Annotated in this window: 31 protein-coding genes and 1 pseudogene; 12 read left to right on the plus strand and 20 right to left on the minus strand. The window is 70.3% G+C overall.

The window, feature by feature from the left end:
* From ABD207_RS29540 to ABD207_RS29580, 9 genes are all read right to left on the minus strand, one after another.
* Nucleotides 1-496: Hsp20/alpha crystallin family protein (locus tag ABD207_RS29540; RefSeq protein ID WP_344016313.1), on the minus strand; the 496-nt coding region annotated here is incomplete at its 3' end.
* A 43-nt stretch (nt 497-539) separates the two neighbouring features.
* Nucleotides 540-2318 carry an FAD-dependent oxidoreductase gene (locus ABD207_RS29545; RefSeq protein ID WP_344016314.1) on the minus strand — a complete coding sequence of 593 codons (1779 nt, stop codon included), beginning with the start codon at nt 2316-2318 and terminating at the stop codon, nt 540-542.
* Nucleotides 2319-2455: 137 nt separating this feature from the next.
* A complete protein-coding gene (trxA, locus tag ABD207_RS29550) occupies nt 2456-2914 on the minus strand; it encodes a thioredoxin (protein WP_344016315.1) in 459 nt (152 codons plus the stop codon).
* Complete coding sequence (gene clpB / locus ABD207_RS29555; RefSeq protein WP_344016316.1) at nt 2911-5550, minus strand: ATP-dependent chaperone ClpB; 2640 nt, start codon at nt 5548-5550, stop codon at nt 2911-2913. Before clpB ends, trxA begins: the two co-directional genes overlap by 4 nt.
* Entirely contained in the window at nt 5541-5909 is a 369-nt protein-coding gene (locus ABD207_RS29560; protein WP_343999315.1) for a chaperone modulator CbpM, read from the minus strand. Before ABD207_RS29560 ends, clpB begins: the two co-directional genes overlap by 10 nt.
* The gene (locus tag ABD207_RS29565; protein ID WP_344016317.1) at nt 5906-6841 is read right to left on the minus strand and encodes a DnaJ C-terminal domain-containing protein; all 936 of its coding nucleotides are present in this window, start codon (nt 6839-6841) and stop codon (nt 5906-5908) included. The genes ABD207_RS29560 and ABD207_RS29565 overlap by 4 nt, the downstream gene beginning before the upstream one ends.
* Before the next feature lie 6 nt (nt 6842-6847).
* Nucleotides 6848-7432 carry a nucleotide exchange factor GrpE gene (locus ABD207_RS29570; RefSeq protein WP_344016318.1) on the minus strand — a complete coding sequence of 195 codons (585 nt, stop codon included), beginning with the start codon at nt 7430-7432 and terminating at the stop codon, nt 6848-6850.
* A gap of 10 nt (nt 7433-7442) precedes the next feature.
* Nucleotides 7443-9344 (minus strand): molecular chaperone DnaK, encoded by a 1902-nt coding sequence (dnaK, locus tag ABD207_RS29575; RefSeq protein ID WP_344016319.1) that lies wholly within the window; start codon nt 9342-9344, stop codon nt 7443-7445.
* Between the two features lie 65 nt (nt 9345-9409).
* The gene (locus ABD207_RS29580; protein WP_344016320.1) at nt 9410-9568 is read right to left on the minus strand and encodes a hypothetical protein; all 159 of its coding nucleotides are present in this window, start codon (nt 9566-9568) and stop codon (nt 9410-9412) included.
* Nucleotides 9569-9795: 227 nt separating this feature from the next.
* Here ABD207_RS29580 and ABD207_RS29585 point away from each other — a divergent pair, with 227 nt between their 5' ends.
* Nucleotides 9796-11559 (plus strand): PucR family transcriptional regulator, encoded by a 1764-nt coding sequence (locus tag ABD207_RS29585; protein WP_344016321.1) that lies wholly within the window; start codon nt 9796-9798, stop codon nt 11557-11559.
* Between the two features lie 88 nt (nt 11560-11647).
* Here ABD207_RS29585 and drmC read toward each other — a convergent pair whose 3' ends face one another.
* From drmC to drmA, 3 genes are read right to left on the minus strand one after another with little or no spacing between them, the layout of a single operon-like run.
* Nucleotides 11648-12439 carry a DISARM system phospholipase D-like protein DrmC gene (gene drmC / locus ABD207_RS29590; RefSeq protein ID WP_344016322.1) on the minus strand — a complete coding sequence of 264 codons (792 nt, stop codon included), beginning with the start codon at nt 12437-12439 and terminating at the stop codon, nt 11648-11650.
* The gene (gene drmB, locus ABD207_RS29595; RefSeq protein ID WP_344016323.1) at nt 12436-14331 is read right to left on the minus strand and encodes a DrmB family protein; all 1896 of its coding nucleotides are present in this window, start codon (nt 14329-14331) and stop codon (nt 12436-12438) included. Before drmB ends, drmC begins: the two co-directional genes overlap by 4 nt.
* Nucleotides 14328-18158 (minus strand): DISARM system helicase DrmA, encoded by a 3831-nt coding sequence (gene drmA / locus ABD207_RS29600; RefSeq protein ID WP_344016324.1) that lies wholly within the window; start codon nt 18156-18158, stop codon nt 14328-14330. Before drmA ends, drmB begins: the two co-directional genes overlap by 4 nt.
* Before the next feature lie 183 nt (nt 18159-18341).
* Here drmA and ABD207_RS29605 point away from each other — a divergent pair, with 183 nt between their 5' ends.
* Nucleotides 18342-20513, plus strand: a complete 2172-nt coding sequence (locus ABD207_RS29605; protein ID WP_344016326.1) for a UvrD-helicase domain-containing protein — start codon at nt 18342-18344, stop codon at nt 20511-20513.
* Between the two features lie 63 nt (nt 20514-20576).
* Here ABD207_RS29605 and ABD207_RS29610 read toward each other — a convergent pair whose 3' ends face one another.
* Nucleotides 20577-26504, minus strand: a complete 5928-nt coding sequence (locus ABD207_RS29610) for an AAA domain-containing protein (protein WP_344016327.1) — start codon at nt 26502-26504, stop codon at nt 20577-20579.
* A gap of 355 nt (nt 26505-26859) precedes the next feature.
* Between ABD207_RS29610 and ABD207_RS29615 the strand changes: the two genes are divergently transcribed.
* The 4 genes from ABD207_RS29615 (at nt 26860) to ABD207_RS29630 (ending at nt 34488) form a co-directional block, all read left to right on the plus strand.
* Nucleotides 26860-27699 (plus strand): hypothetical protein, encoded by an 840-nt coding sequence (locus tag ABD207_RS29615; protein ID WP_343999297.1) that lies wholly within the window; start codon nt 26860-26862, stop codon nt 27697-27699.
* Nucleotides 27700-27741: 42 nt separating this feature from the next.
* Complete coding sequence (locus tag ABD207_RS29620; RefSeq protein ID WP_344016329.1) at nt 27742-30288, plus strand: GmrSD restriction endonuclease domain-containing protein; 2547 nt, start codon at nt 27742-27744, stop codon at nt 30286-30288.
* Nucleotides 30289-30325: 37 nt separating this feature from the next.
* Nucleotides 30326-30934, plus strand: a complete 609-nt coding sequence (locus tag ABD207_RS29625) for a hypothetical protein (protein WP_344016330.1) — start codon at nt 30326-30328, stop codon at nt 30932-30934.
* Nucleotides 30935-31185: 251 nt separating this feature from the next.
* Nucleotides 31186-34488 (plus strand): type ISP restriction/modification enzyme, encoded by a 3303-nt coding sequence (locus tag ABD207_RS29630; protein WP_344016331.1) that lies wholly within the window; start codon nt 31186-31188, stop codon nt 34486-34488.
* On the opposite strand, the gene ABD207_RS29635 is transcribed toward ABD207_RS29630, so the two are convergent.
* Both ABD207_RS29635 and ABD207_RS29640 read right to left on the minus strand, forming a co-directional pair.
* A complete protein-coding gene (locus ABD207_RS29635) occupies nt 34483-34905 on the minus strand; it encodes a hypothetical protein (protein WP_344016333.1) in 423 nt (140 codons plus the stop codon). The two genes, ABD207_RS29630 and ABD207_RS29635, sit on opposite strands and share 6 nt — an antisense overlap.
* Before the next feature lie 389 nt (nt 34906-35294).
* Nucleotides 35295-36935 (minus strand): competence protein CoiA family protein, encoded by a 1641-nt coding sequence (locus tag ABD207_RS29640; RefSeq protein ID WP_344016335.1) that lies wholly within the window; start codon nt 36933-36935, stop codon nt 35295-35297.
* A gap of 192 nt (nt 36936-37127) precedes the next feature.
* On the opposite strand from ABD207_RS29640, the gene ABD207_RS29645 reads away from it, so the two are divergent.
* Nucleotides 37128-37496 (plus strand): hypothetical protein, encoded by a 369-nt coding sequence (locus ABD207_RS29645; protein WP_344016336.1) that lies wholly within the window; start codon nt 37128-37130, stop codon nt 37494-37496.
* A gap of 9 nt (nt 37497-37505) precedes the next feature.
* Here the strand turns inward: ABD207_RS29645 and ABD207_RS29650 are convergent, their stop codons facing one another.
* Nucleotides 37506-37982 (minus strand): ATP-binding protein, encoded by a 477-nt coding sequence (locus ABD207_RS29650; RefSeq protein WP_425580866.1) that lies wholly within the window; start codon nt 37980-37982, stop codon nt 37506-37508.
* Between the two features lie 179 nt (nt 37983-38161).
* Here ABD207_RS29650 and ABD207_RS29655 point away from each other — a divergent pair, with 179 nt between their 5' ends.
* Both ABD207_RS29655 and ABD207_RS29660 read left to right on the plus strand, forming a co-directional pair.
* Complete coding sequence (locus ABD207_RS29655) at nt 38162-39061, plus strand: helix-turn-helix domain-containing protein (protein WP_344016338.1); 900 nt, start codon at nt 38162-38164, stop codon at nt 39059-39061.
* Nucleotides 39058-39264: a DUF397 domain-containing protein gene (locus ABD207_RS29660; RefSeq protein WP_344016339.1), complete on the plus strand. Its 207-nt coding sequence runs from the start codon at nt 39058-39060 to the stop codon at nt 39262-39264. Before ABD207_RS29655 ends, ABD207_RS29660 begins: the two co-directional genes overlap by 4 nt.
* Before the next feature lie 85 nt (nt 39265-39349).
* Here the strand turns inward: ABD207_RS29660 and ABD207_RS29665 are convergent, their stop codons facing one another.
* The 4 genes from ABD207_RS29665 to ABD207_RS29680 form a co-directional block, all read right to left on the minus strand.
* A complete protein-coding gene (locus ABD207_RS29665; RefSeq protein WP_344016341.1) occupies nt 39350-43669 on the minus strand; it encodes an Eco57I restriction-modification methylase domain-containing protein in 4320 nt (1439 codons plus the stop codon).
* Complete coding sequence (drmD, locus tag ABD207_RS29670) at nt 43666-46908, minus strand: DISARM system SNF2-like helicase DrmD (RefSeq protein WP_344016342.1); 3243 nt, start codon at nt 46906-46908, stop codon at nt 43666-43668. Before drmD ends, ABD207_RS29665 begins: the two co-directional genes overlap by 4 nt.
* A 136-nt stretch (nt 46909-47044) precedes the next feature.
* Nucleotides 47045-48307, minus strand: a complete 1263-nt coding sequence (locus ABD207_RS29675) for a serine/threonine-protein kinase (protein ID WP_344016343.1) — start codon at nt 48305-48307, stop codon at nt 47045-47047.
* Between the two features lie 179 nt (nt 48308-48486).
* Complete coding sequence (locus tag ABD207_RS29680) at nt 48487-49428, minus strand: serine/threonine-protein kinase (RefSeq protein ID WP_344016344.1); 942 nt, start codon at nt 49426-49428, stop codon at nt 48487-48489.
* Between the two features lie 142 nt (nt 49429-49570).
* Here ABD207_RS29680 and ABD207_RS29685 point away from each other — a divergent pair, with 142 nt between their 5' ends.
* From ABD207_RS29685 to ABD207_RS29695, 3 genes and pseudogenes are all read left to right on the plus strand, one after another.
* Nucleotides 49571-51556 (plus strand): N-6 DNA methylase, encoded by a 1986-nt coding sequence (locus ABD207_RS29685; RefSeq protein WP_344016346.1) that lies wholly within the window; start codon nt 49571-49573, stop codon nt 51554-51556.
* Between the two features lie 168 nt (nt 51557-51724).
* A complete protein-coding gene (locus ABD207_RS29690; RefSeq protein ID WP_425580867.1) occupies nt 51725-53101 on the plus strand; it encodes an MFS transporter in 1377 nt (458 codons plus the stop codon).
* Nucleotides 53102-53128: 27 nt separating this feature from the next.
* Nucleotides 53129-53743: pseudogene (locus ABD207_RS29695) on the plus strand (galactose oxidase early set domain-containing protein); the annotation flags it as partial.
* Nucleotides 53744-53927: the final 184 nt, after the last annotated feature.

Here is a 53927-nt window from a genome sequence, read left to right on the forward strand (position 1 = left end):
AGGTGCTGCTGTCCGTGCTGTCACTCGTTTCGCTGATCTCGATGTGCCGGGGCTTGGCGACCTCGGCCTTGGGGACGGTGATGGTGAGCACCCCGTCCTTCATCTGCGCTGTGATCTTCTCCGTGTCGGCCTCCACGGGCAGCCGCCACCGGTACTCGAAGGCCCCGGAGCGGCGGGTGCTCCGGCGCAGGACGCCTTTGCGTTCCCTCTCCTTGATCTCTCCGCTGACCACCAGTTCCTGACTGCTCGCCTCGACGTCGACGTCCTCCCTCTTGACGCCGGGGAGTTCGATCTCGATGTGGAAGGCGTCGTCGGACTCCGTGACGTCCGCCATGGGTGTCCAGGCGCGGGCGGGCGTCGTGCCGCCGACGGTGGATTCGAGCAGTCCGCTCATCTCGTTGAGCAGTTGGTCGAACTCCATGAGCGGATTGCGGGCCCAGCCGAGGGGCCTCTCCCGGAGCGCGCCCCCGGGGTTGCGCCGTACGGGCATCGTCATTTCTGTCGCCTCCTTGTGTGGTGATCTCGTCGCGGGCCGGGTGTCATGCGAGCCAAGCGGACTCCTTCGGACGCAGGTGCGGGGAGCTGTCGGTGCCGCCGGGCACGGCCGTGCGGTCGAGGTAGCGATGCACGAAGTGGATGCTCATCGCGCCCTCGCCGACCGCGGAGGCCACGCGTTTCACCGAGCCGCTGCGGACGTCGCCGGCGGCGAAGACACCGGGAAGGCTGGTCTCCAGGGTCAGGCAGTCGCGGCCCTGGCCCTGCCACAGTCCGGGCACGGAGCAGGCCTGTGCCTCGGCTCCGGTGAGCACATAGCCGCGTGCGTCGAGCGCGATCGCGCCGGACAGCCACTCGGTGTGGGGGTCGGCGCCGGTGAAGACGAACAGGGCCCGCACCCCGAGGTCGCGCTGCCGGCCCGTACGGTCGACCACCGTGACCGACTCGAGCGACTTCTCGCCGGACGCCTCGGTGATGCGGGTGTGCAGCAGCACGCGCACCCGCGGGTGGCGCTCGATCTGATCGATCAGGTAGCGGGACATGTGCGTCTCCAGGCTCGGCCCGCGGACCAGCAGATACACCTCCGGCGCGAACTCGGCGAGGAAGAGCACGGCCTGGCCCGCGGAGTTGCCGCCGCCCACCACCGCCACGGGGTCGGAGCGGCACTGCTGGGCTTCGTGGACCGTGGCCGAGTAGTGCACGCTCGAGCCCTCCAGCGGCTCGATGCCGGGCACATCGAGGCGGCGGTAGCGGGCGCCGGTGGCCAGGACGACGGCACGGGCCGTGATCTCGCTGCCGTCGGTGAAGCCGACGGCGAAGTGGTCGTCCCGTGCTTCGAGCCGGGCCGCCTCCGCCGGGACGCTGATCCGGGCGCCGAACTTCTCCGCCTGGAGCACAGCGCGCTCGGTGAGTTCGGCACCCGAGATGCCGGAGGGGAAGCCGAAGCAGTTGTCGATGCGGAAGGACGTGCCGGCCTGGCCGCCGGTGGCCAGCGCCTCGACCACGGTCGTGCCAAGGCCCTCCGAAGCGGCGGCCACCGCGGCGGCGAGGCCGGCCGGACCGGAACCGACGATGAGGAGATCGCCGCGTCCGTCGCCCGACGGCAGGGGCGGCAGGCCGATCAGCCGGGCCAGTTCGGCGTTGCTCGGGTTGCGCAGCAGGGTCGTGTCCCGCCAGATCACCAGCGGCGTCTGTTCCGGACCGACGGCGAAGCGGCGCAGCAGCGCCTCGGCCTCCTGGTCCGTCTCCAGATCGATCCAGCGGTACGGCAGCCGGTTGCGGGCGGCGAACTCCCGCAGCCGCCGTGTGTCGGGCGAATAGCGTGAGCCGATGATGCGGAACCCGGCGCCCTGCCCGACGAGCAGGGCACGGCGGCCCAGACAGGCGCGCAGCACCACATCGCCGAGGAGGGAGTCCCGGGTCACCAGGTCACGCAGCTGGTCGATGGACAGGGCGAGGATCTCGCCCGGGGTCCTGACCACGGCGGTGTAGAAGGCGATCCGCCCGTGCGCGAGGCCCAGTTCGCCGATGAAGCGGCCGGGGCCGTGCACCCGGAGCAGGTGTTCGTCGGGTGTGCCGTAGCCCTCGACGACGGCCACCGCGCCGCTGAGGATGACGTAGAACGTCTCGCACCGCTCCCCCTCCCGGATCAGCACGTCACCGGCGTCGACCGCGCGCCGCCGGCCGTGCTGTGCCAGGCGGGCCGTCTGCTCGTCCGACAGGCGGGGATAGGCGCCGTAGATGTCGGGCGTCTCGAGGGGGACGCTCGTGTCCGCCTCGTCCCGATCAGGCGCCGCGCCCGGCTGCGTCTCGTCGCGGGGCATCACATGAACGCCTCGTGGACGGGGCACCACCGGACCCGGGCGGAATGCGTGGCCGGACATTCCTCACAGCCCGGGGTGCGCGGAGTGACGGGGCGTACGAGAGCGCGGTGGGGGTCGGTCCGTGCGGTCATGGCCGATCATCCTTTCCCGGCCGGTTGGTGGCCGGCGATCGACTGTTCCACCCAGCGCCGCAGGGCAGGGGCAGGCGCGGCCCCCGCCTGCCGGGCGATGGTCCGCCCTTTGTCGAGGATCAGCAGTGTCGGTACCGCCTGGACCTCGAAGCGCTGTGCCAGGCGCGGGTTCTTGTCGATGTCGACCTTGACGAGCTTGATCTTTCCCGCGAGATCGGCGGCGACCTTCTCCAGCGCCGGGCTCACCATGCGGCAGGGGCCGCACCAGGTGGCCCACAGGTCGACGACGACAGGGACGGTCGCCCGCTCGGCGACCTCGGGGAAGTCGTCGTCGCCCGCTTCGGCCGTCCACGGCAGAGGCTGCTTGCAGTTGCCGCACCTGGGGCGGCCCTCGGCGGCCACGGGCACCCGGTTGGTGCGCCCGCAGTGCGGGCAGGTGACGTTGGTGGCGCGCACGGTGCTCATGCCGCCCTCGCTCCCTGCACGTCCTCCGGCTGGTCGTAGGTGACCACCAGCTCTCCGTGCTCGGCGTCGATGCGGACCTTCGCGCCGTCCTGGACGTCGCCACGCAGCAGGGCGCGCCCGACGAGTGTCTCGACCTCGTGGGAGATGTAGCGCCGCAGCGGCCGGGCCCCGTACACCGGGTCGTAGCCCTGGTGCGCGATCAGCTCGCGGGCCTTGTCCGTGAGTTCGACCGTGATGCGGCGTTCGGCGAGGCGGCGGCGCAGTTCGTCGAACTGCAGCTCCACGATCCGCTCGATCTGCGCCTCACCGAGCGGTTTGAACAGCACGATGTCGTCGACCCGGTTGAGGAACTCCGGGCGGAAGTGCCCGCGCAGCTCGCCCATCACCAGGGCGCGGGCGTCCGGCTTGATCTCCCCTTCGGCGGTGGCGCCCTCGAGGAGGTGCTCGGAGCCGATGTTGGACGTCATGATGATCACGGTGTTGCGGAAGTCGACGGTGCGGCCCTGAGCATCGGTGACGCGGCCGTCGTCGAGGATCTGCAGCAGGGTGTTGAAGACGTCGGTGTGCGCCTTCTCGATCTCGTCGAACAGCACCACGGAGTACGGCTTGCGGCGCACGGCCTCGGTGAGCTGGCCGCCCTCCTCGTAACCGACGTATCCGGGCGGCGCTCCCACGAGGCGGCTGACGGTGTGCCGCTCCTGGTACTCGCTCATGTCGAGGCGGACCATGTTCTCCTCGGCGTCGAACAGGGCCCGGGCGAGGGTCTTGGCCAGCTCCGTCTTCCCCACGCCGGTGGGCCCGAGGAAGATGAACGAGCCGATGGGACGGCGAGGGTCGCGGATGCCGGAGCGGGCGCGGATGATGGCGTCGGCGACGAGCTTGACGGCCTCGTCCTGGCCGATGACGCGCTCCCGCAGGATCTCGTCGAGGCGCAGCAGCTTCTCGCGTTCGCCCTCCTTCAGGCGGGCGACGGGGATGCCGGTCCAGGCGGCGACGATGTCGGCGATCTCCTCCTCGGTGACGACCTCCCGCAGCAGCCGGTTCTCCCCTTGTTTGGCGGCCAGTTGCTCCTCCTCGGCCGCCAGCCGGCGTTCCAGGTCCTGGAGGCGGCCGTAGCGGAGTTCGGCGGCACGGTTGAGGTCGTAGGCGCGTTCGGCCTCCTCCGCCTCGTGGCGGACCTGCTCCAGTTCCTGGCGCAGGTCCTGCACGCGGCGGATGGCCTGCCGTTCGGCCTCCCACTGGGCGTGTTTGGCGTCGGCCTCGGCGCGCAGGTCGGCGAGTTCCTTGCGCAGTTCCTCCAGGCGTGCCTTGCTGGCGGGGTCGGTCTCCTTGGACAGGGCGGCCTCCTCGATCTCCAGGCGGGTGACGCGCCGGGTGATCTCGTCGAGTTCGGCGGGCATCGAGTCGATCTCGGTGCGCAGCCGGGCGCAGGCCTCGTCGACGAGGTCGATCGCCTTGTCGGGCAGGAACCGGTCGGTGATGTAGCGGTGGGAGAGCGTCGCCGCCGCGACCAGCGCGGTGTCCTGGATCTTGACGCCGTGGAAGACCTCCAGCCGTTCCCGCAGTCCGCGCAGGATGGAGACGGTGTCCTCCACGCTGGGTTCGTCCACCAGGACCTGCTGGAAGCGGCGTTCGAGGGCGGCGTCCTTCTCGATGTGCTTGCGGTACTCGTCCAGGGTGGTCGCGCCGATCATGTGCAGTTCGCCGCGTGCCAGCATGGGCTTGAGCATGTTGCCCGCGTCCATGGCTCCTTCGGCGCCGCCCGCGCCGACGACCGTGTGCAGCTCGTCGACGAAGAGCAGGATCCGCCCCTCGGCGGCCTTGACCTCGCTCAGCACGGCCTTGAGGCGTTCCTCGAACTCGCCGCGGTATTTGGCGCCCGCCACGAGCGAACCCATGTCGAGGGCGAAAATCGTCTTGTCGCGCAGCCCTTCGGGCACGTCGCCGCGCACGATGCGCTGGGCGAGACCCTCGACGATGGCCGTCTTGCCGACGCCGGGGTCGCCGATCAGGACGGGGTTGTTCTTGCTCTTGCGGCTGAGGATCTGGGTGACGCGGCGGATCTCGGCGTCCCGGCCGATCACCGGGTCGAGCCGCCCGGTCCTGGCTTCGGCGACCAGGTCACGGCCGTACTTCTCGAGGGCCTCGTAGGCCGTCTCGGGGTTGGCCGAGGTCACGCGCTGGTTGCCGCGGACCTGGGTGAGGGCCGCGAGGAACGACTCCCGGGTCACGCCGTGCTCCTTCAGCAGGCGCCCGGCGGCGGTCGACGGGCCCTCCTCGGCCAGGGCCAGCAGCAGGTGCTCCACGGAGACGTACTCGTCCTTGAGGCGTTTCGCCTCCCGCTCGGCCGCGTCCAGCAGCCGGGCCAGACGCTGGGTGACGAAGACCTGGCCGGGCGCCGCCCCCGGGCCGGTCACCTTGGGCCGGCGGGAGAGTTCCTCGCGTACGGCGGCGCGCACCTGCTCGGGCTCGGTGCCCGCCTGCTGCAGCAGCCGCGGGATCAGGCCCTCCTCCTGTTCGAGGAGGGCGAGCAGCAGATGCTCGCCGTCGACCTCGGTGTGGCTCAGGCGGCCGGCGATGCTCTGCGCCTCCTGCAGGGCTTCCTGTGACCTCTGGGTCAGGCGGTTCATGTCCATGGCGGCAGATCACTCCTCACGCCTGCACGCCGCAGCGCGGCTTCGAGCAAGCTGATGCGGTCGAGCAGGTCGAGCACCAGACCGAGGGATGCGTAGTTCAGACACAGTCCGGTGCGCAGTCGCTGGACGCGGGCCAGGGCCGCCGGGGCGCTGGGGGGAAACACCAGCTGCCCGGAGGCGTCACGGTCGGCGTCCACCAGTCCGAGGGCGACGAACCGGCGGATCAGGTCGGGATGCAGGCCTGAGCGGCGGGCCACCGTCTCGAGGGAGAGTCTGGGCACGGGCACGATCGCGTACTGCACACCCACCTGGGCCGCGGGTGCGTAGGACGGGCGGGCCTCGGCCTGTCGGTCGCTCATCGGGTCCTCCTGGGGTCGAAGGCGGAGACCGCGGCCAGTTCCTCCATCAGCTCGCGTTCCCGGTCGCTCAGCCGGGGCGGAACCATGATCCGCAGCTCCGCGTACAGGTCCCCGTTCGCGCCACGCGGGCCCGGCATGCCCTCGCCGCGCAGTCTCAGACGCCGGCCGCTGGAGGACCCGGCGGGCACGGTCACCTTCGCCGTGGCACCGCTCGGCGTGGGCACCGGGACCGTCGCGCCCAGCGCGGCCTCCCAGGGAGTGACCTCGAGCTCCACATGGACGTCCCGGCCGTCGAGACGGAACCGGGGGTGCGGCTTGATCCGCACGCGCAGATACAGATCGCCCGCGGGAGCGCCCCCGCTGCCGCGGCCGCCCTCGCCCGCCAGCCGGATGCGCTGGCCGTCGGTGACGCCGGGCGGCACGTCCACCTCGTAGCGCCGCTGCCCGGAGGGCCCGGCGAGGGTGACGGTGCGGCGGCCTCCGCGATAGGCCTCCTCGACGGTGAGCGGCAGCTCGGCCTCCTGGTCGGCTCCGGGGACACGCATCCGTCCGGCGCCCCCGAAGAACGAGCCGAACAGGTCGTCGATGTCGATGCCCTCCGTGCCGAAGCCGCTGGTGGCGTAGCGGACCCGAGGGCCGCCGGCGGTGGACCACCGGAAGCCGCTGCCGGCTCCCGCGCCGGCGGCGACCCGTTCCTCCCAGTCCTCCGGGACCTTCCGGAAGTCCTCGCCGAAGCGGTCGTAGCGGGCTCGCTGCTTCGGATCGGACAGGACGCTGAAGGCCTCGTTGATCTCCTTGAACCGCTCCTCCGCCCCGGGGTCCTTGTTGACGTCGGGGTGGTACCTGCGGGCCAGCGTGCGGTAGGCCCGCTGGATCTCGTCCCGGTCGGCGTTGCGCGGAACGCCGAGCACCTCGTAGTAGTCGCGTGCCATGGACGGTCACTCCCGCTTGGCCACGGTCACGGCGGCGGGCCGCAGCTGCCGCTCGCCCTCCCCGTAGCCGGGACGCAGCACCTGGACCACGGTGTTGGGATCGGCGTCGGCATCCTCGACCACACCGACCACCTCGTGCCGGGCCGGGTCGAACGGCACACCCTCCTCCGCGTGGCGCGGGTAGCCCAGGCGCTCCAGGACGTGGACGGCCTGGTCACGCACGGCGCGGACGCCTTCGATGATCGCGTCGGGGTCGGCGGCCGCGTGGCTCAGAGCGAGCTCCAGGTTGTCGATGACGGGCAGGAAGGCCGCAGCCGTACGGGCGCGTTCGGCCGCGGCCTCCCGCTCCAGCTCCCTGGCGTGGCGCTTGCGCAGGTTGTCGAGGTCGGCCAGGGCGCGCCGCCAGCGGTCCTCGGCCTCGCGCAGCGCCGCCGCGTGCTCCTCGTCAGGTGCGGTGGTGCCGGTTGCGGCGTCGGGTCCCGGCTCGGCCTCCTCGCCCGGCGGTCCGGGATGCGGGAGGTCCTCGCGGGGGGGCTGCTCGGCGCCTTCCTGCGGGCGGTCGGGTTCCGGGCCCTGGGGTGGGATGGCCATGGCGGGCACCTCAGCCCTTGTCGAACTCGGCGTCGATCACGTCGTCGTCCCCGGAGCCGCCCTGCCCGGCTCCGCCGGCACCGGATCCGTCCGGTGCGCCGGTGCCCCCGCCGGCTCCCGGCTGGTGGGCCGCGAGCCCCGCGAGGATCTGCTGGAGTTCGGACGTCAGCGGCCGGGCCTTGTCCGCCCCGACCTCGTTCTTGACCGCATCGCGGGCCTCGGACACCAGCATCTCGGCACGGGCCTTCTCGTGGGCCGGCGCGGCGTCGCCGAGCTCGCCGAGGCGCTTCTCGACCTGGTAGGCGACGGCGTCGAGCTCGTTGCGGGCGTCCACCGCCTCGCGCAGGGCCTGGTCCTGGGCGCGGTTGCGCTCGGCCTCCTGGACCATCCGCTCGACCTCGCTCCGGTCGAGGTTGGAGCTCTCGCTGATGGTGATGCCCTGTTCCTTGCCGGTGTCCTTGTCCCGCGCGGTGACGTTGAGGATGCCGTTGGCGTCGATGTCGAAGGTGACCTCGATCTGCGGCTCGCCGCGTGGCGCGGGGCGTATGTCGGTGAGCTGGAAGCGGCCCAGTACCCGGTTGTCCGCGGCCCTCTCCCGCTCGCCCTGCAGGACGACGACGTCGACGGCGGGCTGGTTGTCCTCGGCGGTGGAGAAGGTCTCGGAGCGGCGCACCGGGATGGTGGTGTTCCGCTCGATGATCTTCGTCATCACGCCGCCGCGTGTCTCCACACCGAGCGACAGGGGGGTGACATCGAGCAGCAGGACGTCCTTGACCTCGCCCTTGAGGACCCCGGCCTGAATGGCGGCACCCATCGCGACGACCTCGTCGGGGTTGACGCTCATGTTGGGTTCCTTGCCGCCGGTCAGCCGCCGCACCAGGGCCTGGACGGCGGGGATGCGGGTGGAGCCGCCGACGAGGATGACCTCGTCGATGTCGTTCTCGCTGATCTTGGCGTCCTCCATGGCCTGCCGCACCGGCCCCAGGCAGCGCTCCACCAGGTCGCCGGTGATCTGCTCGAACGTGGACCGCATGATCGTCGTGGTCAGATGCTTGGGCCCGGAGGCGTCGGCCGTGATGAACGGCAGGCTGACCTGCGTCTGGGTCACGGAGCTGAGCTCCGTCTTGGCCTTCTCGGCTGCCTCGAACAGGCGTTGCAGCGCCTGTGGGTCCTGGCGCAGGTCGATGCCGTTCTCCTTCTGGAAGCCGTCGGCGAGGTGGTCGACCAGCCGGCGGTCGAAGTCGTCGCCGCCCAGATGGCTGTCGCCGGCCGTGGCCCGTACCTCCACCACGCCGTCGCCGACGTCGAGGATGCTGACGTCGAAGGTGCCGCCGCCCAGGTCGAAGACGAGCACCGTCTCGTGCTGCTTCTTGTCCATGCCGTAGGCGAGGGCGGCCGCGGTCGGCTCGTTGATGATCCGCAGCACCTCCAGGCCGGCGATCCGTCCGGCGTCCTTGGTGGCGGTGCGCTGGGCGTCGTTGAAGTAGGCGGGAACCGTGATGACGGCCTCCGTGACCCGCTCGCCCAGCTGCTTGGAGGCGTCGTCGGCGAGCTTGCGCAGCACTTGTGCGCTGATCTCCTCGGGCGCGTAGAGCTTGTCGCGCACCTTGAAACGGGCCACGCCGCCGTCCCCCTCGACCACGTCGTACGCGACGGCCTTGGCCTCCTCGGCGATCTCGTCGAAGTGCCGGCCGATGAACCTCTTGGCCGAGTAGACGGTGCCCTTGGGGTTGAGGATCGCCTGGCGGCGAGCCAGTTGCCCCACCAGGCGCTCGCCGGTGTCGGTGAAGGCCACCACGGACGGTGTGGTGCGGTTGCCCTCGCTGTTGGGCACGACCGTCGGCTCCCCGCCCTCCCAGACGGCGATCACCGAGTTCGTGGTGCCCAGGTCGATGCCTACTGCCTTGGCCATGAGGAACTCCTTCCACGACGGGCGGCCCCCGTTGAGCCTCGGAGTCGCGCCCGGTCCTCCGAGGCTCAGGTGACGGAGCGGCCGCTCCGCGGGCGGCTCTTCCGAGCCCCGCCGCCTGTGCTGGTGTCGATCCCGGTGGGCAGCCCGGCCGGCAGCCGCACCGCCTCGCCGGCGACCGCCCCGTCGGCGACGACGTCGTACCGGCTGGGCTGCACAAAGCTCACCGAGGCGAAGTACCGGCGATCCCTGACAGGCTCAGAGTCGCAAGAGTGCGGCGCGCTCCGCCTGCACCCGGCAGGTCAGAAATCGGCGCGGCTGGTCACTCCATGAGCACGAGGCCAAAGCCCGGTGAGCCGGAATACCTCGCCCAGGCTGGGTACGCGGGAGTCTCACAGGCGTGGATCCCACGATTCACCTGATCGCCTCCGATGATCGGAGAACGGAGTGATCTATGGCCTACCGCCCGACACAGAGATTGTTCGCGGACGTCTCCTACCGGGAGGTGTCCCGCGTCCCGCGGTGCACCGCGGGCGCCGGACGGCGCGCCCCCCGTCCGCTCGCGGTGGTGGACCCGCACGGGCTGCTGATGCTGTCCCGCACCCTGTTCACCTGCACGGAGCAGAGTGAGATCGTGCGTCTGGCCATGCGGCATGTCAGTGCCCTCGGTCCCTACCACGCCGAGGCCGGATACCTCGCGACGAGCGACGGGGTGTCCCGCCTCCCCGGCCAGGACGCGGCAGCGCCGACGGTCGTCGACGCACGTCTGAAGGAGCTGGGCGGGGCCGACGGCTCCGTATCCCTTCCGGAGCGGTCCTGGGCCTGGGCCTTCGGCCTGCGCGGGGCCGGCGGTCCTCTCGGCTACATCGTGGTCTCCTCCCACACCGAGCCCGGTGAACAGGGCCACTTCCTCCTCTCGACCCTCGTGGAACTCACCTCGGCGGCCCTCTCACTGGCGGCAACCCGCGCCCCGCACCACGACAACGCCGGCGAACTGAGCCGGATCCGCGCCGAACGGGACACCGCACTGCGGCAGCTGGACACGCTGCGCTCCGAGCTGCACCTGCAGAAGACCGTGGACGAGACCCTGGGCCGGGTGGCCGCCTCGGGCGGCCGCGAGGAGGCCATCACCCAGGCGCTGCACGAGCTCACCGGGCTGCCGGCGCTCATCGAGGACCGGTTCGGCAACCTCAGGTCCTGGGCCGGTCCCGGCCGGCCCGACCCCTACCCCTTGCGGTCCTCGGCCTACCAGCAGGAGATGCTGCGGCGGGTCGCGCGCGAGGAGGGTCCCGTCAGGGTCAAGGACCGGCTGATCACCCTGGTCCGGCCGCGCGGCGAGCTCCTCGGCGTGCTCGCCCTCGAGGACCCCGGGGCGACGGCCGACGAGCACACCCTGTTCGCCCTGGAGCACGCCCAGCGTTCGCTCGCCCAGGCGCTGCTGCACATGCGGGAACTCACCGAGGTGGAACTGCGGCTCCGCCGTCAGCTGATCGACGACCTGCTGGAGGGCACTGACGAGGCGAGCGCCTACGCCCGGGCCGAAGCCGTCGGCCACGACCTGCGGCGTCCCCACTATGTGGTCGTGGTCCACTGGCCGGACAGCGCCGCTGACGACTCGCTCACCCGTGCCGTCGAGAAAGCGACGGTCACCACGGCGACCCGTCCGCTGATCACCCGTCGCGGTGACCGGGTGGTCCTGCTGACCCGGGCAAGGCCCGACGGCGATGCCCTGCACGCGGTGCTGGCCCATGAGCTGGGCAGGCCGGACGGAGCGATCGGGGTGAGCACCCGCTGCGACTCCCCGGAAGGGTTCCCCCGCTGCTATCAGGAGGCGCTGCGAGCCCTGGAGGTGCGGCAGAACTCCCACCAGCGGAGCGGGGCGACCTTCTTCGACGACCTCGGGCTGTACCGGATCCTGGGTCCCGGCAACGATCTCCGGGAGCTCGAAGGCTTCGTGCGGGAGTGGCTCGGCCAGCTGATCGACTACGACACGGAGCACGACACGGATCTGGTGGAGACGCTCTCCTGCTACTTCGACTGCGGGGGCCACTACGACGATGCGGCCGCCGCACTGACGGTGCACCGCAGCACCCTGCGCTACCGGCTGCAGCGCATCCGCGAGATCAGCGGCCTCGATCTGACGGATGTGGAGACCCGGCTCAATCTGCAGGTGGCAACACGCGTCTGGAAGATCATCCTGGGCGGGCGGGGGCGCTGAGCGCCAGGACGGTGGCGAAGCAGGCCGGGCGCTCGCGGTGTCCGCAACTGACGAGGCTCCCGCGCCGTTGGGACCGTGGGCAGCTGCGTCACCGGCGAGAAGGCTGAGCTGCTCGATCGGGCCGGTACGGCTTCAATGCGCCGAGACGCTGCAGCTCCACGATGTGCTCTGCCGCGCGCCGCGGTGCTTCCCCGCCGGTCACCAGCACACCGGCCTCGATGTTGCGCCGGACCGCGGACTCGGTCAGGTTGGCGCTGCCGAGGAAGAGAGTGCGGCGGTCGGCGACCGCCAGCTTGGCGTGCTGGCGTGAGCCGGCGCGTTCGGCCGGGTTCCGGTCCCATACCCACAGCAGCAGTCCCGGCACGGAGGCGAACGCGTCGGCGGGTTCCTTTCCTGACAGCAGTCCGCCCGAGCCTGCGAGGGTCTCGACCACGACGTGCATCTCCACGCCTCTGTCCGCGGCCTCCCTCAGCGCGCGGGTCAGCGCCGGATACGGACGGGCCGCGTACGTCATGGCCAGCAGTTCGTGCTGCGCCCCGTTGATGACCTCGATGAGCACCTGAGCCGTGGCTCGCACCGGTACGGCCGGAGTCGAGGGGCCGCTCCATACCGTACGGACCCGGACCGCGTCCCGGGTCTGCCGTCGGGCGGCGACATAGCCGCGTAGATAGGCAGCCGCCTCGGCGGGCGTCACCGACTCCGACCGCATCGCGTCACAGAGCCGCGCCACGGCCTCGCCGACTCCCGGGGTCGACAGCTCGGCCAGTATGCGTTCCCTGGAACGTGCCCGGGCCAGCAAGCCGGCGAGGTCCTTGCTCCGGGAGAGTCCGAGAGCGGCGACCACGGGCCCGACGGCGGCCTCGAACGCGGGGCGGCTCACGGCAGCAGGCCCACGGGTGTCAGCACCGGCTCCTTGTCCCCGGCCAGCGGGACGAGGAAACGACGGTCCAGGAAGCGGTTGCCGCGTTCGCACGTCGTCTCGGACACGAACAGGCAGACGTGGCATGCGGCTCCGTGCAGGAAGTCGGCCGGGTCGTGCGGCAGGCGCTCGGCACACAGCGGGTCGGCCGAGCAGTGACCGGCGTCGGTCAGCGCCCGACGCACGATCCGGTCGAACTCGTGCTCCTCGGCGAGCGAGACCAGGCCGCCCAGAGTGCCCTCGGAGTCCGGTACAGCCGTGTAGATGAGGATGCCCGTCCTCGGGTTGCGTTCGTCTCCGGCGTAGATCCGTTCGGCGAGCGAGGCGGAGTTGTAGCCGCATTCCAGCGCGATGGTGCGGATCAGCAGGTGAGAGAGGGTGTGCAGGGCGATGTAGCGGGGTCCGGGCCAGCCGGAATAGGGGTCGAAGGCGCTCGTCATGCGGTCCGACTTGCGGTTGGTGCGGAACCGCGCGTACGCCTCTCTGTGTGCCTCCATCTGCGGGGACTTCTCCACGCGGGCGACCCAGTCGGCCATCAGGTCGTCCTTCACCCGCAGGAAGATGCCCTCGCCGCGCACCTCGCTCGCGGGCACCCAGGTGCGGGCCCCGCGGGACAGTTCGACGCTTTTGGCGATCTCCGGCGACTCCGGGTCCGGCGCGTCGAGCCGGGTGAAGCCGATCAGTGCCCGGGCCTCGCGCAGCCGCTCGACCTGCCTGATGTCGCCGAAGAACTCGCTGAGGGGAGCGGGCACTGGGACGGGCCGCAGCGCGAAGTCGTCGCTGGGGGGTGGGACGGGCCCCGAGAGCGCCTCCCATTCCGGTCCGAACAGGTCCGCCTGGACGTCGGGGGCGGAGGGAGCCGGACCGGCTGTTCCCTGTTTGCGCGCTTGGATCGCCGCAACCACCGCGTCGGCGTCGAACTCCTTCAGGAAGGCGAACTTGGGCATGCGCGCCATGAAGTCGAACTGCCCTCGGTCCTCGATCAGTTCGAGGTCGGGCCAGTGGTCGTCGAGGAGCTTGTCGATGTCTCCGCCCTGTGCCTTGGGCAGGGCGAGCGCACTGAGGGTGAGCGGGAACCACTGGTTGGAGGCGCCCGCCACCATCAGGACCGGCTCTTGTTTACAGCCGTTCGGCTCGTAGGTGCCGAGGTGCGGGTGTCGTCCGCGGCACGCGGGCAGGTTCCGGCGGCCTCGTTCGCCCATCGCTTCCCGGATGTTGCGTTTCACACCGCAGGCGACGCACTCGATGGTGACGTTGGCGGCCTGGTTGCCGCCGTGATCCTTCATGCGCAGCTTGGGTCGAGGCGTCTTGGCGCAGCTCTGCCCGTGGTGGACGTAGGCGGTATAGGGGAATTCGTCCAGATGGCCGGCGGTGCAGACCAAGGTGAAGCGGGCGGCCACGGCGAGCGGCTTGCCGCGCTTGCAGTCGTGTACGAACTTCGCCTCGTGCGGTGCCCGGGGGTTGGAGTTGACGAAGGAGAACTCGCCGGAGTCGATGGCGGCCAGGACGTTGCAGGCGGTGCAGCGCAGCCATTGCGGGAAGGGCGTGACGGGGACACCGATTCCCTGTGCCGCCCATCCTCTGGGGTCTGCGTCCGCACCCTCGAGCCAGGGTGCGGCTCGCAGTTGTTCGACCTGTCCGCGCCCGTAGCGCTGGAGTGAGCGGTTGACGGCGGCGCGGAGGCGGGGCTCGTCGATGTCGTAGTCGGTGAGACCGGAGTAGCTCCAGGAGTCGATGCCCCGGATGAGCACCGAGAAGTTCGGCAGGTCGACGAGGGCGCCGACGCCGGCGGTGAACATCAGGTGGCTCGGCCGTACGGCGCCGACCCTGCGGTTGCTGCCATGGGTGATCATCGCTGCGCCTTCCTGACCGTGTCGGCCGCAAGAGGCCCGTACTCGTCGCTGTCCACGGTGGTCGCCGTGTCGGGGTCTGGGTCGGAGTCGGTGGCGGGTGTGCCGAAGTGCCAGTCGGGACCGGCGCCCGAGGACTCCTCCAGGAACGCCTCGCCGCCGGGAAGCAGCAGATTGATCTCGTTCTCCGTCTCACGCATCGACATACCGACGGTGAGCTCGGTCCACCGGGATCCGTCCGCCCGCCTGAGCAACCCGTCCACGACGGTCGTCTTGTGTTTCTCCTTGCGGTAACCGAGTGTCGATGTGCTCTCGTCCCGCTTGCGGCGCCATTCGTCCTTGAGCCGGTCCAGGCGTTCGCTCAGGTACTGGCGGGATCGTTCACCCCCCACTCGTTCCGCCCTTTCCAGCAACCGCCGTTCGACGTCCCTCGCGATCGGGCCGTCGAGGTCGACGTCGTGGGCGTCGAGGTTGCGGGAGGTCTCGTGGGTCGCGTGCCGCACTGCTGCGACGTAGGTGGCGGCGACCCCCCGGTCGAGTGCGCGCCGGGTGTAGGGGGTGACGGAGAGGGCCTCCACCTGGCGGTAGAACGTGGCGTGATAGTGCTCGAAGTCCTCGTAGTGCGCGAGGTCGCGGGGGCGCGACCAGTTGTAGAGGGTCACCACCAGACCGGGGCGCTTTGCGTCGCGGCCCACCCGGGAGGACGCCTGGATGTATTCGGCGGTGTTCTTGGGCTGGCCGACGACCAGCATCAGGCCGAAGCGGGAGACGTCGACACCGACCTGCAGCATCGAGGTGGCGAGGACGACGTCCACGGCCTGGCGGACGGTCGGTGTCATGGAGGCGCGGGGTTCGCGCTTCTCCTTCATCGCGGCGGCGTACTCGCGCAGGAAGGCTCGCCGGCGTACCGAGGTGTCGCGCTCGGGGTCGAACTCGCTCTCCAGCCGTTTCAGCGCGGCGCCGATGTCCGCCGAGGAGATACGGCTGGTCAGCTCCAGGACGTTGAGCATCCCGGCCTTGCTCACGATGCGGTCCGAGAGTGTGGCCTGGCCCTTGCGGCTGCCGTTGGACCGCACGCGGGTGGTGATGTCGTCGTCCATGTACCGCCGCATGCCGGCCAGTTCGCGGGTGGCGTTGAAGTAGCCCACCAGCGTCATGTACGGGTCCGCGGGCGCGCCGTAGTCGTCGAAGAGCTGCTGTCCCGCGAGCAGCAGGATCTCGGCGACGCGGATCTCCGCGGCCTTCAGCCGGGTGCCGTGCGCGCACACGCCCAGGTAGCGCCGGCCGGGGTTCTCGCGGCTGAGCTCCACCTGCCGGGAGAAGAAGGTGTCCCCCACGTCCAGCACCTGGGGCGGGAAGACGGCGACCTTGCGGCCGAAGACGCCGCGCACCTGGTCGGCGGCCCGTTTGGTGGTCGCGGTGGACGCGACGATCTTGGGGCCGGTCTCCTGGCGCCGTCCGTCGGCGCCGGTGAAGCTCCATGTGCACAACTGGTCGACGGCGGCCTCGAAGAGGCCCACGGTGGTGCCGAGCGCGCCGGAGATCAGGTGCAGCTCGTCCTGGATGATCAGGTCCGGGGGCCGCAGGCGGGTGACCGGCTGCGCGGTGACGGCGGGCAGGTCGCCTCTGGCGTTGTGCCGTCCCCCGCACCCGGTCTTGGCGTCCAGGTCGTCGTGGCGGTAGCCGTGGCGGGGGCACAGCTCGGTGACCCTGCCGAAGAGCAGGCCCGCGTAGCCGTTCCACGGCAGCTGGGCGAACTTGTCGACGGTGGCGATCAGCATCGAGGGCGCGAGCCGGTAGATCTCCTCGTCGACCGTGAGGACGGGGATGCCCTCGCCCGGCGCCTCGCGGCGGGAGAAGGGACAGCGGTCCTCGCCCTCCGCGCGCGGGCAGTAGAGCAGGATCCGGCGCCGTCCCTCGTCGTACTCCATGTTCGAGCGGGCGGTCAGTCCGGTGCCGCACCACGGGCAGCTGAGGACCTGCAGGACGCGGGCGTGCTTGTCGCTGGCGCTCTCCTTGGCCTCCGCGATCTGGTCCTTGGCCTCCTCGAACCAGTTCGGCGAGACGGAGGTGCCCACCCAGAGGCCGATGCGGAACGGTGTGGAGCCCCACCTGCGGTCCCGGACGAACTCCTCGCGGCGCAGCACCTCGCAGGCGCTCACCAGGGCGGCCGCGCGCTGGAACTGCTGGGCGGTCAGCAGGCGGAGGGTGTAGCGCATGAGCACGCCCACGCCGGCCTCGCCGCTGCGCGCCTCCGGTCCCGAACCGATCGTCCCCTGCAGGCGCCTGAGCGCGAAGGTGTAGGCGGCGAGGCCCAGGTACGCCTCGGTCTTGCCGCCGCCGGTCGGGAAGAACAGCAGGTCGACGAGGGCTTCGCGGCCTGTGCCGCGGTGCGGGTGGCCGGGCTGGGTGAGGGAGGCGATGTTGAGCAGGACGAAGGCGAGCTGGAACGGTCGCCAGCTAGCCCCGGCCTTGCCCTTGCCGTACACCTCGTCCTTGGCGTCCCGGTAGGAGAGGGGGTCGTTCTCACGGCCGGTGCGGGCGGCGGCGATGGCGGTGTTGCGCCGCTGCAGGGCCATGGCCCGGTTGGCGAAACGAAAGGCCGCGAGGGCCGTGTCGTCGGCCACGAGCCGGTCGATGCCCAGCGTGATGCGGTCGCAGATCTCGAGCGCCTGCTCGATCGCCGCCTCGGCCGATTGGCGCAGGTCCTCGGGGAGCGAGCGGGCGGCCCGGCGCTGCTGTTCCAGCCAGGTGCCGTACCCGTCGGCCAGCGGAGCCAGGGCGGTGCTCAGTTCGCCGCGCCGGGCGGGCACGGCGAGGTCGGCCAGTTCGTCCATGCCCAACTCCAGGCCCTGGAGGAGTTCCTGCTCCTCCAGCGTCGGCGCGGTGGTGGCCCGCACGTCGTACTCGGGGAGCCAGACGGTGGTGAGGCGGTGAGCGTTGCGTTCGCCGTCGCGGACGTGCGCGTGGACGGCGACATTGCGGCCCTTGGCGTGGCTGAGGCTGTTCCGGTAGAGGAGGCGCAGACGCCGCTCCTCGGCGTCCTCCGGCACGTTGCCGTGGCCGGTGGCGTCGAGCGGGTCGTCGACGGGCAGGAAGACGGCGGCCTGGTCGTCGGGAAAGGCGGTGACGTCGATCTCGGTCTGGAAGAGCCAGTGGGCGTCGCGTGCGTCAGGACTGTCCGGCTGCCGGTTCACGAGGGCCAGCTCGACTATGCGGAGGTCCTCGGTGTTCGCGCGGCCGGTGTGCCTGCGCACCTGCACGTCCAGGACCACGGCTTCGCCACCGAGTTCCACGGCCCGGTCGGTCTCGCTGGTCACGTCGATGTCCACCAGGTGTTCGACGGGCTCACGCGTCCAGACCCTGCGGGTCGTCCCCCGGTCGGTGGCTTCCTCCGACTGCGTGTAGCGTCCCCAGCGCACGGTGGCGCTGAGTGTGCCGACGGACGCCGGGACGGTGAAGGCGAGTCCCATCGACGAGGCCCAGATGTGCCCCGCGGCCTGCGGGCTGAGCCGGTCCTGCAGGTCGCTGTCGTCACCTTCCTGCTCGTCGCCCGAGTCGCCGTCCGCGCTCTGGGCCGCCGCGCGGGCGATCCGGTCCGCGGTGACGGTCTCGGGGCGCGGACCGAGCATCCCGACGAGATAGCGGTCGCGTGGCCCGGAGGAGGCGCTCGGCAGGGTTTCCGTCTCACCGTCCCAGGGGCCCAGCAGGTCCCGGCGGATGTAGGCGACGAGCGCGTCCCGGACCTCGTAGGAGTCCCCCGCGCGGAAGGTCTGGGGAACCTCGTCGAGCGGGTGCGGGACAGCGGCCTGAGCAGGCTGGGCCGGCATGCGGTGGGTCCTTTCGGACAGATCCGTGGAAGCGCGGTGTCATGCGCCGATGGGGTGACAGCACAGAAATATAGAGCGTTGACTCAGTTCACACAATGATTATGCGCCGCTCCACCTCTCGGAGGCCCGCTCAGTCTCTAGGCTGTTGCTCGCCCACCGCCCGCCCACGACCCGAGGACGCCCATGCCCCGTCTCGCCCTCTCCGACGACTTCGTCGCGGACCTGATCTCCCTGCAGCGACCGGTCCAGAAGGAGGTCAACGACGCCATCCAGATGTTCCGCAGCCTGACCGTGCATCAGCTGCATGCCAGCAAGGGGTTGCACCTGGAGAAGCTCGAAGGGGCGCGAGACTCCCGGATCCGTACGATCCGTATCACCAGGTCCTACCGGGGGGTTCTCCTCGCCCCGGACGACGGGAGCGAGCTGTACACACTGCTGCGGGTCGCACCCCACGACGAGGCGATCAACTGGGCCTGCAAGCGCGCCTACTCGGTCAACGGTGCCACCGGTGGCCTGGAGGTCCGCAATGTCGAGGCCCTCGAACAGATGGAGACCTACTTCGAGACCAAGGCGGTCGAGACCCCGGCACGGCTCTTCGCCGGGCACTCCGACACCGTCCTGCGGGATCTGGGTATCGACGAGCAGGTCCTGCGGCTGGCACGGGTATGCGTCACGGCCGACGACCTGACGGTCATGGCGCCGCCCATGATGCCCGCCGACCAGTACGAGGTGCTGGAGTACCTGGCGGCCGGCTATTCGCCCGAGGAGGTCTGGGAGCAGCTGATCGCGCCGCGCGGGCAGACGGTGCGCACCGCCGAGGACCGGCCTGTCGTCACCCTCAGCGAGGCGATCCTCAACACGTCCGACCGCATCGTGGAGGTCACCGGTCCGGGTGAGCTGGAGCGGATCCTCACCGAGGACTTCTCCCGCTGGCGCGTCTTCCTGCATCCCGCCCAGCGCCGGTACGCCTACCACCCGGGCTTCAACGGGCCGGCCCAGGTGACGGGCGGTCCCGGCACGGGCAAGACCGTCGTCGCCCTGCACCGGGTGCGGCATCTGCTGCGTACCGGAGGTGAGGGCGACCGGATCCTGCTCACCACCTTCACCAACGCGATGGCCGCCGCCCTGCGCGACAACCTGGCCCTGCTGCTCGGTGACGCCGACGCCCACCTGCTCGACCGGGTCGACGTCACGACGGTGGACTCGCTCGCCGCCCGGGTCATAAAGGAGGCGCGGGGCAGCTCGCCCAAGCCGCTGTCGGCGGCAGCGGAGAAGAGCGCCTGGACCCGCGCCGCCGCACGCGAGGACCTGCCCTGGTCGGAGCGCTTCCTCGCGCAGGAGTTCCGGGGCGTCGTCCTCGCCCAGGGACTGCGGACGCCCGAGGAGTACCTGCGGTGCGTGCGCAGGGGGCGCGGCACGCAGGTCGGGAGGGTGCAACGGGCGCGGCTGTGGCGGGTCATGGAGCGGTTCATGCGGGATCTCGCCTCGCGCGACCAGGCGACGTACACGATGCTCTGTGACCAGGCCGCCCAGATCCTCGCGGAGCAGGGGCCGCGCTACCGCCATGTCGTGGTGGACGAAGCGCAGGACCTCCACCCGGCCCAGTGGCGAGTGCTGCGCGCCTGCGTCGCCGAGCAGTCCGACGACATGTTCCTCGTCGGTGACCCCCACCAGCGCATCTACGACTCCCGGGTCTCCCTTCGCTCGCTGGGTATCCACGTGCGCGGACGCACGTTCCGGCTGCGCGTCAACTACCGGAACACGGAGGAGATCCTGCGCTGGTCGACGTCGCTGCTGGACGGCCAGCCGGTGGGGCGGCTCGGCGAGGACGACGACGATGACGGCGGCCAGGACTCGCTGCGGGGCTACCGGTCCGAGTTGCACGGCCGCGTGCCGGTGGCCAGGGGCCATGCCAGTCAGGACGACGAACTGCGCGCGCTTGTGGAACAGGTCCGGGGCTGGGTGGAGCAGGACCGGGTCAAACCGTCCGAAGTGGCGGTGTGCGCCCGGTTCAACACGCTGGTCGACGCCGTCATCGCACGTCTGCGCCGGGAGGGCATCCCGGCCGTGGCCGTCAAGGACGACCCGGGGCCGGAGGTGTCGGGTGTGCGGGTGGCGACGATGCACGGGATGAAGGGTCTGGAGTTCCGCTGCGTCGCCGTCGTGGGCGTGACGTCGAACGTGCTGCCCTTCGCTCCGCAGGTGACGCCGGAGGACGAGGACGCTGTGCAGCACCGAGCGGATCTGCTGGCCGAGCACTGTCTGCTCTTCGTGGCGTGCACCCGGGCGCGCGACGCGCTGGCGGTCTCCTGGAGCGGTGAACGGAGCCGCCTGCTGGACCCGGTGGTCGGCTGAGACGCGCGGGGCTCTGTCACCCGGACCCACGGGTACGGGTGACAGAGCCGTTGGCCGCAGGGATCAGACCCGGATCTCCCGCACGACGACCGAGCGCGCCTTGCCTTCCGACGTGTCGTACGCGATCTCCCGTCCGGCGGGCTGCCACATCAGCGCATGACCGAGGGGAGACGACGGGGAGACGATCTCCGCCTCCTCGGTGGGCAGTTCGGCGACGGTGTACAGCGTGTCCTTGTCGAGCACACCGTCGAACTCCAGGACCAGCAACGCGCCCGGCACCACGACGTCCGGGACGCCCGGTCCGCGCCCGACACTGACCGCGTCGAGGAACCTCCGCAGGTAGGCGAGCCGCTTCGTGCGCCGGTCGCGCTGGTCCGCGTGGGCCTTTCTCAGGAACATGAGCTGCGCCCGATCCGTCCCCTCGGGGATCTCTTGCGGAGCGTCCAGGGCAGCCTGCAGCTGCTGCACCTCGCGGACCAGCCGCTGGAAGGCCGCGGCGGGGATCTGCCGGACCGGCAGTGAGCGCCCGGCGACCGGGGCGGGCGCCGGCTCGGGCTCCGGCTCGGGGGCTGGCGTGGGCGCCGGCTTGCGCTCCGACTTGGGCGCCGGCGCAGGCTTCGGCTCGGGCGCTGGCTTGCGCTCCGGCTTGGGGTCCGGCTCGGGCGCCGCTGCAGGCTCCGGCTTGCGCGCCTGCTCGGGCTTCGACGGCCCGGTCGTCTCCGCATCGGCTCCGGTGACGGCCCGTTCAGCCGGGCGTACCGTGGCCGGCTTCGCCGCCGCGGGCGTCGGTTCCTCAGCCGGAGCGCGGAGCGCCTCACGCGGATCCGAGGGCGGGGGCACGGGCGCCGGGCCGGGAACGGCGCTACCGGTCGCCCCTTCCGCACCGTCTGTCTCTGTCTCTGTTTCCGCGCCTCCCTCACCGAGCGGCTCCGCCTCCTGCCGCACCGGTTCGATGCCCAGGCGGTCCAGCTCCGCCCAGAGCGGGGCCAGCGCCTGCTCACGGTCGAGATGGAAGCGGCTGCCCCGGATCCGGACGAACGTCCAGTCGACCCGCTCCAGGTCGCGCTGTCTGGCCGCCGCGGTGGCGGCGTCCTCACCTTCGGCGAAGTCATGTCCGTCGCAGGCGACCGCGAGCCGGCGCGTGCCGCCCTCCACGACCAGGTCGAGGGTGTGACGGCCCACCTTGTATCCCGGGCGGACCCGGTAGCCGCGCGCCGTCAGCTCCAGGTACACCTGCTGCTGGAACAGGTTGTCGAACGCTTCGTGCCTGACGTCGGGCAGGACGTCGCCTTCGACCGCGGCGATGTCCTCCTCGGCGGGTCTGGTGAGGTGGTCGAGCCACCGCCGGCGCAGATCGTTCTCATGGAACTGCTCGGGGCGCGCGCTGTGGAACACCCACACCTGGTCCTGGGCGCGGGAGGCCGCGACGTTGATCCGCTGCTCGTAGGTCTTTCCGTTGAAGCCGCCGGGGACGGTTCCGGCGGCGGTGGACGGCGAGTTGACGCAGGAGATGAACATGACGTGGCGCTCGTCGCCCTGGAAGTCCTCGGCGTCGCCGACCCGGATGCGCCGCTCCTCGCGCTGCTCGTAGTCGAGACGCTCGGCGAGCAGGTTCTCCAGCTCCGTCAGATGCCCCTTGCTGGCACGCAGGCTGATGACGCCCATGGTCTTCCCGTCGTAGGCGGGGTCGGCGCAGCAGCGCACGATCGCGTCGACGAGGGCCTCGGCCTCGGCGGTGTTGGTCAGCCGGGAGTTCGCGCCGAGGGCTTCGCCGTGCTCGACGTGGACGGTGCGGACGGGCGGCAGCCGGTCCGCACCGTACTGCCGGAGGGGCAGCAACTGGCCGTTGTAACAGAGGTCGTTGGAGAAGGAGATGATCTCCGGCATGCACCGGAAGTGCTCCTTGAGCATGAGGGTGCCCCGGCCCGCGGAGAGCGCTTCGGTGAGATCGAAGAAGCTCGAGTCGGGGCCGAACAGGCTGCGCACGTCCGGTTCCAGCGCGGTGAGCAGCCGGTCCCTGAGGTGGAAGTACGCGTCCTGCTTGAGTCCGACGTTGGACGGGCTGACCTGCTTGCTGTCGCCCACGACCACCATGCGGTCGGCGAGCCAGCTCAGCAGCATGGCCTCGAGGCCGGACTGGCTGGCCTCGTCGACGATGACGACATCGAACATGCCGGGCCGGTCCATGGGCACCGTCTCGGCCACCTGGTGCAGCGGCATGATCCAGGCCGGCACCGCAGTCTGTGCCTTGCTGAGGGCGGCCTGCGCGTCGCGCCGGTAGCGGTGCTGGTACTTGCCCTTGATACGCCGGGCGGCCTGCTGGTAGGCGCTGAGCGCCCGGGACTGGTCGCCGGTGAGCAGACCGAGGCAGCGGTGCCAGGCCCTGGCGGCGGCGAGCCGCGCGAGCACGATGCGTGCCTCGTCGTCGGCCTCCGTCAGCCGCCTGCGCAGCAGGCGTTCGGCCTCCGGGTCGGTCAGTCGCTCCATGCGCTCACGCCATGCGGACCAGGCCCACGCCTGGGCGAGCGAGGGCAGCCGGGTGTCCCAGGCGGTGTCCTGGTGCGTGCTGGTGATCCGCTCGGCGAGGGCCGGGAAGGCCTCGCGGACACGGGTGAGCGCCGCGTCGTGTTCGGCCCGCAGCCGGGCGGCTTCCCTTACCTCGGCCATCTCGTCACTGAAGGAGCGGTAGCCGTCGGGGTCCTGCTCGCGCACGGCTTCCAGGGCGCGCAGCACCGCGGGGGCGACGCCCGGCCGGTCGCTCCAGGTCCGCAGCAGTTCCTCGGTGCCGGCGACTGCCTTGCGGGACTGTTCGGCCGCGCGCAGGGTGGTCGCGGCGCGCAGCAGGGTGCGCGCGGCATTCTCGACGGATGCGTCGTGCCAGGGGGCGACGGCGAGTGCCGGTGAGGTGGCCGCGGCGGTCAGGACGTCGGTGCGCGTGGCGGCGACGGCGAGCAGCGCGTCGAGCACCTCGGCCTCCTGGCGCAGCCGGGCCAGGCGCGGCCCGTGTCCGTGCCAGGGGGCGACGGGGGTGCTGCCCCACTCGGTCTCGACCTGGGCCAGGCGCAGTTCGAGCTGGACTCGGGCGAGAACGACGGCTGCGGTGGCGGGGTCCTCCGGGGCCCGTCCGTCCACTCGTACACTCTCCGCGAACGGGCCGACCGCCTTGGCCAGTTTGGACCGCATCCCGAGCGGGCCGCGCAGTTTCTGGCCCTGGCTGAGCCCGTCGTGCAGGGCGGTGGCCTGGGCCAGTGCCGTGGCGGGGCCGTACTGCTCCAGGCCGCTGACCATGGCCGTGCCCAGTGTGGCCAGCAGGGCGTCGGCCGCCGCGAGGGTCTCGGTCACGGCGGACCGGCGGCTGCGTGCCTGCCAGTCCTGGCCCTCGGTCACCTCCTTCAGAAGTGCCGTGGCCCAGGATCCGGCCGAGGCGGCGAGGGCCGCGGCACGGGCACGGGCGGCGGAGAAGGAGTCCAGGGCCGAGGACAGCCGGTGCTGTTCGGTCTCGCTGAGGCTCCGTACGGCGTCGTCGTACTGCGCGCACAGGGGATCCTGCCGCGCGGCCGCGTGCGCCTCCTCGGCCGACCGCACGATCCGCACCGCTTCCTCGAACTCACCGGGGCCCAGCAGTTCGGCGGGGCCGGGCACCTCGGCGGCCAGGGCCTGATGGTGCGGTGTGTAGGCACGGGCGGCGTGCAGCAGCCGCAGCGCCTCCTCGGCGCTCAGGTTCGGCTGTTCCTGCGGGACCGGGCCGAGCCAGCCGTGTTGTTCCGCTTCCGCGGTGAGGCGCTCGGCGATCTCCTGGAGGCTGCCGCTGTAGTCGCCGATCTCCGCGTCGAAGCGGTGGGTCTCCTGCTCACGCAGTACGGCGAGGTCGCGCAGCAGGGCCTGCTGGGCGGCACGTGCCTTGGCCAGGCGGGCCTGGAGCGTCTGGATCTGCTTCCGGGAGGCCTTCTCGTCGTAGCCGGCGTACTCGCTGAGGATTCTGTGCACGGACGCGTCGAGCTCGCGCTGGGCGGCCGCGCCGTCCTCGGTGCGGCTCACGCACAGGTCACGAATGGACTCCGGCAGCTTGTCCCGCAGCACACGCAGGGCGCGTGAGGTGTGGCTGGTGATGAGGACCCGCTTGCCCTGCGCGAGCAGGTCCGTGACCAGGTTGGCGATGGTGTGGGTCTTGCCGGTGCCGGGCGGCCCCTGTACGACGACGAGCCGGTTCGCGCGCAGGCGTTCGGCAATGGTGCGCTGTTCCTCATTGGCGGGCAGCGCGAAGTACAGCTCGTCGCTGTGCGGCGCGCCGTCCTCCTCCGCCGCCGCGAGGTCGGCCGCGGTGAGCGCGCCGTCCCGGCCGGCGATGTAGCTGAGCAGTTCGGTGGGCGGCGTGCCCGCGTCGATCTGCCGGGCGATGTTCTTGAGGGCGTCCATGGTGGAGCGGCGGCTGCGCTCCCGCAGGACGAGTGCGGGTGTGAGTCCCACCTGGGGGACTTCGAGGCTGCGCGGGCTGACGCGCTCCAGGGTCGGTGAGTAACCGCCCGCGCTGTGTGCGGCGTTCACCCAGCTGCGCAGGGCGGTGTGGACGGCGTCGAGGTGTGCGGGGTCTGTCACGTCCGAGGCGCTTTCCAGTACCTCGACGATCCCGTCCCGTACCGTGCCCGGAACATGCTGGGCGCCGTCGAGCATGCCCTCTTCGAGTTCCAGGCCCGCCCCGGTCGGGTCCGGGGCGGCGGTGAGCGTGCCGGTGGACGGGTCGAGCCGGAGGGTGGCCCGGTGGGTGATCAGGTGCCGTTCCACCCGCTGGCCCGACGGCGTCTGCCAGGTCAGCCGGCCGAGACCGAGGACCAGTTCATAGGCCTCGCCGAGGTTGGCGGCGTCCTCGTGCATCTTGTGCAGCCGGTCGTACAGCCGCACGAGGGGGTCGATCGCGCGGCGCCGCTCGGCCCAGGCGAGCCATCGCTGTTCCCATGCGGCGTACAGCTTCTCGATCTTCTCGCGCTGCGGGTGCTCGTCGAGCTGGTCGTACGTCTTGTCGAGCGGGATGCCCTGCGACCAGTCGGGGAACTCCGGTTCGATGCGCCGGCGCAGTAGCGGGGCGCGGCTCTGCTTGAAGTCACGGATGCGGTTGCCGTCCACCCAGGGGGCGAGCAGGGGTTCGGGCTGCGGCGCGTCCTCGCGTTCGGGGCGGGCGACGGTCAGCCAGGCCCGCTCGTCGGTGTCGAGTGCGCCGTCGATCATCACGTCGACGCCGTCGTCGTCCGGCAGTTCGTCGAACCACACGGTGCCGGCCGCGCCGTCGAGGGTGCGCACGGGGCGGGTCTTGGACTCCTCCGCCTCGGCGAGGAAGCGGAAGATCTGCCGCACGCGTGCGGCGTCGAGTTCGTCCGCGGACAGCTGCGGCTGGGGTTGCGGCGTGGCCCGCCGCACGGGGGCGGCCGGCTGGGCGGGGACGGCGTCGAGCCTTCTGACGGTGGTGTCGTCAAGGCCGCCCGAGCGCTCGGTCTCTGAGCTCCCGTCCGCCGGCCCGGACGCGGCACCAGCGACCGTATTCGCGCCGAGGGCGGCCGCCGCCGTGGTGAAGGTGACACTCGGCCGGTCGTGCTCGGCCGGGAACCGGACCTCGATGTCGAGGTCGCCGGCGGTGCCCGCCGGAATGCTGTAGGCACACGTCGCGGACGCCCTGCGTCCCGGGCGCAAGGTGCCCGCCAGCTCGCCGTCGAGGACGTCGCCGCGGTGTTCGCGCACCTGGCGGCCGGTCTTGCCGTACGGCCCGCCGCGCACCAGCAGGGTGATGCCCTCCATGCCGACGGGCCTGCCGCTGCCGTTGCTCAGGTGCAGGGTGCAGCACACCACGTCGTCGCCCGGCCGGTATCCGTGGCAGTCGTCGGGGTCGGCCAGTTCGTAGGGCACGACGTCGTCCACCCGCACGTACAGACCGTCGTCGTACTGGTACACCGAACCGACCGGCCGCACATCCTCGACCGGCCCGAACTGGCTCTGGCTCACACGCCACCCCCACTGCTGCTGACGGCCATCCGGTGGCCCGTCCACGTTCATCGCGCCCGGCCGCCTCAAGCCGGCCACAAGGCATCCCACCCCCAGCGCGCGACAGCTTGAGTGTGAACTGAGCACACGCGGCGAGCCTAGCAGCAAACCCGACACTTCATTCCTCTCGCGAAACTCACTGTCACTTATCGCCACCGATGAGCGATCCGTCCGCATCTTCCCCACACTCCGGACGCCGTCACGCACGACCATCGCGAACGAAACACGTTGACTCAGTTCACACTTACACGGCAGGATGCCTCCCGTGTCACATCGTCTGGCGTGACACGGCTCCCGGAGGAAGGTGATCGCACCCATGCAGATGCAAGTGGTCGACGTCTCGCCCCAGTTGGCGGCGGAGTGGCTCACGCACAACACCAGGAACCGGCCGCTGAGCCGAGGCACGGTCCAGCATCTGGCCGCCCAGATCCAGCGTGGCGAGTGGCAGTTGACCCACCAGGGCATCGCCTTCGACGAGGACGGTGCGCTCATCGACGGGCAGCACCGCCTGGCCGCCGTCGTCAAGGCCGGCGTCACCGTGCCGATGACCGTCACCCACGGAGTACCGCGCTCGGCGTTCACCGTGATGGACACGGGCCGTAAACGCACCGGTCGCGACGCTCTCGCGCTCGCCGGTGAGAGCAACTCGACCCATCTGGCGGCCGCCCTGCGAGGACTGCACCTGTACCTGAACGCCCCCAACTCCTCGTGGAGTGGCGGATCCTCGGTCACGAGCAACGACCAGCTGCTGGCCCTGCTCGCCGAGCACCCCGGGATCCGCGACGCCCTGCACCACGGCATCGCGATGAACCGCGGGTGCCGCATCACCGTCACCGCTGCGACGATCGGCTGGTACGTCACCACCGCGGCCCGGCCCGACGTCGATCAGTCGGCGTGGGAGGAAGGGGTCGTCACCGGCGCACGCCTGGAGCCGGGCGACCCGCGTCTGACCCTGCGCAACACCATGCTCAACCTGGCCCTGGGCAACGCACATCGTCGCCGCGACGACTCGCGCGAGCACCTCCACTACTACCTCAAGGCGTGGAACGCCTGGGTCGAGGGCCGCAGCATCAAGCTGCTGCGCCGCTCCCCCAACGAGACGATGCCGCGCATCTCCCGCCGCCCGGTCCCGACATCTGCCCACAAGTCCGCCTGAAAAGTCTTAGATTCAGACTGCCGCTGCTAGGAAAGGAGGCGCATGCGCGCCCAGGAAATCACCTTCCTCAAGCTGATCCAGGGGGACAAACAGTTCCAGGTGCCGCTCTACCAGCGCACGTACAGCTGGGGCCGGGAGCAGCTCCAGCGGCTGTGGGAGGACGTCGGGGAACTCGTCGAACAGCATCTGGCGGGCGAGACGGCGGCCCCGCACTTCCTCGGTTCGGTGGTGCTCGCGCCGGGCCAGCTCCAGGCGGGCGGTGTGCAGAGGTGGCTGGTGGTGGACGGACAGCAGCGGCTGACCACGCTGATGCTGGCCTTCGCAGCGCTTCGTGACCATCTGAAGGAGATGGGTGACACGCGCGGCGTGGACCGGGTGCACCGCCAGATTCTGGTCAATGAGTTCCACGAGGGCGCGGACCACTACCGGTTGCTGCCCACCCAGGCGGACCGTGAGGCGTTCACCGCCTGCGTCCAGTCCCGCGCCGACGCCGGTGGCAGCGACAACATCGGCGCCGCCTACCGGTTCTTCCGCGGGGTGCTCGCCGAAGTCCATGAGGCGGGCGACGAGCGCTGGCCGGCCGCGGTCGAGACGGTGCTCAAGGATCTGCTGTCGATCGTGGAGATCACGGCCGAGCCCGGCGACAACGTCTACCGGATCTTCGAGTCCATCAACAACACCGGGGTGGGGCTCAGTCAGAGCGACCTCCTGCGCAACTACGTGTTCATGCTGCTGCCCAAGCGAGGCGAGCGGATCTACCAGGAACTGTGGCTGCCCATGCAGCAGAGCCTTGGTCCGAAGAACCTCGAACTGCTGGTGTGGCTGGACCTGGTGGTGCGCGGCCACTACAAGACCAAGCAGAGCGAGATCTACCGCGAGCAGCAGAAGCGGCTGCAGCCGCTGGCCGGCGACGAGGACGCCCTGCAGCGCGAGATCGAGCAACTGGCCGAACGGGCCGGCAGGTTCCTGCGCATCGTCGACCCGGCGCGTGAGCAGTGCCCCGCCCTTCGCACTGCCCTGGAGCGCCTCGCCTCTTGGGGTGGCCAGACGCACTATCCGCTCGCGCTGCATCTGCTCGACCTCGTCGCCGCCGGCAGGACTACGCCCGAGGACGCGGCGGAGGCGCTGGGGTATGTCGAGTCGTATCTGGTGCGGCGCCTGATCTGCCAGACTCCGACTAGCAACCTCAACCGGATCTTCATGGAGGCTCCGAAGGAGCTTGAGACCGACCGGCCCGCCGCCGAGGCGGTGCGGCGGTTCCTCTCCGGCAGGCGTCGTCGCTGGCCGAGCGACGAGGAGCTGCGCGAGGCGATCCGCTCCAAGCCCTTCTACTGGAGCGGCCGTCCTCCGCAGCGCGCCTTCATCCTGCGCCGTCTGGAGGAGAGTTACGACGCCTCCGAGCCCGTCGACTTCGCCAAGGCGGCCCTCACTGTGGAGCACATCCTCCCGCAGCGCCCCGCTCCCCAGTGGTTCGCCCTCCTCGCTGAGGAGACGGAGGAAAACCAGACGCCGCAGGAGCTGCACGACCTGCTGGTGCACACACTGGGCAATCTGACACTGACGGGTGACAACGCCAAGTTGTCCAATCACCCCTTCGAGCGCAAGCAACAGATCTTCGACTCCAGTGCCCTGCGCATGAACCTGGAGATCGCCTCGGCGCAGCGCTGGGGCAAGGCGGAGATCCTGGCGCGGGCCGACCGGCTGGCCGAACGCGCGATCAAGCTGTGGCCCGGACCTATCGGCGGGGTCAAGCCGGCCGGTGAGGACTCTCCGGGCTGGGCCGAACTGCGTGCCGCGCTCGTCGCGATGCCGAGCGGGACGTGGACCACGTACGGCGATGTCGCCGAGCTGATCGGCAGCCACCCCGTGGCCGTGGGCGCCTACCTGGGCTCCAACCCGACGGTGTTCGGCGCTTACCGGGTCCTCACGGCGGAGGGCAGGATCTCGCCCTCCTTCCGCTGGGCGGAGGGCGAGGACCGGCCGGCACCGCAGGACCTGCTGACGAGCGAGGGAGTGCGCTTCGACTCCTGGGGCCGGGCACGTCGTTCACAACGCCTGAACGCCGCCGAGCTCGCCACCTTGCTGGGCAAGGACGTCGCACAGCAGGTGTCGTACGACCCTCTCCCCGAGGGTGAGGACCCGGCGGCGGCCGAACGCTTCCGATCGCAATTGAAACAGCACTGGCCGGAGGCGTACCCCGGCGTCCTCGCGGCCCTCGACTTCTGGCGCCGCCAGGGCGGTTACGTCACCTACGGCCGTTACGAGGAGACCAGCTGCTTCCCGATGCTGGACACCGGGACGAGCCGAAGCCCGCAGGTGCTCTGGCCGTTCGGGATCTACCCGGTGAGCGGTTCGATCGAGGTGGTCTTCCAGTACCTGAAGTCCCGCACGCCCTTCGACGACACGGAACAGCGCCGGGAGCTGCTGAACCGTCTGAACAAGATCGACGGCATCGACCTGCCCGAGGCGAAGCTGGAGCTGCGCCCGTCCTTCCCGGTCACCGTTTTCGCCCAGCACAGTGAGCGGATCTGCGAGGTGCTGGACTGGTTCGTGGGTGCGGCGGCGCTGGAGCTGGCACGACGGGCCTGAACGCGGCCGGACATGCCGGAACTGGGGGGAGATGAACATGGAACTCTTGACCGACCTTGTACTGGTTCGCAACGACGGGATCCGCAGAGACAAGACAGGGACCACGTGCTCCGGCGAAATCTCCCGGGCCAGCACCGTCGAGTGGGAACTAAGGATCCCCGGCCGCCCCACGCTGACGATCCACGACAGCCGTTGGCTGAACGGCGAGCGGGATCTGGTGCTCTACAAGCCCACGGTGGTCCCCGAAATGCCCGCCACCCTCTCGAATCTGCACAACAGGCTGCGTTCGGGCATCTCCGGCACCGAAAAGCGCGGGGAACTGCGGATCATGGTGTTCCCCACCTACGTGGACAAGCAGGGCAGGCCACGGATCTGGAAGTCGCTGACGACAGCCGGCCTGGCGAACCATGTGGGACTGCGCCATCTCAGAGCGCTGACCGCCCGAAAGGGAGTCTGGCTGGACAGAGCGTACGACCGGACCGGTCTGCCTCCGGTCAACCTGAAGAACCCACAGGGCGTGAAGCCTCTTCAGCACGCCTTGTTCTTTCCCGCGGACGATGACGAGACACCCGTGGCCGCCTTCGTCTGCTTCCGAGTCGCGCCCGTGCTGCGGCACATCGGCTGGCTGCCTCCGGACGATGAGTGAAGGAGGGGGTAACCCTCTGCAGGGGCGGTGACCAGGGCCAGGACGACAGCGCCGGCCACTAACGCTTCCTGCTGGACGGCTGCCGAGGGCCCGCCGCATGGCGGGCCCTGCCGTTGCTCATCGCCGTGCCACAGACGCGCCCCCTTGAACTCCCGTGTGCGCCCTCCCGTTTGACATGTCTCCGCCCCATACTCCCCGCAGTGAGCACGGCCTTGTCGTCTCGTAGGGCCGGGGGCTTGGGGGGGATGGCAATGGGCGACGCACGTCTTCAGTGGCTGCAGGAAGCCATATCCGCCTTCGGCGCCGCATGCAAGCGGAACCTCACGGGCCCCGGTGACCGCGAAGCAGCCATCCGCGGCCCTCTGGAACAACTGTTCCACACCATCGCCGCGCACCACGCGATGGACGAGGTCACCTGGCACCCGGAGACCCGTATCGCCCACCTTGGCGTGCGCCCCGACTACGCCGTACGCATCGACGAGAACGTGACGGGCTACATCGAGGTCAAACGGCCCGGCAAGAGTATCGATCCCGACTCCTTCACAGGTCACGACAAGAGGCAGTGGGAGCGGCTGCGCGACCTCCCCAACCTGCTCTACACCAACGGCACTCATTGGCGGATCTTCCAGTTCGGTGCGCAGGTCGGTGAGGAGGTCGTCCTGTCGGGTGCCCTGAAGAGCGCCGGGGAGAAGCTGAGAGCCGGTGATGTCGCCGCCTTCGACGCGCTCGCCAAGGGCGTGCTCTGCTGGGAGCCGCCGAAGATCCGGAGGGTCTCAGTACTCGTGCAGCACATCGCCCCGCTGTGCCGCCTGTTGCGGGAGGCCGTACGGGAACAGCTGCGGGCCGAGGCCGGGCTCGACGCTGCCGACTCCCCTGCGGACCGCACCTTCACCGGCCTCAGAAGCGACTGGCGCCGGCTCCTGTTCCCCACCGCGGACGACGCCACCTTCGCCGACGGCTACGCCCAGACGGTCACCTTCGCTCTGCTCCTCGCCCGAACGGAGAACATCCCGGTCACCGGCAGCAGCTTCCACGAGATCGGCCGTCGCCTCAACGCCGGCCACGCGCTGATGGGCAAAGCCCTCCAACTCCTCACCGACAACGTCAACGAGCGGTTCGAGGTGACCTTGAACCTCCTCGCCCGCACCGTCGCAGCCGTCGAGTGGGACATCATCCGCCAGGGCAACCGGGACGCCTACCTCCACCTCTACGAATCGTTCCTCTCCGTCTACGACGACACCCTCCGTCAGCGCAGCGGTTCCTACTACACCCCGCACCAGGTGGTGGAGGAGATGGTCCGCCTGGCCGAGGAAGTGCTGCGCACCCGCCTGGGCAAGGCCCGCGGCTACGGCGACGAGAGCGTGCACATCGTCGATCCCGCCATGGGCACCGGAACGTACCTGCACACCATCATCGAGCGGGTGGCCCGGCAGGCGGCCGAGCGGCATGGCGAGGCCATGGCACCCGACGCGATCGGCCGGCTCGCCGAGCGCCTGTACGGCTTCGAGCTCCAGATGGGCCCGTTCGCCGTCGCCGAACTCCGCACGGCCGACCTGCTGAAGAAGTACGGGGCCGAGCTGCCGCCCGGCGGCCTCAACCTCCACGTCACGGACACCCTCGACGACCCGTACGTCCAGGACGAGCAGCTCGCCTCCACCTACGCGGCCCTGTCGGTGTCACGCGCCCGCGCCAACCACGTCAAAGCCAACGTGCCCGTCACCGTCGTCATTTCGAACCCGCCGTACGACGACAAGGCCGAGAACCGGGGAGGCTGGGTCGAGAAGCGGGTGAAGGGCCAGGGCCGTCCTCCCCTGGACGACTTCCGGCATCCGGGCAACGGCCGTTACGAGCACGCGCTGAAGAACATGTACGTCTATTTCTGGCGCTGGGCCACCTGGAAGGTGTTCGATGCCCATGCGGACGACCGGCACGGCATCGTCTGCTTCATCACCCCGTCGGCGTTCGCCACCGGGCCCGCCGGGCGGGGCATGCGCGATTACCTGCGCCGGACGTGCGACGAGGGATGGGTCATCAACCTGTCGCCGGAGGGGCAGCGGTCGGATGTGGCCACCCGGGTGTTTCCGCACGTCGCCCAGCCGCTGTCCATCTGCATCTTCGTACGGCGCGCGGATCACGACTCCGACCTGCCAGCGCGCATCCATTACCGGGCGCTGCACGGGCGGCGGGCAGAGAAGTTCGAACAGCTTCGCCAGGTGCGGCTGGATGACGGCGGCTGGCGGAATGCGCACGCGCAGGGGGTGCGGCCCTTCACCCCGGCGACCTTGTCGGGGTGGGACGAGTATCCGGCGCTGGAGGACTTGTTTCCGTGGGGAAGTCTTGGCATCACGACCAACCGGTCGTGGGTGGCTTCTCCGTCCGCAGGCATTCTGCGGCGACGGTGGGCGCGGCTGGTCGGAGAGATCGATCCAGAGATCAAGGCACTGCTCTTCAAGGAGACACGAGACCGTCAACTCGGCAGCCGTCCCGCATGTTTACCGGGTTTCCCGCACTCTGACCGGACCATGCGTGACGAGGCCAACCCTCAGCCGCGCCTGCTGCGCATCGCATTGCGCAGTTTCGACCGCCAATGGCTCGTCGCCGACAACCGTGTACTCGATTTCCCGCGGCCGGAACTGTGGGCGTCCCTGCAGCCGATGCAGTTGTATCTCAACCAGCAGAGCAGCCATGAGATCAGCAGCGGTCCCGCGCTGGTCGCGACCGCGTTGCTGCCCGACACGCACCACTTCAATGGCCGTGGTGGGAGAGTGCACCCTGTTCTGCATCCGGACGGCACCGGGAATGTCCCCAGCGGGCTGCTCCGGTATCTGGCCGGCGCACTCGCTCTGTCCGAAGTGCCCGTGCACGACCTCGCGGCCTACGCTGTGGCCGTCGCCGGGCACGGCGCCTTCACGGAGCACTTCGCGGAGGAGCTGCTCACCCCGGGAGTCCGGTTGCCTCTGACCCGCGATCCGGACCTCTGGAAGGAGGCAGTCCGCATCGGCCACGAGTTCTTGTGGGCGGCGACCTACGGTGAGCACAGCCCGCCCGGCGGAGCGCCGGCTCCTGAAGAGGACGGCATCCGCTTCCCCCAGGGCGATCCTCGGCAGGTGCGCTACGTGACGAGGATAGGCACCGGCGTGCCCGACACCCTGTCGTACGACAAGGAGAACACCACGCTTCGGGTGGGCCAGGGCACCTTCACAGGAGTGCCGCCGGCCGTGTGGCACTACGACGTCGGCGGCATGCGCATCGTGAAGAAGTGGTTCGGCTACCGGAAGGCCTCCCCCACCAGCAGGAAGACCAGCCCGCTCGACGACCTGCACGTCACGTCGTGGCCTCTCGAGTGGACGGAGGAGCTGATCGACCTGTTGTCCGTCCTGCGGCGGCTCGTCGACCTGGCACCCGCGCAGCAGGCGCTCACCGCGAAGATCGTGAGTTCGCCGGTCATCACCGTGGCGGACCTCACCTCAGCGGGGGTTCTTCCTCCTCAAGCCGGAGCGAAGCGAGCACGGCGTCGTGTCGTCCTCGACTTCGGCCAGCCGGACGAGTCATGAGTGGCCGGTGCCACCCGCCTGCCCCGTGCGGACGTAGGACTCCGCCTGCTCCAAGGTCCACGTACCTTCCGCGAGCCTTTTCAGCGCGTGCCCGGCCAGACGGGGCGGCGCGCCCCGGGACACGGTATCGGCGAAGGAGGCCACCGCGCTCAGCCGGGTCGTCAGCTCGTCGCACTCCGCCTCGCGCAGGGCCGCCGCGCCGAGGGGGGTGAGCCGGAGCATGCCATCGCCGCCACCGCGCTGTTCGACCAGCCCGGCCCAGAGCAGGGTCGGCAAGGCATCCCGGACCTCGTCCGCGTCGAGGTCCCGGGCCGCGTAGGACTCGGGCGCTGTCTCGGGCGCCGGGAGGTTACACAGATCCAATTCCTGCAACAAGCGTTGCTGGAGCGGCGACAGCTCACCGCTGGGAACAAGCATGCCCCCCAGTATGGCGCGCGGCGCCCCAACGCCCCCGATACCGAAGAGCCGACACGAGGTTCCTGGACCCTTTCGGCGCCGAGGCACCGCGGGCAGTGAGCCGCTCAGTCGTCCGACTCGTCCTCGGAGCCGGCGGGGGTGGACGTCGGCAGCGCTTCCTCCTCCCGGAGCAGTTCGATCACGCCGATCGCGTCGTCGTCCTGCGCCAGGCCGGCGTCGTCGTGGTCGAGGTCGTCGGTCAGGCCGCCACCGGATTTCTCGATCAGGAAGCGTTCGCCGCGCCGCTGGACGTGGAACTTGTCGCGGATTCCCGTCGTGACCTCAGCGGTAGCCGCCGGGCTACTCGGTTCCGGAGTCTCCGGGGCCGGCAGTGCATGCGGGAACCGCTCTCACTTCGGCCTCTTCTTCGGTCCCGCCTTGCCGAATCCCGGCAGGGGACGTGCACCCTGCAACGAGTTCCTCGCCTTCTTGGCTCGCTGCGTCTTCCGCTTCCGGTCCGGCTGCTTCGCGGTCGCCGCCTTCTTCGCGTCGGACGCCTTCTTGCCACGGCGGCTCTTCCTCGGCTTGCGCGCAGGTGTGTCCGGCCGGCTGTCCAGCCAGCGGCGGGTGGTGGCCATCTCGGCGACCAGCTGGCTGCGTTGCGGTTCCGGCAGTCTGGTCAGCGCCTCTTCCGCCCTCGCCATGAGAGCCGCGGCATACCGGGGCCTGGGGCCGCGTCGTTGCCGTGCGTCGCGCAGGGCGTGCCGGATCTCCGTGTCGCGGAGGAGGGGGACACCGGCGCGTTGCGACTCCGGTTTGCGCCGGGGCGTCTGTGGGACCGGGCCGCCCTGGACATGCACGATGGTCTGGGGCATGGGCTCCGCGCTGTGCTGCTGGGCGAGCTGGCCGTCCGGGGTGAGCGGCAGCCGTGGCGGGGGCGTGCGGGACGGTACCCCGTACACGGCGAACGCCCGGTCCGTCTCACGCTGGCACCACCGCTTGAGTACCGCCGCCGACGCGGGCGTCCCGCATCCGACAGCGGTCATCACGTTGCCCAGGTAGGCCGGCGGTTCGTTCTCCCCGGTCCTGATCACTGCCGACAGCAGCGGACTCCCCTCACCATCCCCGGTTCGCTCCACAGCGATCAGCAGACCGACGCGGTCGGGGTCGGACAGCCTGAGCAGGTCGCGTCCGGCGGTCTTGGCCAGCGCCTCCCAGGTGGGCCGGGTCCGGAACCTCGCGGCGTTCAGCAGTGCCTCCCGCACCGCGCGCACCTGCTCCTCCCGAGACGCCGGCGTCCGCTCTCCCCCACGCCCGGCGCTCGCCCCGGCGGCCGGGCCCGCACCCGAACGGCGGCGCGGCTCGACTCCCGGAATCCGGAGCCCTTCAGGGGTCATCGCGCAGGCGTCCAGGGGCACCCAGTCGGTGCTGCGCCGGGGGTCCTCCGCCCTGAGCCGGATACGCCGTACGGCACCGTGCGTCTCGAAGCGGAAGCGGAGCAGGTATCCGTACGCATCGTACAGCTCCTCCATGGTCTCCGTTTGGGCCGTCCCCGGACCGAAGACCCAGTCCAGGGTGACCGCTTCGCCGGAGAGCCACCGGCTGGCCCGCTGCCACTCGGCGTGCGCGAGCCTGCTGAACTGGAATCGCACATGCTGCCGCCTGGTTGTGCCGACCCTGAAGTCGACGGCGTCGCCCGGACCGGATCCGAGATCGCGGGCGACGGCCCGCCACTTCAGCCTGTTACGTCCGGCCCATGCGGCGAGATCATCCTTGATGAAGAGGTGGTCCGCGCTCGCCGCACCGGTGGCCGTTCGATGGCAGGAGGTGTGGGGCCGGTGAGCGAAGTGGCAGACCTTGTCGCGGTACAGACGGTCCGACAGCTCGTTCCCGCAGCCACCGAGCTGGGTGCCGCACCAGTAGGTGTAGGCGGGGTGACGCCGGCGCCAGCGGGTCAGCTCGTCCGCGTCCGTGGGCAGGATGATCGCGCGTCCGGATTTTGGGCCTCCGATGACCGCCGTCTGCACGAGACGGCTGTCTGAACCGTTCACGAATTCCCCCGCCCCCGGGCCACGCGCGCGCCCGCCTGCCGAAGAGCGGGCGAGCGGCGATTGATCGGCACCAGTATGTCCTCCGTGCACTGAGTTCACAATAGGCGGAGGCAATCTCCGGACTTTCGGGCCGCGGCCGCGCGCCCGTGGCGTAGGTTCGGCAGTCGTCTGTGTCAGGGAAGGGGAAGGCTCATGCAGAAGGGCACACGGGAGTACGAGGACGCCCTGGAGGCCGTGATCGACATCCTGCGGTCACGGGCACGCCAGGGCGCGACGCCGTTGACGTACGGCGACCTCAGCGGCGAACTGGCGCGGCGCGGCCATCATGTCCCTGCCCACGAAGGGCCGATGCCGTATCTCTTGGAGGACGCCTCGGTCCAGGGAAGCCCGGACGGCTCGCTGCCGCTGCTGTCGGCCCTCGTGGTGCTGAAGGACACCGGCTGGCCGTCCACCGGCTTCTTCAAGCTCGCCCGGCGCGCACCGTACAAGCGGCCGGGCGACGACGTACTGCTGTGGACCCGGGAGATCGAGAAGCTGGCGGAGCACTACGCCACTCGTTGACCTTCTCTTTCAGCTGGCGGGGTGGATCTGCACCTCCGCCCATACCGTCTTGGTGAACGCGTCACGGATCGTCCATCCCCAGCGTTCGGCACAGGCCTGGACGAGGAGCAGTCCCCGGCCCGACGTCTCGTCGACGGGCTGCGCCGCCGGGCGGACCGGCAGGCGCTCGGGGCGGGTGTCGGTCACCTCGATACGGAGGGTGTGCGGCAGGAGGAGCAGAACGAGGCGGAAGTCACGGCCGGGGAGCCCACCGTGGCGGACGGCGTTGGCCGCGAGTTCGGCGGTGACGAGAGCGACGGCTCGGGCCGCGTCGGAGTCGTACGGGAGGCCCGTCCACTCGGTGAACTGCTGGACGGCGAGCTGCCGGGCCAGGCGGGCGCCGCGTCTGGTGCTGCTCAATCGCAGGGTCAGGTGGTGGTGGGTGGGGTCGGGTGCGGGAGTGGGGACCGACTGCGCCGCCTCGCCGGTGAGCTGATGTTGTGTCACGGGGTCAGGTTGAGCGGCGAGTGATCCGCTGACCAGGTACCTCGGCCGTACGTCGGTGGCGTCGTACGGGGTGGACCGGCCGTGCTCGGCTTCGCTGTACGGGTCTTGTACGGGTGCTGTACGGGTTGCGCTCGTGTCCCCTTCGCGGCAGGCCACGTTGAACATGACCCAGTGGGTGGATGTCGCAGCGGGTGCACTTCGGGGCGGAAGGGCGTGAGCGCGTGAAGGCGGTACAGGACGGGCGCAACGGGCGGGCATCGAGGACGAGGGAAGAGGCGCCGGATCGGCCGGGCGTGTGGTCGGCGTACGGCGCACTCCTCCAGCATCTGCGGAAGCGGGCCGGGCTGAACCAGCAGCAACTGGGTGACGCCATCGACTACTCACTGGAGCAGGTCGCCTCGGTCGAGCAGGGGCGGCGGCCGGCGAAGGCGGCGTTCACGCGGGCGGCGGACCGGGTGCTGGAGGCGGGGGGAGTTCTGGAGGTGCTCCAGGACGAGGTGGACCGGGCGAAACTGCCCCGGTTCTTCCGCAACTTCGCGGTCATCGAGGCGGATGCGGTCAGCCGCTGTGACTATGAGCCACTGCTCGTGCCGGGGCTGTTGCAGACGGAGGCGTACGCGCGGGCTGTGTTTTCCGGGCACTGCCCACCGCTGAGCGAGGAGATCATCGACCAACGTACGGAAGCGCGGCTCGGGCGGCAGAAGCTGTTGGATCGGGTACCGCTCACGGAGCTCTCCTTCATCATCAACGAGGAGGCGCTACGCGATCCGGTGGGGAGCCCCGAGGTCATGCGCGAACAGTGGCTACGCGTGCTCGAGGTAGGCGCGTTGCGGAACGTGGAGGTCCAGGTCGTACCCGCCTGCCGGGGCTTCCACCCCGGTAAGAACGGTGCGTTCGTGGTGGTGGAGACCCAGGATCACAAGCACCTCGGATACTTCGAGTCCCAGGGTGTCGGGTGCGTCGTCTCGGAGCCCACCGAGGTCAGTACCTTCGCCTTGCGATATGGCAAGCTGCGATCGCAGGCCTTGAACGTCGAGGAGTCTGCGCGACTCATCGAGCGGATGGTGGGAGAAACATGAGCGTGGAGCGGATGGCCGAGCACGTGGACGGGCTGCATTGGTTCAAGAGCAGCTACAGCGGATCCGACGGCGGCAACTGCGTGGAGGTGGCCGCAGGTCCGGACGGCGTGTACGTACGGGACTCCAAAGTCGCGGACGACGGACCGCTGCTGCGGGTCGGCCGGGATGGGTGGGCGGCGTTCGTGGCGCTCACGGCGGGATAGCGACAACCAGTACATCCAAGCGGAACAACGGGTTGGTTCGCGTCACTTGAGGTGACGCGAACCAGCCCGTTGTCATGCCGCCGCCTCAGAAGAGGGCGCCCTCGGCACCCTCACCGAAATCCGACCCACCTCGCGCAGCCAGCTGCTCCTTGCGCTTCCGAACGGCTTCGGGAGAGGGCGGAGGGAGGTCCGGGTGCTTCTCCCTGGCCTTCTTCTCCGTCACTCCCTTGTGTAGACCGAGGTGCACCTCGTCGGCGTACGCCTGGTGGTTCAACTGACGGATTCGGTCAAGAATCTCCGTACATGCGGGCAAGTCGATGGTGTAGCAGGGCCCTTGAGGTGTTTCAACGAAAGTGTGACTGAGAACGGCGGAACCGTGAGCCGGGTCACAGGGAGGCGTTTGACCCGTTGCATCCAAAAGGTCATTCCAGCCGTAAGCCTCTGCCGTGGCCTTGTCGATCTCCTCATGTGTGCGCCTGATTTCGACAATGTCCTCGTCATCACACGATGCCGTATTCACCAGATTATAGAGTGCCGTGATCCCCACATTGCGGGCGCGCATGGAAGCCTGGCGGCAAGAATCAAGAAGTTGGCCGACATTACGCAGACGCTCATTCAGTTCGGGAAGTACGAGAGTTTCGAAGATATCGGTGGGCGTGTACCGGATTCGAGTTTCCAGCGTCGATGTGCGATTGATTGCCCACCAATAATGGAAAGAAGAATTAAGGAAAGCAAAAAGCGCCGGATCGTCGGAAGCGAAGACGATCAATTGTTCATCGAACACCTGGCCACTAGGCACCAGTGCCGGAAGGGCGTACTTCGACACGCGCGGGAATACGATCACACGGTCGAGCCCGGCGAGTGCCGAGTACAAAGGAATCGTGGGCCTCTTGAACAGCCACCACCGTTCACGACAGAGCTTTTCCTTGTGCTGCTGGCGATCAGGCCGGACATGTTGCTGAACCCACCTGAAAGGGGCCTCGAAATCAGCCGCTTCCGTCTCTTTCATGTCCCGGAAGAAGATGACCCAGTCTGCCGCCTCGTACTGGGGATGACCAGTCACGTCCTTCCCTTTGAGGAACGGCATGACGACAGTGGCGTCGCGCGGAACCCGAGAGATCATATCGGTGGCCGCTTCAGCTTGAAGTGTGAAACCGGCACCTTCAGCTTTGGACCCGTTGAAAGCCTTGCTTTTGTTTGCAAAAAGCCGTTCCACCCACCCGGACACTCGATTCTCCGCGATGAGAGAAGTACTTACGGCCGCCGAAACGGGAACGCCATCGACCAGCCGGGGGATTCCATCGCCCAGAGGTTCACAGGAGGTCCAGACGGCGCAGTATTCCAAAGCAGCCGAGCTTGAAGGCCAAGGCCTGCTCTTGATTGCGGCTCGAATGTCGACACGCTGAGCAACGATCTGATCGAGACCGACTTCCCTGCTGTCTCCCTGAGCCAGGGTATTCGTGGCAATCAGCCCGGTTTGACCTCTCCCCCTCATGAGTTGGTGCACTCGTAGGAAGAAGTAGGCAACGAGGTCGGCGTTCCCCCGGGTGCCCCTTGCCAAGTATTCGACGAGATATTCACGAAAGGCGTCGCCCATGGCCCCCGTAATCAGACTGCCACCCAAGAAAGGAGGATTACCCACAATCGCGTCGAACCCCCCACCCAACGAGAACACTTCGGGGAACGCCAACGGCCAATGCACCGGCCGCCGCTCCAACGCCCCCTCCGGTAGCTCGACCCGCAGCCACTCCTCTGCCGTAGCCCGAGCCTCCCGCACCACCTCGGAGTCGTCCTCAACCCCCTCAGCCACGATCTTCTCCACGATCCACGCAGCCTGCGAGAACAGGTCCCGAACCCGCTCCCCGCCATCCCCCTCATACCAAGGCACCCGCCCCGAAGCACACGTGGCCAGCGCGGCGCCCGCAATCAGATCCCCCACCAACCGCAGTCGCCGCGAATGCCGGTTGACCTCCTCCAGCCGCTCCCGCTTCTCCTGGAGCGCCGGCAGGTCCACGCCCTTGATCGCGGTGATCGCCAGGCGCTCCCGCGTGAGCTGGTCCACCAACTCCCGTGCCTGCTCGGCCAGGATGTCGGTCTGCTGCCCCGGCTTCATGTGCACGGACTGGATCTGCTCCATGCTGTGCACGCCGAGCAGCGAGTCCCCGCACACCAACCGGTCGTCGAGGAAGGTGAAGGGCCGCCCCGGGTCCATCGACACCAGCCATAGCGACAGCTTGGCCATCTCCACGGCCATGGGGTTGATGTCGACGCCGTACAGGCAGTGCTCGATGACCTGGCGCCGTGCCTCGATGACCACCGGGTCCTGCTCCGCGTCGGCCGCGGTCACCGCGTCCACGGCACGGCCCGCGCGGTAGGCCAACGCGTCCGCGCGGCCCTCGGCCTCCCACGCCTCGATCAAGCGGTCCGCCAGGTAGCGGCAGGCCGCCACGAGGAACGCCGCCGAACCCATCGCGATGTCCGCGACCTTGAGGTCCAGGATCTGGTCCGCCGACTTCAGGCGCCACTGGTTCGTGTCCGCCGTCTGCAGCGGGCCCGGCTCGTACACCAGGGGTTCCAGCGCGTGCAGGACGACTTCCTCCGCCAGGAAGCGGGGCGTGTAGTGCGTACCCGTGTTCTTGCGGAGGGACGACTCCGTCACGTACAGCGCGCCGTTGGGGATGACCATCGGCAGGCCGCGCAGGTCCTCCCGCAGGATGCCGATGAACGGGAGCAGCCGCTCGGTGAGCGCCGGGTCCTTCGTCACCGCGTTCAGCCGGCGGCGGGCCTCAGCGGCATCCTCCGCTGCCAGCGGGGCGAGCTTCTTCTCCAGCTGACCGACCGTCGCCGGAGGCTTCGGGTCCTTCCACTTCTCGTGGATGGACTTCGCCAGCGTCTTCAGCGAGCCGCCCGCCTTCGCCGCCAGGGACTCCAGTTCGCGCAGCGGGACCTCGTGTTCCAGGCCGTCCGGGCCGATCAGGCCCACCATGTGCTCGGTGGCCCGGCGCCCGTCGAACGACAGCAGGCCCTCGTACACGTACCCGATCTGCTCGACGTCCAGCGCGCGGAAGCTGAGCGTGCGCACCTCGCGCTGCTTGCCCTTGCCGACCCGGACTTCCTGCACGGCCTGGAGCATGTGCAGGACGGTGCGGTCGTCGATGGGGAGGAGCGGGGTGGTGCGCTCCAGCCACGGGTACTTGTCCGGGTCGAAGATGGAACCGTCGTAGGCGGGGAGGTGGAAGCCCGAGCGCGGGTGGTCCACTCCCCCGTGCACCGCGTGGAAGAGGGCGATCAGGCGGTGCCAGGCCGACGTCGTGTGCTCCAGCGAGGTCTCGCCCTCCTCGTCCGCCCTCGCCTTGAGTTCGTCGCGCAGGAAGCGGGCCGAGTAGGACCGCGCGTACACCTCGTTGTCGGCGGGCAGCAGGCCCCGTTCCTCGGCGAACAGGAGGAAGACGATGCGCATCATGACCGCGACGGCGCCCCGGTAGACCTCGCCCGCGGTCACGCCGGACGCGTGCAGGCCCGGCGCCCCGTTCTCGATGGCCCGGACGTCGGCCCGCCCGATGGCGTCCACCAGCAGCTCGACCGCCTGCCGGACCTGGATGCCCAGCGCCTCGGTGACGTCCTCGCCCGCCGCGAGGCTGGCCTTGAGCAGGCCGACCAGGGTCTCGGCGTCGTCGTACTCGAAGAACCGGCGGCGGCGCAGCAGGGAGACGAAGGCGCGGACGACATTCCGTTCGGCGGCCTCGTTCCAGCCGATGGCGTCGAAGACGGCCGTGGTCGTGACGCCGCCCACGGGCGCCCAGACCAGGCACCACCAGCGGCCGTCGGTGACCAGGCCGAGCGGGACGCCGTGGTGGCGCAGGAGGCGGGCGAGGCGGTCGGCGGGGGCCGCGGACCAGTCGCCGCCACCGCCGGCGCGGGCCGTGGGGGCCGTACCGGCCGGGATCGTCATGCCCAGCAGCCGTACCCGCTTCGCCGCCGACTCCACGTCCGGCTCGGTCGCCAGGTCCGCGCCCGGTTCGACCAGCGCGAAGTCGGGGCGGACCTCGGTGTTGTGCTCCGCGACGCGCAGGGTGAGGCGGTCCAGTCCGAAGTGCTCCGACTCGCCCTGGCGGAACACCAGGGCGTCGCCCCACTCCAGCAGGCGGCCGAGGATGTACGCCACCCACTCGTCGCGGCCGGCGGTCGGGTCCGTCTGCCAGTCGGCGTGGCGGGCGCGCAGCCTCGCCCGCTCGTCCTTCTCCAGGGCGTCCAGCTGGGGCCAGGCGCGCAGCAGGACCGGCATGGTCAGGAAGGGGCCGGAGACCTCGGTCAGGTCCAGCCACTCCTGGTGCTGGCGGCGGCCGTCGGTGGCCTGGGCCTTGGCTGCGGCTGCTCCACGGCTCATGGTGCGGCGGGGGCTCATCGGCGGGCTTCCTTTGCGGGGACTACGAAGACGACGGCGGCGGGGAAGAGGTGGGAGCGGGGCTCGCGGTAGCGGGCGGCGATGGCGGCGAGTTCGCGTTCGCGTTCGGCGGGGAGGCCGTCGAGGCGTTCCTGCCAGCGGCGGCGGTCGTCCTCGAACTGGCGGCGCTCGTGGCCGGTCAGCTCGTGGGTCGACAGCAGGGCCATCTGCTCGCCCTCCCCCTCGCCCTCTTCCTTGAGCTTGGCGCGCAGGGTGGCCTCGAAGCGGTCCAGGGTGGCCGTGATGCGGCGTTCCTCCTCCGCCCGGCGGTCGGCGAGCCTGCTCTCCAGCTGGCGGCCGCGTTCACCGGCCCTGGCCTCCAGGGCGCGGTAGAGGGGGTCGCGGAGTCTCGGCCAGGCCTGTGTCAGCTCCTTGCGGAGGTGCGGGGCCGCCTCGATGCCCTCGGTGAGCGCCTGGGACAGGACCCTGCCCTGTTCGCCGACGGACTCCCAGCGGCGGAAGCGGCCGGTGTCGCCGAACCAGCCGCCCGCGTAGAGGACTTCCTCGTGCAGACGGGTGCCGTCGGTGCCGACGAGGACGTAGCGCGCGTAGGCGGAGACCAGGGTGGTCGTCACGGCCGGGTCGTCCGAGACGACCGCGGTGACGCGGCTGAGGCCGATCGAGTCGGCGTTCCACACGGCTGCCGTCAGCAGTCGGGTGGAGAGGGCCACCAGGGGGTGCTTGAGGTGGGCGAGGACCACATCGTCCTTGGCCTGCGCGGCCACCGCCGGGGAGAAGGTGAGGGGGCGCTGTTCGCCCTCGCGGAGCTTGTGCGCGAGGCCGCGGGTCGCCCGCTCCCAGCTGCCCGACAGGGGCTGGACCTCGAACAGGTCGCCCGGCTCGAAGTCCTCGGCCCGGTAGTCGGACGGCAGGAGCGGAGGCTGGTGGTCCAGGGCCAGGGCGGTGTCGACGACGCGCTTGATGTTCGCCGGCGTCAGGCCGAGCGCGGTCACGGTCTCTTCGTACTGGTCGGCGAGCCGCTTCGTCTGCGCGGTGACGTTCTGCTCGGGCGCCACCTCGCCGCCGGTGCGGCGGCCCTTGATCGGCTTGGGCCTGGCGTGCTCGATGTCGACCGGTGCGGTGTCGCCCGTCATGCGGCGCTGGACGGCGTCGGCGAGGACGGCGTTGACGGAGCCGAGGTCGTGCTCCATGCGCGCGACCTTCTTGGCCACGCGGGAGAGGAACTCCAGGTCGGCCTCGTAGGAGCCGGCCTGGGCCTGCTGCCAGCCGGCGCCGATGAAGTGGGTGATCTCGGGGTCGTTCTTCTGGCCCCAGCGGTCGATGCGGCCGATGCGCTGTTCGAGCTTGTTGGGGTTGAAGGGGATGTCGTAGTTGATCAGGCGGTGGCAGTGGTTCTGGAGGTCGATGCCCTCGCCGGCGGCGTCGGTGGCCAGGAGGATGCGGACCCTGCCCTCCTCGCGGGAGGGGTCGGCCTGGAAGCCGAGGCGGATGCGCTCGCGGTCCGCGGCCGACAGGCCGCCGTGCAGGCGCTCGACCCGGCCGCCGTCGGTGAGCTGCTCCTGCTGGAGGAGGTCGTGCAGCCACTCCTGTGTGTCGCGGTACTCGGTGAACACCACAACGCGTTCGTTGGTCCACCGCTTGCCGTCGGGGCGGCAGATGGCCTTGAGCTCGCGGATCAGGGCCTCCGCCTTGGAGTCGGGTGCCGCCTCGTGGGTGAGGGCCCAGCGCTCCATCTGCTGGAGCAGGCCCAGTTCCCGGCCGTCCTCCGCCGGCGTGAGCGAGGTGGAGCGGGTCAGCGCGTCGTCCTCGGCGTCGACCAGGCCGGTGTCGTCGAGGTCGGCGACAAGGTCGGCGAACTCCTCCAGCCACTCGGGGACTTCGGCCGCGGCCGAGCGGCCCCGTGCGGGGCCGGTGTCCTCCAGATGGGACAGGTAGACCTGGACGGTGTGCAGGAAGGCCGCCGGGGAGGAGAACAGACGCTTCTTCAGCAGCAGGGTCACCAGGTCGGCAGCGCGGCGCCCGCCCCGTGCCTGAGGCGTCAGCTTCTTGCGGCGCAGCTCGGCGAACTCACCGAGCAGACCGTGGATCTCGCGCTCCTGCGGGGTGTACTCGACAGGGAGTTCACGGGTCTTGCGGGTGCGGAAGCGGGGCGTGCCGTCCGCGTTGGTCACCGTCGACTTCAGGCGTCGTACGACGGTGTCCTTGAGCGCTTCCTTGTCGGGGTCGACTCCGCGTGCGAAACGCTGGTCGTCGATCAGTTCCAGGAGCGCCGTGTAGGACTCGGGGTAGCCGTTGTGCGGGGTGGCCGAGAGGAACAGACGGTGCTCGAAGTGCGGGACGAGGCGCCGGATCAGCTTGGTCTGCTGGGAGTCGACGGCGTACACCTGTTTGGGCGCGGCGGGCGCCACGTGGTGGGCCTCGTCGAGGACGAGCAGGTCGAAGAAGCGCTTGTGCTCGCCGTCGGGGCTCTCCTCGGGGGCGCCGATGACCTCGTCGAGGAGGCGCTGGGCCTTCTGGCCGCGCAGCCAGGGCAGGGAGATGATGGTGAGCGGGTGGACGCGGAAGGGGTTCGCCGCCGTGCCGTGGGTGCGGCGCAGGCGGGCGCAGTGCTCGGAGTCGACGATGGTGAACTCCAGGCCGAACTTCTCGGCCATCTCGTCACGCCACTTGAGGGTGAGGCCGGCCGGGCAGACGACCATGACGCGGCGGGCCCGTCCCCGCAGCAGCAGCTCCTGGACGACGAGGCCGGCCTCGATGGTCTTGCCGAGGCCGACGTCGTCGGCGAGGAGGAGGTTGACGCGGGGTGCGCCCACGGCGCGGGAGACCGGCTCCAGCTGGTACGGCTCGACGGCGACGCCGGAACGGAAGGGAGCCTGGAGGGTCTTCGCGTCGGCGGAGGCCACGGCGGACCAGCGGACGGCGTCGAGGAACGCGGCGAGGCGGTTCGGGGGATCGTAGGTGCCGGTGGAGGCGTCGGGGAGCGAGCCGGCGGGCAGCACACGGCGGCCGGGCTCGACCTCCCAGATCACGGAGAGGGTGTCACCGAAGCGGCCGTCCGCCACGGACTGGAGGTGGACCAGGGTGGCCGGGCGGCGGTTGTCGTGGCCGTCGGGGGCGGGCGGGGACGGCTCGACACGGGCCACCACCCAGGACTGTCCGCGCACCTCGACCAGGTTGCCTTCTTCGGGGAGTTGCTCCGTTCCGGTCCGCCCGGTATCGCGCTGCGCTGCTGGCGTCATGGGTGCTGTTCCCCTCGCTGTTCTCCGCCGCCGTCCGTAGACAGTCTCCTGTCTCCCCTCCGGAACGACGCGACCGCAGGCTAACACGCCGTGTTCACTGTGAACAGAGATTACAAAAGTTCGCTCGGGCACCGCCTCAGGCCATACGGCGCAGCCGCTCCAGAAGTGCCCGGCTGCGCCCTGGCCCGCTGCCCCTGGCGGGCAGGACGCGGTCCTCTTCGTCGGCGAGGCGGCGCAGCAGCTCCTCGGCGGCGTGCCGCTCGCCGGTGCGCACCAGCAGCACGGCTATCTCATAGCGGGTATCGATCACCGCGGGGTGTCCCGGCCCGAGCAGGCTGCGCTGCTCCGCGAGGACCGACCTCAGTTCGTCCAGGGCCTCACGGGTGCGTCCGAGCGCGCCGATGCACAGGGCGGCTCCGGCCCGGGCGGTGAGGGCGCTCGCGCGGTCGAGGCCGCCGTTGGCCAACAGCTCCTGGTACTCCTCCAGGGCGCGGGCCGGACGGCCCGCTCGGCGCAGGGCCTCGATCTCGGACAGCCGGGGATGGGCGGGCATCTCCTCGGCGACGGGAGCCGGCCCGGTCGCCCATGCGGCGAGCAGGGCGGCCACGTCCGCGGCGGTGGCGGGCCGGTCCTCGGGCTTCTTCTCCAGCAGCCGCTCGACCAGCGCCCGCAGGCCGTCCGGCACATCGGGGCGGCGGTCGGTGAGCGGCGGGACGGGCTCGTTGGCGTGCCGGTGGTACAGCATGAAGGGGCTGCCGTCGGTGAACGGCGGTGCGCCGGTGAGCAGCTCGTACAGGACACACCCCAGCGAGTAGAGGTCGCTCGCGGGCACGGTCCGGCCGACAGCCTGTTCGGGCGCCATGTAGACGACGGTGCCGGGGGTGGCGTTGGAGGCGGTGAAGCGGGTTTCCCCGGGGTGGGGCTCCAGCGCGGCGGCGACTCCGAAGTCGAGGACCTTGATCTCACCGTCGGGCGTGATCATCAGGTTGGACGGTTTGAGGTCACGGTGCACCACGCCCTGGCCGTGGGCGTAGGACAGCACCTCGGCCGTGCGGCGGGCGACGTCCGCGGCCTGCTCGACGGGGAGCGGGCCGCCGTTCTCCAGGACCAGGTCCAGTGCGCGCCCCGGAACCAGGTCCATGACCAGGTACAGCTCGCCCTCGTGGGTGCCGTGGTCGTGCACCGTGGGGATACCGGGGTGGCGCAGGCGGCTGGTCAGGCGGACTTCACGCAGGAAACGGCGTTCCAGGGTGGTGAGTTCGGACCCGCGGTCGCGGCGTGCGAGTACCTTGACGGCCACCTCTCGATCGTGGTCGCGGTCGTGGGCCGCCCAGACGACGCCCATGCCGCCCCGGCCCAGTTCGCGCGTGAGCTCGTACCGTCCAAGGCTTCGCCGCATCGCGCCCCGCCCCCACTTCCAGCGCCTGCCGCGCCCGCCACCTCAGGACGGCCGGGAACGCGCGCCGCCCGGCCGACGAGAGCATTTTGTCACCGGCGCGGCACGCCTGTGCCCCATGTGGCCATAAAGGTGGGTGTGGCAACCACCTCCCACCTCCGCCCGGATCGGGCGTGAGGACCTCAGAGGGGCAGCGGACCCTGCGGGACCAGGAACGGGCGACAGGGATCCTCGGGCACAGTACGCCTGACCGCCAGCTCGGGGCGCGCGTGCGGCAGGTGGGGCCCCAGGGCGGCGTACACCTCTGCCGCGGAGGAGGGGCGGTCGTCCGGCCGCTTGGCGAGCAGCGCCGTGATCAGGTCCTGGAGGTCGTCGGGGACATCGACCCCCGCGTCGGCGACGAGAGGCGGGGGTGTGGCGAGATGGTGTGACGCGAGGAGCGCCGGCTGATGGGTCGGGAAGGGAGGCGCCCCGGTGAGCATGTGGTGCAGCAGACAGCCCACGGCGTACAGGTCGCTGCGGCCGTCCAGCCGGCCCCGGCCCTCCAGGAGCTCGGGCGAGGCACAGAAGAGGTTGCCGACGCCCTCGCCGGTCGCCGTGAGACGCGGGTCCGCGTCACTGAGCAGCTTCACGAGCCCGAAGTCCAGGATCTTCACGGTCCCGTCGCGCCGGATCATGATGTTCTGCGTCTTCAGGTCACGGTGGACGAAACCGGCCTCGTGGACCGCGGACAGTCCCGCGCAGATCTGTGCGCCGACGGAGGCCGCGGAGGGGACGTCGAACCGCCCGTCGTCGTACTGGTCGAAGAGGTACTCGAGGGTGGTGCCCTCGATCAGTTCCATCACCAGGCAATAGGTGTCGTCCGTGAGCGACGCGTCGAAAACGGTGGCGACGTTGGCATGGTTCAGCCGTGCGGCAGCCCTCGTCTCACGGTGGAACCGCGCCAGGGCCGCGTCGCGGCCGCCCGGCACGGCCAGCAGCTCGGTGGCGACGGTCTTCACCGCGACGGGCCGGTCGAGGGGCAGATCGACACCCCGCCACACCTGCCCCATCACACCTCGGCCCAGGATCGACTCCAGCCGATAACGGTCGCAGAGCACCATTCCCGGCGCTGGAGTCGGCATCTTCCTTGACCTCCACATTCTCTGCACATCACGGCGGAACGAGGGCTCTGTGAACAAAGTCAATAAGCGTAGTAGCCTCTCATTACTACGGCAGCTGGGACGCCGACCTGCCCAGCCGGCCAAGTACCTCGGAGACTGATCGATGACTAGCCCGGACGTCGTACCCGTCAGCCTGGCCGAGATCGCCCGGATCGCCGGCGTCGGGCGAGCCGCAGTGAGCAACTGGCGGCGCCGCCATGATTCCTTCCCCACCCGTATCGGGGGCACCGACGTCAGCCCGCAGTTCTCGCTCGCCGAGGTCGAACAGTGGCTTCGGGACAACGGCAAGCTCGACGACATCGGCCGCAAGGAGCTCATCTGGCCGCGTTTCGAGGCACTCGGCAGCCGTAACGAGTCGGGGCTGGCCGTGGCCGAGGCGGCCCGCCGTATGCGCTCCCCCGGGGCCCGGATCACCCATCCGGAACTGTCCGCGCAGGCTCGTGAACTGGTGTCCGAGGCGGCGAGGCTGGGACGGGAGGAGGGTCCGCGCGAGACCTTCGAGTTCTTGCTGCAACGGTGGCTGGAGACCCATGTCCGGCAGCTCAGCACCACGCCCCCGCCCCTCGCCGCACTGATGGTCCGGATCGCCCTCGCAGTCCGGCTCGGTTCCGGGGACGGCGGACTGACAGTCCTCGATCCGGCCTGCGGCACGGGACACCTGGCTGCCGCGGCCGCGCAGGAGTACGACGGCACGAAACTCGAACTGCTCGCGTGCGAGCGGGACGAGGCACTCGCCGCGCTGGCCTCCGCCCGGCTCGGCTTCCTCACGGCGGACCGTGACATCCGTACGCGGATCGCCATGGCCGACTCGCTGCGCGACGACCCCTTCGGCGGCACGCAAGCGGACATCGCGGTGTGCAACCCGCCGTTCAACGAGCGGGACTGGGGATACGAGGAACTCGCCACCGACCAGCGCTGGGCCCATGGGCTCCCTCCCCGGACCGAGCCCGAGCTGGCCTGGGTGCAGCACCTCCTCGCCCACCTCAGGCCCGGCGGTGCCGCCGTGGTCCTTCTTCCCCCGGCCGTCGCGTCGCGCAAGGCGGGCCGCCGCATCCGGGGTTCCCTGCTGCGTACCGGGGCGCTGCGGGCCGTCGTGTCCCTGCCCCCGGGCAGCGCGCAGCCGCACAGCGTGTCCCTGCAGTTGTGGATCCTCAGGGCGGCGGCGGACGGCCCGGCGGCCGCTCCCCCGAGCCAGGACGCGCTGCTGGTGGACGCCACACGCTTCGCGCGGCCGGGGACACGCGAGCCGAGCCCGGACTGGGACGCTCTCGGTTCGTTCGTCCTCGCCGCACTGGCGACCCTGGACGATCCCGGCAAGGAGCCCCCGGAGGGAGCCGCCCGCGTTCCCCTGCTCGACCTCCTGGACGACGAGGTCGATGTCACCCCGGGGCGGCATATCGCCCCCCTGTCGGAGTCCTGCCCGAAGCAACTCGCGGCGCGATGGGGCGAGTTCACCTCGCTGCTGACCGATCTCGCGGATCAGGCGCGGTATCTGTCCGCTCTGGACGTCGAGACCGGCACGCAGCAGGCCATGACGACCCTTGGAGACCTGGTCAAGGCGGGCGCGCTGACGCTGCGCGCCGGGCAACAGCCCCCGGAACCGACGGCGCCGGTCCGTGGCGCCACCGTGCCGTTCCTCACCGTCGCCAACCTCCTTCACGACGGCACGCCGGGCCAGGTCCTGCCCACCGACTCGGCGCAGGCCGTCGCCGAAGAGGGTGACGTCGTGGTCGCCGGAGTGATCCGGGCCTTCCGGGCCTGGGTGCACCAGGGGCCGCCGATGGCCGTCGGCCCGCAGCTCTACGTCCTGCGGGTGGACCCGGAGAAGCTGGACGCCCACTTCCTCGCCGGTTGCCTGCGCGCGCCGGCCAACGGGCGCCAGGCGGGCACCCATGCCTCCAGCTCGTCCCGGGTCGACATCCGGCGTCTCCAAGTCCTCCAGCTTCCCCTGGAGAAGCAGATGGCGTATGCCGAGACGTTCCGCCGCCTCAGCGCATTCGAGGCGCTGCTCACCACGGCCGACGGTCTGGGCAAGGCACTGGCGGGCGACGTGAACGACCATGTGGCAGCCGGAGGCCTGACCGCCTGACGTGGCGGTGTTCAGCCGCCGATCGAGACCGCAGCGCTCACCAGACGCGTTCGCCGCCTGTGCGATCCGGGCTGTCACCGGCCGCGACCCCCGAACAGCGGCAACGCCGACGCGGTGCGCCGACTCCATGGTCACTTATCGTGCATACCGGCGTATTCCTCACCGAAGATGACGGGAGCGGTCGTGGCAGCCGAGCGACGGTCCTTGGCACCGCTGCTCGCGGTGTGCGCCGGGTACTTCATGGTGATCCTGGATGTGACGATCATCAATGTCGCCGTGCCGGTGATCGGCAGAGAGCTGTCGGCCTCGCTCACCGGCATCCAGTGGATCACCGACGGGTACACCCTGGTGTTCGCCGGCTTCCTGCTCACCGGAGGCGTGCTGGGCGACCGGTGGGGCAACCGGCGGGTCTTCTGCGCGGGCGTGGCGGTGTTCACGGTGTCGTCGGCCGCGTGCGCGCTCGCGCCGGACGCCCCCGTCCTGGTGGTGGCCCGGCTGGTGGAGGGGCTCGGCGCGGCGCTGATCGTGCCGGGTTCCCTGGCCCTCCTCCAGCAGACCTATCCGGAGCGGGACGAACGCTCCCGGGCCTTCGGGGTGTGGGGTTCGATGGCGGGCATCGCGGCCTCCGCCGGACCCCTGCTGGGCGGCGTTCTCGTCTCCACGGTGGGCTGGCGCTGGGTGTTCCTCATCAACCTGCCCGTCGGTGCCGCCTGTCTGATGCTGACGATGCGCTACGTGGAGCGCTCGCCCCGGCTGCCCGGCCGGCGCCCGGACTGGCCGGCGCAGTGCGCGGTCGTGGCGGCGGTGGCGCTGCTGATCTCGGCGCTCAACGAGGCCGGACGCCGCGGCTGGGCCGATGAGGCGGTCCTGGCCGGCCTGGGCCTCGCCGCGGTGGCGATCGCCGCGTTCGCGGTGCGCGAGCGGCTGGCCCGGTCCCCCGTCCTTCCGCTGAGCCTGCTGCGCTCGCGTGCGATGAGCGGCGGAGCCGTCATCGGTCTGCTGTTCAACTTCGCCTTCTACGGCATGGTGTTCACCGCCAGCCTGGACTTCCAGCATCAGCGCGGGTACAGCGCCTTGAGCACCGGGCTGGCACTGTTCCCCGCGGCGGCGATGACGATGTTCGCCTCGGTCCTGTCCGGGCGGCTCAGCCGGCGCACCGGGGACCGGCCGCTGGTGGTCTCCGGCATGCTGCTCGCCTTCCTGGGACTGGCCGTCTGGGCGGCAGGCGGATCCACGCTGGCGTACCCACTGCTGGTCGCTCCGATGATGGCGGCGGGCTTCGGTACGTCCTTCGCGCTCACCGGCTCGACCGCCACGGTGATGGGCGCCGCGCCCGGCAGCCGCTCCGGAACCGCCTCCGCCTTCTTCAACACCACCCGGCAGGTCGGCAGTGCCATGGGCGTTGCGGTCGGTGGCAGCCTGCTCGCCTCCGCCACCGTCTACGACACCGGGCTGCGCACCGCCATGGCCGCCTTCGCCCTCGCCTATCTCACCGCCGCGGGCCTCGCATGGCTGTGCGTGCCGTCGAAGGCCGAACGGGCGTAGGTGCCGGGGTCGAGACGTCATGGCTGGGTACAGAAGGGCACCCGCTACCCGGAGTCCTCGATCCTGCCCGACGACACCGTGCTGATCTCCGGCGGCTCCGAGGACTACCGCGGGCGCAGCGACTCCGACATCCTCCAGGCGCGGATCTATCACCCGGACACCAACACGTTCCAGCGCGTCGCCGACCCGCTGGTGGGCCGCAACTACCACTCCGGTTCGGTGCTGCTGCCCGACGGCCGCGTGATGTTCTTCGGCGGGGACCCGCTCTTCGGCGACAAGGCCAACACCAAGCCGGGCACCTCCGAGAAGCGCATCTCGATCTACACGCCGCCGTACCTCTACCAGGGCGAGCGGCCGGCGCTGGGCGGCGGCCCGAAGACCGTCGAGCGCGGGGGCGCGGCCACCTTCGCCACGAAGGACGCGGCGTCCATCAGGACGGCCCGGCTGATCCGTCCCAGCGCCACCACGCACGTGACCGACGTCGACCAGCGGTCCATCGCGCTGGACCTGAAGAAGACGAAGGACGGCGTGACCGTCACCGTCCCGAGGAACCGCAATCTGGTCCACTCCGGCTGGTACATGCTGTTCGTGGTGGACGACAAGGGGAGACCGAGCAAGGCGCAGTGGGGCAGGGTGCCGTGAGGCACGTCTCCATGTACGAGAGGGGAGGTCTCGGTTGCCGGGGCCTCCCCTGCCTTGTTCGGGCGGGGCGATCAGCGTGCGCGGTGCGGGTCACTGCATCAGGATGAGTGTGTGAACAGCCCCACTGGGCGGTGTGCATCGTGAAAACTGCACGTCGGGTGGGCTGGTGTGCGTAGGTGTCGGG

This window comes from Streptomyces thermospinosisporus (assembly GCF_039526425.1).
GTDB classification, from domain to species: domain Bacteria; phylum Actinomycetota; class Actinomycetes; order Streptomycetales; family Streptomycetaceae; genus Streptomyces; species Streptomyces thermocarboxydovorans.

Coding starts and splice junctions, on each gene's coding strand:
- ABD207_RS29545 (WP_344016314.1), bottom strand. CDS start 2,318: ATGCCCCGCGACGAGACGCAGCCGGGCGCGGCGCCTGATCGGGACGAG.
- trxA (WP_344016315.1), bottom strand. CDS start 2,914: ATGAGCACCGTGCGCGCCACCAACGTCACCTGCCCGCACTGCGGGCGC.
- clpB (WP_344016316.1), bottom strand. CDS start 5,550: ATGGACATGAACCGCCTGACCCAGAGGTCACAGGAAGCCCTGCAGGAG.
- ABD207_RS29560 (WP_343999315.1), bottom strand. CDS start 5,909: ATGAGCGACCGACAGGCCGAGGCCCGCCCGTCCTACGCACCCGCGGCC.
- ABD207_RS29565 (WP_344016317.1), bottom strand. CDS start 6,841: ATGGCACGCGACTACTACGAGGTGCTCGGCGTTCCGCGCAACGCCGAC.
- ABD207_RS29570 (WP_344016318.1), bottom strand. CDS start 7,432: ATGGCCATCCCACCCCAGGGCCCGGAACCCGACCGCCCGCAGGAAGGC.
- dnaK (WP_344016319.1), bottom strand. CDS start 9,344: ATGGCCAAGGCAGTAGGCATCGACCTGGGCACCACGAACTCGGTGATC.
- ABD207_RS29585 (WP_344016321.1), top strand. CDS start 9,796: ATGGCCTACCGCCCGACACAGAGATTGTTCGCGGACGTCTCCTACCGG.
- drmB (WP_344016323.1), bottom strand. CDS start 14,331: ATGATCACCCATGGCAGCAACCGCAGGGTCGGCGCCGTACGGCCGAGC.
- drmA (WP_344016324.1), bottom strand. CDS start 18,158: ATGCCGGCCCAGCCTGCTCAGGCCGCTGTCCCGCACCCGCTCGACGAG.
- ABD207_RS29605 (WP_344016326.1), top strand. CDS start 18,342: ATGCCCCGTCTCGCCCTCTCCGACGACTTCGTCGCGGACCTGATCTCC.
- ABD207_RS29615 (WP_343999297.1), top strand. CDS start 26,860: ATGCAGATGCAAGTGGTCGACGTCTCGCCCCAGTTGGCGGCGGAGTGG.
- ABD207_RS29620 (WP_344016329.1), top strand. CDS start 27,742: ATGCGCGCCCAGGAAATCACCTTCCTCAAGCTGATCCAGGGGGACAAA.
- ABD207_RS29625 (WP_344016330.1), top strand. CDS start 30,326: ATGGAACTCTTGACCGACCTTGTACTGGTTCGCAACGACGGGATCCGC.
- ABD207_RS29630 (WP_344016331.1), top strand. CDS start 31,186: ATGGGCGACGCACGTCTTCAGTGGCTGCAGGAAGCCATATCCGCCTTC.
- ABD207_RS29635 (WP_344016333.1), bottom strand. CDS start 34,905: ATGCTTGTTCCCAGCGGTGAGCTGTCGCCGCTCCAGCAACGCTTGTTG.
- ABD207_RS29645 (WP_344016336.1), top strand. CDS start 37,128: ATGCAGAAGGGCACACGGGAGTACGAGGACGCCCTGGAGGCCGTGATC.
- ABD207_RS29655 (WP_344016338.1), top strand. CDS start 38,162: ATGTCGCAGCGGGTGCACTTCGGGGCGGAAGGGCGTGAGCGCGTGAAG.
- ABD207_RS29660 (WP_344016339.1), top strand. CDS start 39,058: ATGAGCGTGGAGCGGATGGCCGAGCACGTGGACGGGCTGCATTGGTTC.
- ABD207_RS29665 (WP_344016341.1), bottom strand. CDS start 43,669: ATGAGCCCCCGCCGCACCATGAGCCGTGGAGCAGCCGCAGCCAAGGCC.
- drmD (WP_344016342.1), bottom strand. CDS start 46,908: ATGACGCCAGCAGCGCAGCGCGATACCGGGCGGACCGGAACGGAGCAA.
- ABD207_RS29675 (WP_344016343.1), bottom strand. CDS start 48,307: ATGCGGCGAAGCCTTGGACGGTACGAGCTCACGCGCGAACTGGGCCGG.
- ABD207_RS29680 (WP_344016344.1), bottom strand. CDS start 49,428: ATGCCGACTCCAGCGCCGGGAATGGTGCTCTGCGACCGTTATCGGCTG.
- ABD207_RS29685 (WP_344016346.1), top strand. CDS start 49,571: ATGACTAGCCCGGACGTCGTACCCGTCAGCCTGGCCGAGATCGCCCGG.
- ABD207_RS29690 (WP_425580867.1), top strand. CDS start 51,725: ATGACGGGAGCGGTCGTGGCAGCCGAGCGACGGTCCTTGGCACCGCTG.